This is a genomic window from Actinoplanes sp. NPDC051513, assembly GCF_044454685.1.
In the GTDB taxonomy this organism is placed as follows: Bacteria; Actinomycetota; Actinomycetes; order Mycobacteriales; family Micromonosporaceae; genus Actinoplanes.
Genome location: NZ_JBITDW010000001.1, coordinates 588,217 through 644,515, shown reverse-complemented (window position 1 = coordinate 644,515; position 56,299 = coordinate 588,217). Strand labels below are relative to the sequence as shown.

General features: G+C 70.2%; 54 protein-coding genes and 1 tRNA gene. 35 read left to right on the top strand and 20 right to left on the bottom strand.

Annotated elements, in window-relative coordinates; translation table 11 throughout:
• The first annotated feature begins 62 nt into the window (after positions 1–62).
• Both ACIA5D_RS03025 and ACIA5D_RS03020 read left to right on the top strand, forming a co-directional pair.
• Positions 63–2,021, top strand: coding sequence for a fibronectin type III domain-containing protein (locus ACIA5D_RS03025; protein WP_396028129.1), 1,959 nt, complete (start codon positions 63–65; stop codon positions 2,019–2,021).
• Between the two features lie 68 nt (positions 2,022–2,089).
• Positions 2,090–3,118: a WxL protein peptidoglycan domain-containing protein gene (locus ACIA5D_RS03020; RefSeq protein WP_396028128.1), complete on the top strand. Its 1,029-nt coding sequence runs from the start codon at positions 2,090–2,092 to the stop codon at positions 3,116–3,118.
• Here ACIA5D_RS03020 and ACIA5D_RS03015 read toward each other — a convergent pair.
• On the bottom strand, positions 3,115–4,065 hold the full coding sequence (locus ACIA5D_RS03015) for a helix-turn-helix transcriptional regulator (RefSeq protein ID WP_396028127.1): 951 nt from the start codon (positions 4,063–4,065) through the stop codon (positions 3,115–3,117). The genes ACIA5D_RS03020 and ACIA5D_RS03015 overlap by 4 nt on opposite strands.
• Before the next feature lie 69 nt (positions 4,066–4,134).
• Here ACIA5D_RS03015 and ACIA5D_RS03010 point away from each other — a divergent pair, with 69 nt between their 5' ends.
• Positions 4,135–5,271, top strand: a complete 1,137-nt coding sequence (locus ACIA5D_RS03010; RefSeq protein ID WP_396028583.1) for an epoxide hydrolase family protein — start codon at positions 4,135–4,137, stop codon at positions 5,269–5,271.
• A 33-nt stretch (positions 5,272–5,304) separates the two neighbouring features.
• Here ACIA5D_RS03010 and ACIA5D_RS03005 read toward each other — a convergent pair whose 3' ends face one another.
• The 7 genes from ACIA5D_RS03005 to ACIA5D_RS02975 all read right to left on the bottom strand — a co-directional run bounded on the left by ACIA5D_RS03005 (position 5,305) and on the right by ACIA5D_RS02975 (position 11,941).
• Entirely contained in the window at positions 5,305–7,092 is a 1,788-nt protein-coding gene (locus ACIA5D_RS03005; protein WP_396028126.1) for a serine/threonine protein kinase, read from the bottom strand.
• Between the two features lie 537 nt (positions 7,093–7,629).
• Positions 7,630–8,862 (bottom strand): type II toxin-antitoxin system HipA family toxin, encoded by a 1,233-nt coding sequence (locus ACIA5D_RS03000; protein WP_396028125.1) that lies wholly within the window; start codon positions 8,860–8,862, stop codon positions 7,630–7,632.
• On the bottom strand, positions 8,859–9,158 hold the full coding sequence (locus ACIA5D_RS02995) for a helix-turn-helix domain-containing protein (protein WP_396028124.1): 300 nt from the start codon (positions 9,156–9,158) through the stop codon (positions 8,859–8,861). Before ACIA5D_RS02995 ends, ACIA5D_RS03000 begins: the two co-directional genes overlap by 4 nt.
• A 271-nt stretch (positions 9,159–9,429) precedes the next feature.
• Complete coding sequence (locus ACIA5D_RS02990; RefSeq protein ID WP_396028123.1) at positions 9,430–10,029, bottom strand: hypothetical protein; 600 nt, start codon at positions 10,027–10,029, stop codon at positions 9,430–9,432.
• A 313-nt stretch (positions 10,030–10,342) separates the two neighbouring features.
• A tRNA-Arg gene (locus ACIA5D_RS02985) sits at positions 10,343–10,417 on the bottom strand.
• 49 nt (positions 10,418–10,466) lie between these two features.
• The gene (locus tag ACIA5D_RS02980) at positions 10,467–11,138 is read right to left on the bottom strand and encodes a DUF305 domain-containing protein (RefSeq protein WP_396028122.1); all 672 of its coding nucleotides are present in this window, start codon (positions 11,136–11,138) and stop codon (positions 10,467–10,469) included.
• A complete protein-coding gene (locus ACIA5D_RS02975; protein WP_396028121.1) occupies positions 11,138–11,941 on the bottom strand; it encodes a DUF3105 domain-containing protein in 804 nt (267 codons plus the stop codon). Before ACIA5D_RS02975 ends, ACIA5D_RS02980 begins: the two co-directional genes overlap by 1 nt.
• A gap of 85 nt (positions 11,942–12,026) precedes the next feature.
• Here ACIA5D_RS02975 and argS point away from each other — a divergent pair, with 85 nt between their 5' ends.
• The 5 genes from argS (at position 12,027) to thrC (ending at position 17,889) form a co-directional block, all read left to right on the top strand.
• On the top strand, positions 12,027–13,691 hold the full coding sequence (argS, locus tag ACIA5D_RS02970) for an arginine--tRNA ligase (RefSeq protein WP_396028120.1): 1,665 nt from the start codon (positions 12,027–12,029) through the stop codon (positions 13,689–13,691).
• Positions 13,692–13,694: 3 nt separating this feature from the next.
• Positions 13,695–15,080, top strand: coding sequence for a diaminopimelate decarboxylase (gene lysA, locus ACIA5D_RS02965; RefSeq protein WP_396028119.1), 1,386 nt, complete (start codon positions 13,695–13,697; stop codon positions 15,078–15,080).
• Between the two features lie 14 nt (positions 15,081–15,094).
• Positions 15,095–16,387: a homoserine dehydrogenase gene (locus ACIA5D_RS02960; RefSeq protein ID WP_396028582.1), complete on the top strand. Its 1,293-nt coding sequence runs from the start codon at positions 15,095–15,097 to the stop codon at positions 16,385–16,387.
• Positions 16,388–16,390: 3 nt separating this feature from the next.
• On the top strand, positions 16,391–16,762 hold the full coding sequence (locus tag ACIA5D_RS02955) for a VOC family protein (protein WP_396028118.1): 372 nt from the start codon (positions 16,391–16,393) through the stop codon (positions 16,760–16,762).
• Between the two features lie 77 nt (positions 16,763–16,839).
• Positions 16,840–17,889, top strand: a complete 1,050-nt coding sequence (thrC, locus tag ACIA5D_RS02950; protein WP_396028117.1) for a threonine synthase — start codon at positions 16,840–16,842, stop codon at positions 17,887–17,889.
• Here the strand turns inward: thrC and ACIA5D_RS02945 are convergent.
• Positions 17,875–18,321 carry a MarR family transcriptional regulator gene (locus tag ACIA5D_RS02945; protein WP_396028116.1) on the bottom strand — a complete coding sequence of 149 codons (447 nt, stop codon included), beginning with the start codon at positions 18,319–18,321 and terminating at the stop codon, positions 17,875–17,877. The two genes, thrC and ACIA5D_RS02945, sit on opposite strands and share 15 nt — an antisense overlap.
• A gap of 122 nt (positions 18,322–18,443) precedes the next feature.
• Between ACIA5D_RS02945 and ACIA5D_RS02940 the strand changes: the two genes are divergently transcribed.
• Positions 18,444–21,695: an efflux RND transporter permease subunit gene (locus ACIA5D_RS02940; RefSeq protein ID WP_396028115.1), complete on the top strand. Its 3,252-nt coding sequence runs from the start codon at positions 18,444–18,446 to the stop codon at positions 21,693–21,695.
• A gap of 55 nt (positions 21,696–21,750) precedes the next feature.
• Positions 21,751–22,986 (top strand): MFS transporter, encoded by a 1,236-nt coding sequence (locus tag ACIA5D_RS02935; protein ID WP_396028114.1) that lies wholly within the window; start codon positions 21,751–21,753, stop codon positions 22,984–22,986.
• Here the strand turns inward: ACIA5D_RS02935 and ACIA5D_RS02930 are convergent.
• The gene (locus tag ACIA5D_RS02930) at positions 22,963–23,397 is read right to left on the bottom strand and encodes a hypothetical protein (protein WP_396028113.1); all 435 of its coding nucleotides are present in this window, start codon (positions 23,395–23,397) and stop codon (positions 22,963–22,965) included. The two genes, ACIA5D_RS02935 and ACIA5D_RS02930, sit on opposite strands and share 24 nt — an antisense overlap.
• Positions 23,398–23,460: 63 nt before the next feature.
• Here ACIA5D_RS02930 and thrB point away from each other — a divergent pair, with 63 nt between their 5' ends.
• The 3 genes from thrB (at position 23,461) to ACIA5D_RS02915 (ending at position 28,011) form a co-directional block, all read left to right on the top strand.
• The gene (thrB, locus tag ACIA5D_RS02925) at positions 23,461–24,372 is read left to right on the top strand and encodes a homoserine kinase (protein ID WP_396028112.1); all 912 of its coding nucleotides are present in this window, start codon (positions 23,461–23,463) and stop codon (positions 24,370–24,372) included.
• Positions 24,373–24,703: 331 nt separating this feature from the next.
• On the top strand, positions 24,704–26,722 hold the full coding sequence (gene rho, locus ACIA5D_RS02920) for a transcription termination factor Rho (RefSeq protein ID WP_396028111.1): 2,019 nt from the start codon (positions 24,704–24,706) through the stop codon (positions 26,720–26,722).
• Between the two features lie 131 nt (positions 26,723–26,853).
• Positions 26,854–28,011: a nitric oxide synthase oxygenase gene (locus tag ACIA5D_RS02915; protein WP_396028110.1), complete on the top strand. Its 1,158-nt coding sequence runs from the start codon at positions 26,854–26,856 to the stop codon at positions 28,009–28,011.
• Here ACIA5D_RS02915 and ACIA5D_RS02910 read toward each other — a convergent pair.
• Positions 28,008–28,880, bottom strand: a complete 873-nt coding sequence (locus ACIA5D_RS02910; RefSeq protein ID WP_396028109.1) for a DNA-3-methyladenine glycosylase family protein — start codon at positions 28,878–28,880, stop codon at positions 28,008–28,010. The genes ACIA5D_RS02915 and ACIA5D_RS02910 overlap by 4 nt on opposite strands.
• A gap of 49 nt (positions 28,881–28,929) precedes the next feature.
• Here ACIA5D_RS02910 and ACIA5D_RS02905 point away from each other — a divergent pair, with 49 nt between their 5' ends.
• Positions 28,930–29,322 (top strand): VOC family protein, encoded by a 393-nt coding sequence (locus tag ACIA5D_RS02905; protein WP_396028108.1) that lies wholly within the window; start codon positions 28,930–28,932, stop codon positions 29,320–29,322.
• Here ACIA5D_RS02905 and ACIA5D_RS02900 read toward each other — a convergent pair.
• The 3 genes from ACIA5D_RS02900 to ACIA5D_RS02890 are packed head-to-tail and all read right to left on the bottom strand — an operon-like array spanning position 29,312 to position 31,535.
• Positions 29,312–30,022 (bottom strand): class I SAM-dependent methyltransferase, encoded by a 711-nt coding sequence (locus ACIA5D_RS02900; RefSeq protein ID WP_396028107.1) that lies wholly within the window; start codon positions 30,020–30,022, stop codon positions 29,312–29,314. The two genes, ACIA5D_RS02905 and ACIA5D_RS02900, sit on opposite strands and share 11 nt — an antisense overlap.
• Entirely contained in the window at positions 30,022–30,639 is a 618-nt protein-coding gene (locus tag ACIA5D_RS02895) for an RNA ligase family protein (protein WP_396028106.1), read from the bottom strand. Before ACIA5D_RS02895 ends, ACIA5D_RS02900 begins: the two co-directional genes overlap by 1 nt.
• Positions 30,640–30,641: 2 nt before the next feature.
• Positions 30,642–31,535, bottom strand: coding sequence for an AAA family ATPase (locus tag ACIA5D_RS02890; protein WP_396028105.1), 894 nt, complete (start codon positions 31,533–31,535; stop codon positions 30,642–30,644).
• A 230-nt stretch (positions 31,536–31,765) separates the two neighbouring features.
• On the opposite strand from ACIA5D_RS02890, the gene rpmE reads away from it, so the two are divergent.
• Positions 31,766–31,990, top strand: a complete 225-nt coding sequence (gene rpmE / locus ACIA5D_RS02885; protein WP_267564747.1) for a 50S ribosomal protein L31 — start codon at positions 31,766–31,768, stop codon at positions 31,988–31,990.
• A 70-nt stretch (positions 31,991–32,060) separates the two neighbouring features.
• Positions 32,061–33,152, top strand: coding sequence for a peptide chain release factor 1 (gene prfA, locus ACIA5D_RS02880; protein ID WP_396028104.1), 1,092 nt, complete (start codon positions 32,061–32,063; stop codon positions 33,150–33,152).
• Here the strand turns inward: prfA and ACIA5D_RS02875 are convergent.
• The 3 genes from ACIA5D_RS02875 to ACIA5D_RS02865 are packed head-to-tail and all read right to left on the bottom strand — an operon-like array spanning position 33,136 to position 37,222.
• Positions 33,136–34,452: a PQQ-binding-like beta-propeller repeat protein gene (locus ACIA5D_RS02875; protein ID WP_396028103.1), complete on the bottom strand. Its 1,317-nt coding sequence runs from the start codon at positions 34,450–34,452 to the stop codon at positions 33,136–33,138. The two genes, prfA and ACIA5D_RS02875, sit on opposite strands and share 17 nt — an antisense overlap.
• On the bottom strand, positions 34,452–35,720 hold the full coding sequence (locus ACIA5D_RS02870) for a PQQ-binding-like beta-propeller repeat protein (protein ID WP_396028102.1): 1,269 nt from the start codon (positions 35,718–35,720) through the stop codon (positions 34,452–34,454). Before ACIA5D_RS02870 ends, ACIA5D_RS02875 begins: the two co-directional genes overlap by 1 nt.
• Positions 35,717–37,222, bottom strand: a complete 1,506-nt coding sequence (locus ACIA5D_RS02865) for a diguanylate cyclase domain-containing protein (RefSeq protein WP_396028101.1) — start codon at positions 37,220–37,222, stop codon at positions 35,717–35,719. The genes ACIA5D_RS02870 and ACIA5D_RS02865 overlap by 4 nt, the downstream gene beginning before the upstream one ends.
• 80 nt (positions 37,223–37,302) lie before the next feature.
• Here ACIA5D_RS02865 and prmC point away from each other — a divergent pair, with 80 nt between their 5' ends.
• Genes prmC through ACIA5D_RS02845 form a run of 4 tightly spaced genes read left to right on the top strand, consistent with a single transcriptional unit; the run spans position 37,303 to position 40,396 of the window.
• Complete coding sequence (prmC, locus tag ACIA5D_RS02860) at positions 37,303–38,172, top strand: peptide chain release factor N(5)-glutamine methyltransferase (protein WP_396028100.1); 870 nt, start codon at positions 37,303–37,305, stop codon at positions 38,170–38,172.
• 37 nt (positions 38,173–38,209) lie between these two features.
• Positions 38,210–38,854 carry an L-threonylcarbamoyladenylate synthase gene (locus ACIA5D_RS02855; RefSeq protein WP_396028581.1) on the top strand — a complete coding sequence of 215 codons (645 nt, stop codon included), beginning with the start codon at positions 38,210–38,212 and terminating at the stop codon, positions 38,852–38,854.
• 1 nt (position 38,855) lies between these two features.
• A complete protein-coding gene (locus ACIA5D_RS02850) occupies positions 38,856–39,449 on the top strand; it encodes a phosphotyrosine protein phosphatase (RefSeq protein WP_396028099.1) in 594 nt (197 codons plus the stop codon).
• A complete protein-coding gene (locus tag ACIA5D_RS02845; protein ID WP_396028098.1) occupies positions 39,446–40,396 on the top strand; it encodes an L-threonylcarbamoyladenylate synthase in 951 nt (316 codons plus the stop codon). The genes ACIA5D_RS02850 and ACIA5D_RS02845 overlap by 4 nt, the downstream gene beginning before the upstream one ends.
• Here ACIA5D_RS02845 and ACIA5D_RS02840 read toward each other — a convergent pair.
• Positions 40,393–41,895: an SDR family oxidoreductase gene (locus tag ACIA5D_RS02840; protein ID WP_396028097.1), complete on the bottom strand. Its 1,503-nt coding sequence runs from the start codon at positions 41,893–41,895 to the stop codon at positions 40,393–40,395. The two genes, ACIA5D_RS02845 and ACIA5D_RS02840, sit on opposite strands and share 4 nt — an antisense overlap.
• A gap of 76 nt (positions 41,896–41,971) precedes the next feature.
• On the opposite strand from ACIA5D_RS02840, the gene glyA reads away from it, so the two are divergent.
• The 14 genes from glyA to ACIA5D_RS02770 all read left to right on the top strand — a co-directional run bounded on the left by glyA (position 41,972) and on the right by ACIA5D_RS02770 (position 53,847).
• Positions 41,972–43,261, top strand: coding sequence for a serine hydroxymethyltransferase (gene glyA / locus ACIA5D_RS02835; protein ID WP_396028096.1), 1,290 nt, complete (start codon positions 41,972–41,974; stop codon positions 43,259–43,261).
• Positions 43,258–43,755 carry a hypothetical protein gene (locus ACIA5D_RS02830; RefSeq protein WP_396028095.1) on the top strand — a complete coding sequence of 166 codons (498 nt, stop codon included), beginning with the start codon at positions 43,258–43,260 and terminating at the stop codon, positions 43,753–43,755. The genes glyA and ACIA5D_RS02830 overlap by 4 nt, the downstream gene beginning before the upstream one ends.
• A gap of 210 nt (positions 43,756–43,965) precedes the next feature.
• The gene (locus tag ACIA5D_RS02825; protein WP_396028094.1) at positions 43,966–44,199 is read left to right on the top strand and encodes an AtpZ/AtpI family protein; all 234 of its coding nucleotides are present in this window, start codon (positions 43,966–43,968) and stop codon (positions 44,197–44,199) included.
• Positions 44,200–44,214: 15 nt separating this feature from the next.
• Positions 44,215–45,009 (top strand): F0F1 ATP synthase subunit A, encoded by a 795-nt coding sequence (atpB, locus tag ACIA5D_RS02820; RefSeq protein ID WP_396028093.1) that lies wholly within the window; start codon positions 44,215–44,217, stop codon positions 45,007–45,009.
• A gap of 98 nt (positions 45,010–45,107) precedes the next feature.
• Positions 45,108–45,341: a F0F1 ATP synthase subunit C gene (locus tag ACIA5D_RS02815; protein WP_396028092.1), complete on the top strand. Its 234-nt coding sequence runs from the start codon at positions 45,108–45,110 to the stop codon at positions 45,339–45,341.
• A 26-nt stretch (positions 45,342–45,367) separates the two neighbouring features.
• Positions 45,368–45,937, top strand: coding sequence for a F0F1 ATP synthase subunit B (locus tag ACIA5D_RS02810; protein WP_396028091.1), 570 nt, complete (start codon positions 45,368–45,370; stop codon positions 45,935–45,937).
• Positions 45,937–46,758 (top strand): F0F1 ATP synthase subunit delta, encoded by an 822-nt coding sequence (locus tag ACIA5D_RS02805; protein ID WP_396028090.1) that lies wholly within the window; start codon positions 45,937–45,939, stop codon positions 46,756–46,758. The genes ACIA5D_RS02810 and ACIA5D_RS02805 overlap by 1 nt, the downstream gene beginning before the upstream one ends.
• A gap of 85 nt (positions 46,759–46,843) precedes the next feature.
• Positions 46,844–48,499, top strand: coding sequence for a F0F1 ATP synthase subunit alpha (gene atpA, locus ACIA5D_RS02800; protein WP_396028089.1), 1,656 nt, complete (start codon positions 46,844–46,846; stop codon positions 48,497–48,499).
• A 3-nt stretch (positions 48,500–48,502) separates the two neighbouring features.
• Positions 48,503–49,432 carry a F0F1 ATP synthase subunit gamma gene (locus ACIA5D_RS02795; RefSeq protein WP_396028088.1) on the top strand — a complete coding sequence of 310 codons (930 nt, stop codon included), beginning with the start codon at positions 48,503–48,505 and terminating at the stop codon, positions 49,430–49,432.
• Positions 49,432–50,889 (top strand): F0F1 ATP synthase subunit beta, encoded by a 1,458-nt coding sequence (gene atpD, locus ACIA5D_RS02790; RefSeq protein WP_396028087.1) that lies wholly within the window; start codon positions 49,432–49,434, stop codon positions 50,887–50,889. Before ACIA5D_RS02795 ends, atpD begins: the two co-directional genes overlap by 1 nt.
• Before the next feature lie 102 nt (positions 50,890–50,991).
• The gene (locus ACIA5D_RS02785) at positions 50,992–52,116 is read left to right on the top strand and encodes an LCP family protein (protein WP_396028086.1); all 1,125 of its coding nucleotides are present in this window, start codon (positions 50,992–50,994) and stop codon (positions 52,114–52,116) included.
• 95 nt (positions 52,117–52,211) lie between these two features.
• Positions 52,212–52,493 (top strand): F0F1 ATP synthase subunit epsilon, encoded by a 282-nt coding sequence (locus ACIA5D_RS02780; protein ID WP_396028085.1) that lies wholly within the window; start codon positions 52,212–52,214, stop codon positions 52,491–52,493.
• A 9-nt stretch (positions 52,494–52,502) separates the two neighbouring features.
• Positions 52,503–52,973 carry a DUF2550 domain-containing protein gene (locus ACIA5D_RS02775; RefSeq protein WP_396028084.1) on the top strand — a complete coding sequence of 157 codons (471 nt, stop codon included), beginning with the start codon at positions 52,503–52,505 and terminating at the stop codon, positions 52,971–52,973.
• Positions 52,974–53,025: 52 nt separating this feature from the next.
• On the top strand, positions 53,026–53,847 hold the full coding sequence (locus tag ACIA5D_RS02770) for a PhzF family phenazine biosynthesis protein (protein WP_396028083.1): 822 nt from the start codon (positions 53,026–53,028) through the stop codon (positions 53,845–53,847).
• Here ACIA5D_RS02770 and ACIA5D_RS02765 read toward each other — a convergent pair.
• Positions 53,820–54,227, bottom strand: a complete 408-nt coding sequence (locus tag ACIA5D_RS02765) for a VOC family protein (RefSeq protein ID WP_396028082.1) — start codon at positions 54,225–54,227, stop codon at positions 53,820–53,822. The genes ACIA5D_RS02770 and ACIA5D_RS02765 overlap by 28 nt on opposite strands.
• Positions 54,203–54,775, bottom strand: a complete 573-nt coding sequence (locus ACIA5D_RS02760) for a cob(I)yrinic acid a,c-diamide adenosyltransferase (RefSeq protein WP_396028081.1) — start codon at positions 54,773–54,775, stop codon at positions 54,203–54,205. Before ACIA5D_RS02760 ends, ACIA5D_RS02765 begins: the two co-directional genes overlap by 25 nt.
• Positions 54,776–54,817: 42 nt before the next feature.
• Here ACIA5D_RS02760 and murA point away from each other — a divergent pair, with 42 nt between their 5' ends.
• Positions 54,818–56,104 carry a UDP-N-acetylglucosamine 1-carboxyvinyltransferase gene (gene murA, locus ACIA5D_RS02755; RefSeq protein WP_396028080.1) on the top strand — a complete coding sequence of 429 codons (1,287 nt, stop codon included), beginning with the start codon at positions 54,818–54,820 and terminating at the stop codon, positions 56,102–56,104.
• The last annotated feature ends 195 nt before the right edge of the window (positions 56,105–56,299 follow it).

Sequence of the window (56,299 nt, the reverse complement as noted above, 5' to 3'; positions counted from 1 at the left end):
GATGCCGAGAGCTTGATCTCGCTTCATCCCTCATCTCATCTGGAAAAGAGGAACCGAAACCGATGAGAACGAGCCTTGTACGCCACCGGATGGTCGCGACGGCCACCGCCGCGTTCCTGGGCCTGGGCGTCGCGCTCGGCAGTGGACTGGCCTCCCCGGCCAGCGCCGCCGACACGGCCACCCTGTCCGGCATCATCCTCGGCGTCGGCGCCAACGAGTCCCAGCGCATCGTGACCTGGTACTCCTCGGCGGACAACGCCCAGCAGGTCCAGGTTGCCCCGACCGCCGACCTCGCCAACGGCGAGTTCCCGGCGTCCGCGGTCACCTTCGCCGCGGCCGGCGCGGCGAACATCGCCACCAGCGGCGGCTTCAACCGGCACGCCACCGTCACCGGCCTGAAGGAGCACACGGCGTACTCGTACCGTGTCGGCTCCGAGGGCAACTGGTCGCCGGCGTACGCCTTCAAGACGCAGGACTTCGAGGGCGACTACGACTTCCTGTTCTACGGCGACCCGCAGATCGGCTCCTCGGGCGACGTCGCCCGGGACCAGGCCGGCTGGGTCGACACGGTGAACGTCTCGACCGCCGCCAACCCGAACGCCGAGCTCCTGGTGTCCGGCGGCGACCAGGTCGAGACCGCCAACACCGAGACCCAGTGGAACGCGTTCCTCGCCCCCGAGCAGCTGCGTCAGTACCCGTGGGTCGCGACCATCGGTAACCACGACGTCGGTGGCAAGGCCTACGAGCAGCACCTGTACACGCCGAACACCGACCGGTCGGGCGCGTTCTACTCGAACGGCCAGCCGAACGGCACGCAGTCCGGCGGCGACTACTGGTTCATCTACAAGGACACGCTGTTCATCGACCTGAACAGCAACAGCTACGCCACCTCGCAGGGCGGCGGCGGCGACGCGGCGCACGTCCAGTACGTCACCGACACCGTCAAGGCGCACGGCGGCGAGGCGAAGTGGACGGTGCTGGTCTACCACCACTCGATCTATTCGCCGGCCGACCACGCCAAGGACGGCGACAACAAGATCCGTCGTACCGACTTCCCGACCGCGTTCTCGAACCTCGGCGTGGACCTGGTCCTGCAGGGCCACGACCACAGCTACTCGCGTAGCTACGAGATCAAGAACGGCGCGAAGGCCAACCCGGACGAGAAGCCGGGCCAGGGCGACGTGTTCACCGGCCCGGGCGGCGTCATCTACGTGACGGCGAACTCGGCCTCCGGCTCGAAGTACTACGACATCACCGCTCCGGACAACAGCGGCACCAGCGGCGCGGGCAACGGCGCCGACCCGCAGAACCCGAGCAGCTACTGGTACAACTCGGTGCAGAACCAGGAGCACGTCCGCTCCTACGTCAAGGTCGAGGTGCGCAACGACAAGCTCGTCGTCGCGAACCTCCGCAGCGGCACCTGCGCGGCGCCGAACGCCGCGGTGGAGCTCGGCAAGTCGCCCTGCTCCAACACGGCCGAGGGCCAGCCGGTCGGCTCGATCGTCGACAAGGTGACGGTGCACCCGTACCACGCCGACGGCCAGGACATCCAGGTGGACGTCCCGACCGCCGCGCCGGGTGAGTTCGGCTGGACGATCGACGGCTACAACGGCCTGGTCGACCTCGGCACCGCCGCGGACCACAACGGCGACTTCTACGCGGCGACCGGCAAGATCAACCCGATCGTCGTGTCGGACAGCCGTCGCTCCCTCGCGCCGTGGTCGATCTCGGCCGGCGTGGGCGACTTCAAGGACGCGAGCAAGACGTTCTCGGGCGCCTACCTCAGCTGGAGCCCGTACGTGCTCACGGCCGGCGCCGGCGCGCAGGCCAGCGGCGCGGTTCCGTCCGCGTACGACGACCACGGTGAGGGCCTCTCGGTCTCCCGCGGTCTCGCCTGGGCCGACCAGGGCCACGCCCGCGGCACGGCCAAGCTCGGCGCCGATCTGGACCTCAAGATCCCGGGCGACGTCGACAAGGGCTCGTATCGGGCCACCCTCACGATCACTGCGCTGAGCAGCTGATTTCCTTTGGGGCGGGCGTTCCTCCGGGGGCGCCCGCTCTACCCGTACACGTCAAGGATTTTGGTTCTATGAAGATCACCCTCGTCCTGCTTGCCGCCGTGGCGGTGTTCTCCTCGGCTCCGCCGGCCCTCGCCGACGAGGGCGACGTCACCTGGACGGTCCGCACCGCCTCGAACAGCTACGGCAACGACCGCTCCAGCTACAGCTACTCGGTGAACCCCGGCGGCACACTGCGCGACGCGCTGGTCGTGGCCAACCGCGGCAAGGACCCGCTGGACCTGAACGTCTACACCGCCGACGGCTTCACCACCGGCGCCGGCCAGCTCGACCTGCGCAACCGCGACGACAAGCAGATCGGTGTGGGTGCGTGGGTGCGCGGCGCCCAGGCCCAGGTCGCCGTCCAGCCCGGCAAGACCGCACAGGTCCCGTTCACCGTGACGATTCCCCAGAACGCCACCCCCGGCGACTACGTCGGCGGCATCGTCACCACCCTGACCCAGCCCGGCGACACCGCCGGCATCAACGTCGAGCGCCGCCTGGGCATCCGCATCAAGCTCCGGGTCAGTGGCGAGCTCCGGCCCACCTTGTCGGTGGAGAACGTGCACATCGACTACAAGGGCACGCTCAACCCGTTCGGCCAGGGCCACGCCACGGTGTCGTACACGATCCACAACACCGGGAACGCCACCCTCTCGGCCCAGCAGGCGGTCTCGGCCGAGGGCCTCTTCGGCTGGTTCCACACCACCGCGGCGTCGATCGCCGCGCCGCCCGAGCTGCTCCCGGGCGAGTCGTGGAAGGTCTCTGTCCCGCTGAAGGGCGTGACGCCCGCGTTCGACCTGGCCGTGACGGCGTCCCTCACCCCGCTGCTGACCGACGCCTCCGGCTCCACCACGTCGCTGAAGCCGGTGTCCACCACGGTCCACGCCATGACCGTCCCCTGGACCCTGGTGATCCTCCTGCTCGTCGTGGTCGCCCTGATCGTCGGGGCTGTCCTCCTGTCCCGCCGCACCCGTGCCCGTCGTAGGACACGCGAGGACGACCGGGTGAAGGAGGCCGTCGAGAAGGCGCTTCGCGAGAAGGAGAGCCAGTCGAGCTAACCCGTCGCGGCGGCCAGGCGAGCGGCCAGCGCCGACATGTGCTCGACGAGCTCCGGGGGCTCGTGGACCCGGAAGTCGAACCCCTTGCCCGCCACATAGATGGCCAGTTCGTCCAGGGAGTTGGACCCGGCCCGCAGGGTGCAGCTGTGCTCGTCGATCGGCTCCAGCGCCCCCGTGGTGGGCGATATCCGCTCGGCCGCGGTCTCGGCGCTGACGTGCAGGGTGAAGCGCGCCTGGTAGCGGTAGGCCGACGTGGAGATCGCCCGCGAGGTGTAGCCGCTGAGGTCGGGGTCCGGGGGAGTGCGCGGGGTGAACCGGGGGCCGGTGGGCGTACGTGGCTCCAGGCGGTCGACGCGATAGGTGCGCCAGTCCTGACGGTCGACGTCCCAGCCGATGAGGTACCAGCGCCGGCCCGTGTGCACGAGTCGGTGCGGCTCGGTCGTACGGATGCTGCTCGTGCCGTCGTGAGCGCGGTAGTCGAAGCGCAGGCGTAGCGCGTCGCGGCAGGCGCCGGCGATGGCGGTGAGGGTGCTCGGGTCGACGGTGGGGCCGGCGTCGAGCATCGGGACGGTCACCGAGCGCAGGGCGTTGACGCGGTGGCGTAGCCGGGACGGCAGCACCTGTTCGAGCTTGGCCAAGGCCCGCACCGACGTCTCCTCGATGCCGGTGATCGAGCCGCCCACCGCCGTGCGCAGGCCCATCGCGACCGCGACGGCTTCGTCGTCGTCGAGCAACAGCGGCGGTACGTCGGCGCCGGCGCCCAGCCGGTAGCCGGCCGTGCCCGCGGTGGCCAGCACGGGGTAGCCGAGGGCACGCAGCCGGTCGATGTCGCGGCGCACGGTGCGCGGCGTGATCTCCAGCCGCTCGGCCAGTTCGGCGCCGGACCAGTCGCGCCGGGTTTGCAGAAGCGAGAGCAGTCGCAGCAGCCGCGCCGAGGTTTCCCACATGCCCGGAAGTCTGTCACCCGCCTAGGACCGAACCTGACCTAACCGCGCCCTAGCGTTGTCGGCATGCAGATTTCTCCCTTCACCATCGACATTCCTCAGGCCGACCTGGACGACCTACGCGACCGGCTCGCCCGTACCCGGTGGACCACCGACCTGCCCGGCGTGGGCTGGAGCCGCGGGGTGCCGGCGAGCTACCTCAAGGGGCTGGCCGAGTACTGGCGCGACGGCTACGACTGGCGGGCCCACGAGCGCGAGCTGAACAAATACCCGCAGTTCACCACCGAGATCGACGGGCAGAACGTCCACTTCGTGCACGTGCGCTCGCCCGAGCCGGACGCGCTGCCGCTGATCATGACCCACGGCTGGCCCGGTTCGATCGTGGAGTTCCTCGACGTCATCGGCCCGCTGACCAACCCCCGCGCGTACGGCGGAGACCCGGCGGACGCGTTCCACCTGGTGATCCCGTCGATCCCGGGGAGCGGCTTCTCCGGCCCGACTCGCGAGCCCGGCTGGGACACCAGCCGGGTGACCAGGGCGTTCGCCGAGCTGATGAGCCGGCTCGGCTACGAGCGGTATGGCGCGCAGGGCGGCGACACCGGCGCCGTCGTCTCACCCGGGCTCGGCCGGCTCAACCCCGACAAGGTCGTCGGCGTGCACGTGAACGGCGTCTCCGCGTTCTCCGAGGTCAACCCGGACGAGATGGGTGAGCTGACGCCGGCCGAGCAGGAGCGGCTGAAGCACCTGGCCTACATGAAGTTCGAGCAGTCCGGATACGCGATGATCCAGATCACCCGCCCGCAGACGCTGGCGCACGCCCTGCACGACTCGCCGGTCGGCCAGCTGGCCTGGATCGTCGAGAAATTCAAGGAGTGGACCGACCCGGCCGCCGACCTGCCCGAGGACGCGGTGGACCGGGACCGGCTGCTCACCAACGTGATGCTGTACTGGCTGACCGGAACCGCCGGCTCGTCGGCCAACTGCTACTACGAGACCGCCCACGCGGGCGCCTGGGGCGCGAGCGCTCGTTCCACGGTGCCGACCGGTGTTGCGGTCTTCCCCCTGGACGTGTCGATCCGTCGGACGCTCGACCTCGAGCACACCATCGTGCGCTGGTCCGAGTTCCAGCGCGGCGGCCATTTCGCGGCCATGGAGGCCCCGGACCTGCTGGTCGGCGACATCCGCGAGTTCTTCGCCGAGCTGCGCTGATCCGGCTCGGGGTGGTCGGAGCGCTTTGCGGACTCAGCCGGTGCGGGCGTCGATATCGGCGAAGGACACCTCAGCGGCGTTGCCCGCGCCGGTGTTGGTGACACCGAGCTGGATGCGGCCGGTGGCGAGGTCGGGGTCGGCCACGGCGCCTTCCACGACGCCCTTGCCGTCGATGGTGACGGCGGCGTGCTGGTTGGAGATCACGATGCCGAGCTCATGCGGCGTGCCCGGCTCGAGGCCGGTCGTCGACTTGCCGAGCGAGTTCAGCAGGACGCCGTTCAACTCCTCCAGCTCCACCTGGTCGGCGCAGGCGGTCAGCTGGTAGCCCCGGTCGCCGCTGTAGCGGAACCAGACCATCGCGCAGGCGTCGGCGCTCGCCAGCCCGACCCGTACGGAGATCGACTGGTCCCCGGTGAACGCGTCGTCCGGCCCCAGGCACTGATATGTCGACCTGCCCTTGACCCGGGCCAGCAATTGGCCGTCCGCAAAAGTGCAGCTGCCGGATTCCGCGTGGCTCTCCCGGAACCGGCCCGGACCGCGGAGCGGATCGGAGAAGGACGGCCCGCGCAGGCTCGATGTCGTCGCAGTGGCGATCTTGGTCTGCGGATCGATCGCCGCGGCCGGCGGGTCGCCGGTCGTCCGCGCGTAGGCGACGGTCGCGGCGGCCACCGAAGCCAGCATCAGGGCGCCCACCGCGTACGTCAGGCGTCGCGGCGTTTTGGATGCCGCCTTCCTCCGCCGTTCCGCCCGGGTGGTGACCGGCGCTGGGCTGACCGGCGCTGGGCTGATCGGAACGGGGCTGATCGGAGTAGGGCTGATCGGAGCAGGGCTGATGTGTGCGGGGCGGCCGACCGGGGTGGGGTTGATGGCCGGCCCGGGGCCGATGGCCGGTACCGACCGGGTGGCCGGCGTCGATCGCGGGCCTTCGGCGATCACCTGCTCGAGCAGGTCGCGCGCGTCGAACCGGCCGCTGGTGCGTCGCGGCCGCGGGTCGGACTGCGGGGCGTTCGCCGCGAGCAGTTGCTGAAGGACCTCGTTGGCGGTCGGCCGGTCGCCCGGATCTTTCGCGAACGCGTGACCGACCAGGTCGATCAGCGACTCGGGCACGCCTCGCAGCTCGGGCGCCTTGGTGAGGATCTGGGCGGCGGTCGCCACCGGTGTGTCGCCGTAGAACGGGTTCCGCCCGGTGCCGGCAAAGACGATCACGCCGCCCCAGGCGAAGATGTCCGCCGCGGGCGTGACCGGGCCGACGTCGGGATCGAGCCGTTCCGGAGCCATGTAGTCGACGGTGCCCACCCAGCGGCCCGGCCGGGTGTACTTGGTGGTCGCCTCGAGGGCCCGGGCGATGCCGAAGTCGATCACCTTGGGCAGGCCGAGCGACAGCAGGACGTTGCTCGGCTTCAGGTCGCGATGGATGACGCCGGCGCCGTGGATCGCGGTCAACGCCGCCGCCACGCCGACCGCGATGCTGTGCAGGTCGCCGGGCGACATCGGACCCCGCTCCTCGACCACCTCCTGCAGGCTGGGGCCTTCGACGTATTCCACGACGAGGTACGGCGTGTCGTCGTCGGGATCGGCGTCCAGGACCGCGGCGGTGCAGAAGGACGGAACCTGCCGGGCCCGCTGCACCTCGCTGCGGAACCGGGCGCGGAACTCGGCGTTGTTGGCGTGCTCCGGCCGGATCGCCTTCACGGCGACGGGCCGGCCGCCCGGGTCGCGCCCGAGGAAGACGGTGCCCATCCCGCCCTCGCCGAGCCGGGACAGCAGGCGGTAGTCGCCGAGCCGTCGCGGGTCGCCGGGCCGCAGGGGACTAGTCGTCATGGAGACGCGCTCCCAAGGACAGTCACTCTAGGTGACGACGTACCGATCTGGACGGTCCCCGATCTTACGACCGCCAATCACGCGTACGCCCATGTGACAGCCACCATTTTGCACACTCTTCTTGTTACTCACGGGTTTTGGCATGTTCCCGACTGGCACCACGGAGCGTAAGGTGCGCGGTTTGGGCGCGGTATGAGGCATTTGAGGCCCCCGATTCGTGGCTCAGCCGCTCCCGGCGCGGTGTGGCGCGCGTTACATCGATCGGCTAGTGGGCCGACGGGCCGGCGGCAATCGATGACGGAGGGTCCCCGGCGAAAGCCGAGAGAAAGTCGCGTCTTCGCCTCGTTCTCGGTGCTGATCGGTGTCATGGAAGGCCGAGGCGGTGGTTCCTGCCCGACCGCCGGCTGCGCCTGCGCTACGTCACCGCCGCCGCCACCACTGGAGCCGCCACCGACCGCACAGACGATCAGCCCTCACCCACCGAAAACCCCTGGCCCACCCCAACCACACTCTGATCCAACCCGTTGGTGCCCGGTATCAGTTGAGGCGTACGGCATTGATGGTGTGGCTCAGAGTTCGTTCGAAACGGGCGATCTCCGCCTCGGCGATTCCGTTGCGGCGGGCGACGACGGTCCAGTTGCTGGTGGCATCGCCGATTTCGCCGAGGGCGGTGCGAGCCTGGTGGTCGGTAAGGCCGAAGAGCTCCGAATACATCAGCAGCGCGCTGACCTCGTCGGCTGGACCGCCGGCCCCTCCGATGCTGGTGACCCGCTGAGCGGCGAGGTCCGGATTGGGGTTGATGTCGAAGCCGGGGGCGAGCCGCCAACCGGATCCGTGCCGGAGAAATCCGTGATTGCGGAGATGATCGTCGGTGTTGTGGAAAGCGATGGAGAAGGCGATGCGTCGCCACAGCTGCTTGAGATCGGCGGTGGTCGCCGAGCTGTGTTCCGGTATGACCTCGGCGATCTCGGTGTAGTCGCGGCGTTGTCCGTCCTCAGCCTCCAGAAGCGTCATCGCGCTCAGATAACCGATGCGGCTCGCGCCTTCCCGATCGAATCGATCGAGCAGCAATACCTGGCTTCCTTCAATACCGACCAGTTGCCGTCTCGGTACCGAGATTCCGGCCGCTTCCGCGAGGTCCAGTGCGGTCTTCTCCCATGCGATGACACTCCACTCGTCGGCGTGATGAGGGAACTTGGCGATCAGGAGGCGGTCGCCGTCCCTTACCGACGCTTTTGGCCGTGCTCCGCCGAGCGAACCGGTGCCCGCGTCCAGCAGTGTCTTGATCGCGTCCATGCTGTCCGGTTGGTCGCGGGCAACGGTGTCGGCGGCGTGGAGCAGCGTGGGCAGAGCAATGAGCTTCGGCACCTCCGGCGCCGGATGCTGAAATTCGCCGTCGGCGTCGGTCTTGAAACGCAGAGCACCCTGCCGGGTCTCGTCGCTCACCCCCAGCAGGTAATCCCGATCGTCGAGGGTCGGCATCGGACGGCCCTCGATACCGGCCTCGGCGCGGAGACGCTTGGCGATCAGATTCCGGCCCCAACGGTCGGGGGACGCGTCGCCGAACGCCCCGGACAGCCCATGAGGCAGCGGCCACGAGCCTCCCGTGAGCCCCAGGGCGGGGTCGATCGAGTACGCGCCTCGATACGAAAGGTAGTCGCGGTCGTAGGAGAACGTTGCCGTCAGCCGGCCACGGCGAAAATTGACGAAGGCATCCCCGACAACGCGGGTGTCGCCGTCGATCTCAACGTACGTAAGGATGCGGCTCACTGACGGATCCGCTTCGGCAGGACCTCATCGGCGCGGGCACGACCGAGATCGGTTTCGTACGGATCTGTGGCCGTCACTACCGCGTCGAGGACGCCGAGGGCTCGAGCGGTGCTCAAGAACGCCTGCAGGCCGACCCCGGTGTCCCCCGTCTCGATCCGTCGCAGCGTATTCCGGGAAATGCCGGCACGCTCGGCCACCTGGGCAGCCGTAAGGCCTTGGAGCTTCCGCCAGGCCACGAACTGTTCGCCGATGCTGGCAGCCGCGGCCTTCACGCGCGATGAAACCGGACGGGACATGGGACCCTCACCTAGTGGTCAGTATCTTGACCACAATACGGCTTAACGCCCAGGATAGCGAGCATTACAAAGCCTGCAAGACAAGAACAGCGAACGCTGAGCGACAGGAAGGGCGCGAAGGCGGGAGGCGTGACACTGCCGAACAGGGCTCGCACGGCAAACGCCTCGAGGTGTTGTGCGGGTCTATGGAATGCGGTCGCTTCTCTGCGCTTGGCCGGGGCCGGCATGGCGCTCCTCTGCTTAACGGTCATGACGGTGACCCCTAAACAGCTTAACGCGCACGGTCGTGACCCTTAGCGTGGCTGGTCCAGATAACTCCACACCCGACGGAGACGAGTCCGAAACGGGCCCAGGCCCACGAGGGCCGCGAAGGTGCCGAGAACGATAGGGAGAACGGCGCCGGCGGGCTCACCGATGGCGATGTAACACCACCTTTGAGGATCAGGCGGTCGGCGTAGGCGGACTCGACCAGCCAGGCGAGGAAGCCCTCCACCGCGTAGGGCTGGTGCAATTCGTTGGTTGGCCGTTTGGTTCGGCGAACGAGATTTTGCAGATCGAGATATGCGCGGCCCGCGACGGTGGCACGGGTGGGGCGGTCGTTCACAGAGATCTCCATTGCCTCGCGCAGCGTCCGCTCGGACTGAGGAAACCGCCGGGCCATCGCCAGCAATTCCGACGGCGACGATCCGCGTCGGCTCAACCACCGTCTCAGCGCACCGTAGACAAGCTCGGAGCCCTCGCGGTGGCGTAGCCGGGCCGCGTCGATGATGCTCCGCGGCGCGTCATACAACCCGATGTACGTCTGTTCCTCGAGCGGCACCGTAGTCCGCCCGATCTCAAACGTGTCGGGATCAAACAGGTGCCAGGTCACGGGCACCCGAACAGCCCGGGCGGTAGGTGCCACGCGGAAGGGCCACATCAATCGTCGCAGGAATCTCGTCGGTCAGCCCGTGACGGGCCAACGCGCCTTCGAGTAGGTGAAGGTGACAGGAAGCGCGAGTAGGGCCCCTGCCGCCGACCTATCGCCAAAGAGGGAAGGGGTGGGTGGCGCCACTTGCCGGCGAGCTTCGAGCCGAGCAGAGAACGCCAGGTGGTGTGACGTGGGGGTCTGGGGGCTCGGCCCCCAGGTCGGAATGCATCACGACAAGGCGAGGCGCGCCAGCGCCGAGCAGGGAGAGCCTGAGTGGTGCCCCCGGCAGGATTCGAACCTGCGCTTTCGCCTCCGGAGGGCGACGCTCTATCCCCTGAGCTACGGGGGCTCAGTGGTTCCAGAGCCTAGCAGGCCAGCCAGAACCACTGCCAACCGGGTTATGACGTGGCCTGGAGCTTCTTGAGGAGGTCGTCGATCAAAGCGATCTCGCCCTGCTGGGAGGCCACCATCGTGCCGGCCAGCCAGGTCACGTCCTTGTTCTTCGACAGCTTCACGGCCTCCTGGGCCATGTGGATGCCGCCGAGGTGGTGCTGGCGCATCAAGGTCAGGTATTGGATTTCCAGGTCTTTGCCCGTGGCCTTGCGGAGCGTCGCGAGCTGCTCGGGGGTGGCCATGCCGGGCATCAGGCCGTTGACGACCGAGCCGGCCGAGTCGGGCATCCAGGCCATGGCGGGCTTGGAGCCGGTGGGGCTCAGGTGCCAGTCGCGCAGCCAGGCCTGCATGTAGCCGATCTGGCCGTGCTGGGTGAGGGCGATGTCGGAGGCGAGGTAGACGATCTGCGGGTCGTCCGACTTCTGGTGGACGATCATCGACATCTCGACGGCCTGGGCGTGGTGGGTCGACATGTCGCGCAGGAAGCCCGCTTCCACCGAGTCGTCGCCGGGGGTTCGCAGGTGCGGGACCAGGATGCCGATGCCGAGGCCGAGCATGGTGCCGACCAGCAGCGCCGCGATCACGAGGATCCAGCTGCGGCGGTTACGGCCGGCGGCCGGGACGTCCTCGGAAGCGGCGGCGTCGGCCGCCGCTTCCGAGTCGGTGGAGATGGTCATCAGCTACCCGTCGTGCCCGCGCCGTTGGCGGCCGCGGTGACCGGGCCGGTGGTGGTGTTGCCGCCGGAGCAGGAGATGCCGGGCTCGAGGGCGGCCACGAGGCGCGTGTCCTTGATGAACTGGTCGATGCGGGGGTCGTTCGCGTCGTCGGTCTTGAGCTGGTAGCCCCAGACCTGCACCGACACGTTCTTGTCGAGGCCGGCGTACGGCGACATGAACGTGTAGTCCTGGCCCTGGACCTTCTTGGTCAGCACGGCGACCTGGTCGGCGGCGAGGCCCTGCTTGTACGTCACCCAGACGGCGCCGTGCTCGAGGCTGTGCACGGCGTGCTCGTTGGCGATCGGCGCGTCATACACGTCACCGGAGCAGTTCTGCGGGGTGGCGTTGTGCGCGCCGCCGACGGGCGGGCTGGTCACGTACGTGAGCGTGCCGTCCTTGTGGTCGCGCGCGTCGATCTGCGCGTTCTTCTGGGCGCGGTAGTCGACCACGCCCTTGATGTCGGCGACCTTGTCCTCCCAGCTGCGGGAGCCCTTGACGACGCTGTACACGCCGAAGCCGATGATGCCGAGGGCGATCACCGCGACCAGGCCGATCACCATGATCGGGCCCCAGCTGCGGCCGCCGCTGACCTTGACGGGCGTGATGGGCTTGCGGCCCTTGCCCCCCGAACCCTTGCCGGGAGCGGTCTTCTTGGCGCCGGTGGTCTTCTTGGCGGGCCCGGTGGGCGGCTTGCCCTGGCCGGTCGTCTTGCCGACCTTGACGGTGGACGGGACCCGCTCGGGACCCGGCGTGCTCATGCTCATCGTGCCTCGTCGATTCGTTTGAAGCGGAAGGGCGGGGCTCGGGTGGCCGCCGAGTGCGAAAGTCTACCCCCGATAGCATGGTTGAGTGACTCCCGCCAACCTTGCTGCCACCGTTCTCTCAGCTGCTCGTGCCGTCTTCGAGACCCGCGGGCTCGACGTCACGGCGCTGCCGGGTACGACGTCCATGGAGCGACCCCGTAACCCCGAGCACGGAGACTACGCGTCGACGCTCGCCCTCCAGCTGGGCAAGAAGGCCGGGGTGGCGCCGCGTGACCTGGCCGCGGCCCTCGCCGAGGAGCTGGGCCGGCAGCCGGGGATCAAGTCGGTGGAGGTGGCCGGTCCCGGCTTCCTGAACATCCGGGTGGACGCGGCGTCGGTCGGCGTGCTGGCCCGCGACATCGTGCTCGCCGGTGCGGAATACGGACATACGGACACGTTGAGCGGCGAGCGGATCAACCTGGAGTTCGTCTCGGCGAACCCCACCGGCCCCGTGCACATCGGCGGCGTGCGGTGGGCCGCGGTGGGTGACGCCCTCTCGAGGCTGCTGCGTGCGGCCGGCGCCACCGTCGGCACGGAGTACTACTTCAACGACGCCGGATCGCAGATCGACAGGTTCGCCAAGTCGCTGTATGCGAGCGCGAAGGGCGAGCCCGCCCCCGAGGACGGCTACGGCGGCGCCTACATCGCCGAGATCGCCACCGCGGTGCGCGCGGAGGCCCCCGACGTGCTCGAGCTGGGCGAGCCCGAGGCGCTCGAGGTGTTCCGGCGGGTCGGCGTCGAGCTGATGTTCGCCGAGATCAGGCAGTCGCTGACCGAGTTCGGCGTGCACTTCGACACGTACTTCAACGAGAAGGACCTGCACAACCGGGGCGAGCTGCAGGAGGCGCTCGATCGGCTGCGCGAGCAGGGCCACATTTTCGAAGCCGACGGCGCGACCTGGCTGCGTACGACCGAGTTCGGTGACGACAAAGACCGGGTGCTGCGCAAGTCCGACGGCGACTGGACGTATTTCGCCGCCGACTGCGCCTACTACCTCGACAAGCGCAAGCGCGGCTTCGACCGGGTCGTGATCATGCTGGGCGCCGACCATCACGGCTACATCGGCCGGATGAAGGCGATGTCCGCGTGCTTCGGCGACGACCCCGCCAAGAATCTCGAGATCCTCATCGGCCAGCTGGTCAATCTCGTACGCGACGGGGAGCCGGTGCGGATGAGCAAGCGCGCCGGCACGGTCATCACGCTGGAAGACTTCGTGGACGCGCTGGGCGTCGACGCCACCCGGTACGCGCTGGCGCGCTACTCCTCCGACTCGCCGATCAACCTCGACATCGCGGTCTGGACCAGGGCCAGCAACGACAACCCGGTCTACTACGTGCAGTACGTCGCGGCCCGCACCGCGAGCGTGGCCCGCAACGCCGCCGAGGTCGGCCTGACCCGGGGCGACGCGGGTGGCTTCCACCCCGAGCTGCTCAAGCACGAGAAAGAGAACGAGCTGCTCAAGGCCCTGGGCGAGTATCCCGAGACGGTCGCCCGGGCGGCGGCGCTGCGCGAGCCGCACCACGTCGCGCGGTACCTGGAGGAGGTCGCGGGGGCGTACCACCGCTTCTACGACAAGTGCCGGGTGCTGCCGCTGAGCGACGAGGAGATCACGGATCTGCACCGGGCGCGGCTCTGGCTCAACGACGCCACCCGTACGGTGATCGCTAACGGTTTGGCCCTGCTCGGGGTCTCGGCCCCCGAAAGGATGTAGGGCATGCGAGCTCATGAGGCCGGGGCGCTGCACGGCGATCTGGGACAGCGGGGGCCCGCCTGGCTGCGTACGCCCGAAGACGTCAACGCCCTCGTGCCGCAACTCTGGCCGCGCACCGTGAGTCGCGCCGAGGCCGGGGCCTTGCAGATCGGCGGCGTGAGCGTCGCCGACCTCGCGGCCGAGCACGGCACGCCCGCCTACCTGCTCGACGAGGATGACCTGCGCGCTCGGTGCCGCGAGTTCGGGTCGGCCTTCGGTGACGCCGATGTCTACTACGCGGGCAAGTCGTTCCTGTGCAAGGCGGTCGTCAAGATCATCAACGAGGAGGGTCTCTTCCTCGACGTGTGCTCGGGCGGCGAGCTGGCGGTCGCCTTGAAAGCCGGCTTCCCGGCGGAACGCATCGGCTTCCATGGCAACAACAAGTCGGTGTCCGAATTGTCCCGCGCACTGGAAGCCGGCGTCGGCCGCATCGTCGTCGACTCATTCGACGAAATAACCCGTCTAACCTATTTGTCCGAAAAAACGGGCAAAAGGCCAAAGGTTCTCGTACGCGTCACTGTCGGTGTCGAGGCTCACACGCACGAGTTCATCGCGACCGCCCACGAGGACCAGAAGTTCGGGTTCTCCCTGGCCGGCGGCGCGGCGTTCGCGGCGGCCGTCCGGATCCTCGACGAGGGCGTCCTCGACCTGCGCGGTCTCCACTCGCACATCGGCTCGCAGATCTTCGACACCAGCGGCTTCGAGGTGGCGGCCCGTCGCGTGCTCGAGCTGCAGGCCCAGATCCGCGACGCGCGCGGGGTAGAGCTCGAGGAGCTCGACCTCGGCGGCGGCTTCGGCATCGCGTACACCACCCAGGACGACCCCTCCACGGCCGGCGACCTGGCCAAGCGCATCAACAAGATCGTTGAGGGCGAGTGCGACCTGGCGAACCTGCGCAAGCCGCGGCTCTCCGTCGAGCCCGGCCGCGCGATCGTCGGGCCGGCCGTGTTCACGCTCTACGAGGTCGGCACGGTCAAGGACGTCGACGGCATCCGCACGTATGTGAGCGTCGACGGCGGCATGAGCGACAACATCCGTACCGCGCTCTACGACGCCTCCTACTCCGCCACGGTGGCGAGCCGCGCCAGCGTCGCCGAGCCGATGCTGGCCCGCGTCGTGGGAAAGCATTGTGAAAGCGGGGACATCGTCGTGAAGGATGAATTCCTGCCCGCGGACGTGCGGCCCGGAGATCTTCTTGCCGTGCCGGGCACCGGCGCGTATTGCCGGAGCATGGCCAGCAACTACAACCACGTGCCTCGGCCGCCGGTCGTGGCGGTGCGCGACGGCGCCTCGCGCGTGATCGTGCGCCGCGAGACCGAGGACGACCTGCTCGCATTGGATGTTGGATGAGCTCAAGCAAACCGATCCGCCTGGCCCTGCTGGGGTGCGGCACCGTCGGCTCGGAAGTGGTCCGCCTGCTGCACCATCAGGCCGGGGATCTGACGGCCCGGATCGGCGCCCCGTTGGAGATCGTCGGCATCGCCGTGCGCCGCCCCGGCCGCGAGCGCGGCGATCTCCCGGTCGACCCGAGCCTGTTCACCACCGACGCGCTCGGGCTGGTCAAGCGCGACGACGTCGATGTGGTCATCGAGGTGGTCGGCGGCATCGAGCCGGCCCGTACGTGGCTGGTCGAGGCGCTGCGCGGCGGCAAGAGCGTCGTCACCGCCAACAAGGCGCTGCTCGCCGAGGACGGCGCCTCGCTGCACGACGCGGCCGCCGAGGGCGGCGCCGACCTCTACTACGAGGCCTCGGTGGCCGGCGCGATCCCGCTGCTGCGCCCGCTGCGCGAGTCGCTGCACGGCGACCGCGTCACCCGGGTCACCGGCATCGTCAACGGCACCACCAACTTCATCCTCTCGTCGATGGACTCCTCCGGCGCGGGCTTCAGCGAGGCCCTCGACGAAGCCACCGAGCTCGGGTACGCCGAGGCCGACCCCACCGCCGATGTGGAGGGCTTCGACGCCGCGGCCAAGGCGGCCATCCTCGCCTCGCTGGCGTTCCACACCCGGGTCACCGCGGCCGACGTGTTCCGCGAGGGCATGACCGGGGTGACCGCGGGCGACATGGCCAGCGCGAAAGAGATGGGCTGCACGATCAAGCTGCTCTGCATCGCCGAGCGCGGCCCCGACGAGACCGGCGCCGAGTCGGTCAGCGTGCGGGTGCACCCCGCGATGATCCCGCGCAGCCACCCCCTTGCGAGCGTCGGCGACGCGTTCAACGCGGTCTTCGTCGAGGCCGAGGCGGCCGGGCAGCTCATGTTCTACGGCCGCGGGGCCGGCGGCACGCCGACGGCCAGCGCCGTGCTCGGCGACATCGTGGCGGCCGCGCGCAACCGTCTCTCCGGCACCCGGGCGCCAAGCGAGAGCAACTACGCCCACCTGCCGGTCCGGCCGATCGGCGCGGCCGTGACGAGGTACCACATCAACCTCGACGTGGACGACAAGCCGGGCGTGCTGGCCGCGGTGGCCGGCGTCTTCGCCCGGCATGAGGTGTCGATCGCGACGGTCCGCCAGTCCGGCCGCGAGGAGGACGCGAAGCTGGTCATCGTCACCCACGGGGCCCCGGACGCGGCGCTGACCGCTACGGTCGACTCACTGTCGCAACTGGACATCGTCCGATCCATCGCCAGCGTGCTGCGCGTCGAGGGAGGGGTCTGAGCCGTGCTCGACCACGTGGGGTTCCAATGTGCCGATCTCGCCGCCAGCGCGGCGTTCTACGACGCCGTGCTCGCGCCGCTGGGCGGCAGCCGGCTGATGGACGTCAAGGTCGCGATCGGGTACGGCTCGAGCGGCCACGCCAACTTCTGGATCAGTGAGCTGAGCGAGGGCGACGGCTTCCGCGAGTCGCACATCGCGTTCGTGGCCCGAACTCGCGCCGAGGTCGACGCGTTCTTCCAAGCGGCCGTGGACGGCGGCGCCGAGGTGCTGCACGAGCCGCGGATCCACGAGGAGTACCACGAGAACTACTACGGCGCTTTCGTCCGCGACCCGGACGGCAACAACGTCGAGGCAGTGAGCCATCGTCCCGAGTAGTGGGCTTTCGGTCCCAAGATTCGGCGCCCTCGGGCACCCTGGGGACCGGCCCACCACCGAAAACTGAGGAGCCGACCATGTATCGGGGCTTGATCGAGCGTTATCGGGACCGCCTTCCGGTCACTGACGCCACCCCGGTGGTCACGCTGCACGAGGGCAACACGCCGCTCGTGCCGGCGCCGGTGCTGTCCCATCGGGTCGGCGCCGACGTCTACCTCAAGGTCGAGGGCGCCAACCCGACCGGCTCGTTCAAGGACCGCGGCATGACCATGGCCGTGTCCAAGGCGGTCGAGGACGGCTCCAAGGCGATCATCTGCGCTTCCACCGGCAACACCAGCGCGTCGGCCGCGGCGTACGCGGCCCGCGCCGGCCTGACCTGCGCGGTGCTCGTGCCGCAGGGCAAGATCGCGCTGGGCAAGCTCGCGCAGGCCCTCGTGCACGGCGCCAAGCTGTTGCAGGTCAACGGCAACTTCGACGACTGCCTCGCGCTGGCTGCCAAGCTGTCGCAAGATTTCCCGGTCTCGCTGGTCAACTCGGTCAACATCTTCCGCCTGCACGGGCAGAAGACGGCCTCCTTCGAGATCGTCGAGGCGCTCGGCGACGCGCCCGACATCCACTGCCTCCCCGTGGGCAACGCCGGCAACATCTCGGCGTACTGGATGGGTTACCTCGAAGACAAAGAGGCGGGCAACGCGAGCCGGCTGCCCAAGATGTACGGCTTCCAGGCCTCCGGCGCCGCCCCGATCGTGAACGGAAAGGTCGTTCCCGAGCCGTCGACGATCGCCACCGCCATCCGGATCGGCAACCCGGCGAGCTGGACCAAGGCGCTCGACGCGCGGGACGCGTCCGGCGGCCTGATCGAGGCGGTCACCGACCGCGAGATCCTCTCGGCGTACCGCCTGCTCGCCCGCGAGGTCGGCGTCTTCGTCGAGCTGGCCAGCGCGGCCAGCGTGGCCGGCCTGCTCCAGCAGGCGCAGGCGGGCAGGGTGCCGACCGGCTCGACCATCGTCTGCACGGTGACCGGTCACGGCCTCAAAGACCCGGAATGGGCGATCTCGACCGCGCCGTCCCCGACGACCATTCAGAACGACGTGCTGATCGCGGCCCGCGAGCTAGGCCTGGCCTGACTCCTCGGCCGCCTTCACCAGAAGCTCCGACGCCCGCGCCACCACCTCGAGCTCCTCGGCTGAGAGCCGGCTGAGGAGCTGGCGCATCTTCGCCTCACCGGCGTTGAAGATGCTCTCGATGAGCTGCGTGCCCTTTCTCGTCAGCCCGATCCGGCGCACCCGCCGATCGCGCAGGTCCTCGCTGCGGGCGACCAGGTCCTGCTGGACGAGTCGATCGATCATGCCGCTGAGCGCCGCGAGGCCGATGCCGAGCAGGCCCGCCAGCTCGCCTCCCGATACATTGCCGTGCCGGGAGAGCAGCATAAGGATCTTGAATTGCGACAGCGTGAGGTGCGACGAGAAGAGCGGGTCGGACCGGTCGTACCCGAACATCTGCTGGAGCCGCTCCTGGGCGCCCATAATGTCCGCGATGAGCTGTTCGTTCCCGGCCAACGCCAACCTTTCGTCGTAACGCCATCCGCTGAGGGACCGTACCAGCGCGCCCCGGCGGAAAACCATTTGTTCGCGTCAGGCAAACTATTCATGCAGGCCGAACTTTTACGGGGGGAGCGCCCATGTCATTCCTGACCCGGCTCAGTCTTGCCAACCGAGGGCTCGTGGCCCTGATCGCGATCGTGATCACCGGCTTCGGGCTGTTCGCCATCCCATCGCTGAAGCAGCAGCTGTTCCCGTCGATCGAGTTCCCCGCCGCGTTCGTCGGCGCCTCGGTCCCCGGGGCCGGCCCCGAGATCATTCAAGACCAGGTCACCGAGCCGATCGAGAACGCGGTCAAGGGCGTCGACGGCATCGAGAGCGTCACCTCGACGACGTCCGAGGGCTCGGCGACGGTCACCGTGATGTTCGAGTACGGCACCGACCTCGACCAGGCGGTCAACCAGCTGACCACGGCGGTCAACCGGATCCAGCCGACCCTGCCCGACAACGTCGAGCCGCAGATCATCGCGGGCAGCACCGACGACATCCCGGCGATCGTGCTCGCGGCGTCCGGCGGCGGCGCCGACGAGAGCGACCTGCTCGCCAAGCTCAACCAGACCGTGGTGCCCGAGCTCAACGCGATCGAGGGCGTCCGCGACACCACGGTGACCGGCGCCCGCGCCAGGCAGGTCGTGATCACGCCCGACTTTGCGAAGCTCACCGCGGCCGGGGTCAACCCGCAGTCGATCAGCACGGTGCTGCAGGCCAACGGCATCTCCATCCCGGCCGGCTCGGTCACCGAGGGCGACAAGTCGCTCAACGTCCAGGTCGGCAACCCGATCACGTCGGTCGACGACCTCAAGGGGCTCTACCTATCGGGCGCCCGCGGGCCGGTCAAGCTCGGCGACGTGGCCGCGGTCGAGAGCAAGCTGCCGGCCGCGACCTCGTTCACGCGCACCGACGGCGTCGACAGCCTCGGCGTCCAGGTGACGGCGAAGCCGACCGGCAACCCGGTGCAGATCTCCAAGGAGGTCCGCGACAAGCTCGACAAGCTGCAGCAGGACACCGGCGCCAAGCTGACCGTGGTCGTCGACCAGGCGCCCTACGTCGAGCGGTCGATCAAGAGCCTGACCACCGAGGGCCTGCTCGGCCTCGTGATGGCCGTGATCGTCATCCTGATCTTCCTGATGTCGGTGCGCTCGACGCTGGTCACGGCCGTGTCGATCCCGCTGTCGGTGCTCATCGCGCTGATCGCGCTCTGGACCGGCGACTACACCCTCAACCTGCTCACGCTCGGTGCCCTCACGATCGCCATCGGCCGCGTGGTCGACGACTCGATCGTGGTTCTCGAGAACATCAAGAGACATCTCGAGTACGGCGAGGAGAAGGGGCACGCGATCATCACGGCCGTGCGGGAAGTCGCCGGCGCGGTCACCGCGTCGACGCTCACGACCGTCGCCGTGTTCCTCCCGATCGCCCTGGTCGGCGGTCTCGTCGGGCAGATCTTCGCGTCCTTCGCGATCACCGTCACGGTGGCCCTGCTGGCGTCGCTGTTCGTGTCGCTGACCGTCGTCCCCGTGCTGGCGTACTGGTTCCTCAAGCCGCCGCTTCCCGGCGCTGACACCGAGACGATCCGCCGCGCCGCCGAGGAGAAGGAGCTGCGCAACCCGCTGCAGCGCGCCTACCTCCCGGTGATCCGCTTCGCCACGAAGCGGCGCTGGACCACGCTGGTGATCGGCGTGCTCGTGCTGATCATCACGCTGGGCCTGGGCAGCCAGCTCAAGACCAACTTCCTCGACCAGTCGGGGCAGGACTCGCTGAGCCTCACCCAGGAGCTGCCGGTCGGCACCAGCCTCGCCGCCACCGACGACGCGGCCAAGCAGGTCGAGGCAGTGCTCGCCGCCAACCAGGACGTGAAGACGTACCAGGTCACGGTCGGCAACGGCGAGTTCAACCCGTTCGCCGGCACGTCGGGGGCCAGCCAGGCGAGCTTCCAGGTGGGGCTCGAACAGGACGCGGACGCCGAGAAGGTCAGCGACGACCTGCGCGCCAAGCTCGACGCGATGAGCGGCATCGGCGACATCACGATCGGCGGCGACAGCTCCGGCCTCGGCGGCAGCGAGCTCTCGGTCGCCGTGCAGGCCGCCGATCAGGACGCGCTCCAGCAGGCCACCGGGCAGGTGCAGCAGGCCATGTCGTCGACCTCGGGGGTCACCGACGTGACCACCACGCTCGCCGCCAGCGTTCCGCGCCTCGACGTGTCGGTGAAGCGCGATGTCGCCGCCTCGTACGGCCTCACCGAGGCCCAGATCGGGCAGACCGTGGCCGGCGCGTTCCGGGACGCCCCGGCCGGCCAGATCACGGTCGACGGCGCCAGCGAGAACGTCGTGGTGTCGTACGGCGACGCCCCGGCCGACCCGAACGCGCTCAAGGCCCTGCCGATCACCACGTCCAAGGGCGTGGTCCGGCTCGACCAGGTCGCCGACGTCAACCAGGTGGCCGGCCCCGAGCAGGTCACCCGGGTCGACGGCAACCGCAGCGCCACGGTCAAGGGCACGGCCACCGGCTCCGACGTCGGCGCGGCCACGGCCGACCTGAAGAAGAAGCTGGACGCGCTCACCCTGCCGGCCGGCGCGTCGTACTCGCTCGGTGGCGTCAGCGCCGACCAGGCCGACGCGTTCAAGCAGCTCGGCCTGGCCGTGCTGGCCGCGATCGCGATCGTCTTCATCATCATGGTGGCGACGTTCCGCAGCCTGGTCCAGCCGATCATCCTGCTGGTGTCGATCCCGTTCGCGGCGACCGGCGCGATCATCCTGCTGCTGATCACCGGCACCGCGCTCGGCGTGCCCTCGCTGATCGGCGTGCTGATGCTCGTCGGCATCGTGGTCACCAACGCGATCGTGCTGATGGATCTGATCAACCATTACCGGGCGCAGGGCATGGGCGTGCAGGAGGCGGTGATCGAGGGTGGCCGGCACCGGCTGCGGCCGATCCTGATGACCGCGACCGCGACCATCTTCGCGCTGCTGCCGATGGCGCTCGGCCTCACCGGCGAGGGCGGCTTCATCTCGCAGCCACTGGCCATTGTGGTCATCGGCGGTCTGGTCAGCTCGACGCTGCTCACCCTGGTGCTGGTGCCGACGCTCTACACCATGGTCGAGAACCGCAAGGAGAAGCGGCGGGCCAAGCGGGCCGCGAAGCGGGCGCGCAAGGGCCTGCCGGACGACACCCCCAAGCACGCGGCCGACGAGCCGGGCGCCGACGGGGTGCCGAACGACCTGGTCCCCGAATCCAGCGGCGGCGCTCACGAGGCGCCCAGCGGGGCGCTGCGCGGCTACACCGACCAGTTCGAGGTGCTGAAGGTGCCGCGGCGGCCGGGCGAAGCGAAGTGACCGTGGCGAGGCCGGCCCACCCGGGCCGGCCTCGCCCACCGGTTAAGTTCCTTGGGTGCCAGCAACATTCTCGGTCGTAGCCCGCAATCGCGATTTCCGCCGCCTCCTCGGGGCGGAGCTCGTGGTCTTCGGGGCCGACTGGTTCGTCATGGTGCCGTTGCTGGTGCTGCTGCCCGACCTCACCGGCAGCGGCGTCTGGGGCGGCCTGGTGCTGGCCGCCGACACCGGCATCAACGCGCTGCTGCTGCCGTTCACCGGCACGATCGCCGACCGGTTCGACCGGCGCAAGATCCTGGTGATCGCCAACGTCTGCGCGTTCCTGGCGGCGCTGCTGCTGTTCGCCGTCCGGTCGGCGGCGACCGCGCCCCTGGCCCTGGTCGCGATCGGCGCGATGTCGGTGGCCAAGGCCTTCTACACGCCGGCCGCCTCGGCCGCCCTGCCCAACGTCGTCGACACCGACGACCTGCCCGCCGCCAACGCGATCTCCGGCTCGGCGTGGGGCACGATGACGATCGTCGGCGCGTCGCTCGGCGGCGTGGTGGGCGCGGTCGCCGGGGCGTACTGGAGCTTCGCGGTCACCGCCGCCCTGCTGCTCGTCGCCGCCGTGCTGAACGCCTCGGTGCGGCGGCCGCTGCAGGCGGCCCGCGCCGCCGGCGACGCCCCACCCACCTGGCACGCGCTGCTCGAGGCGCTGCGCTACATCGGCGCCCGGCCGCGCATCCGGGCGCTGGTGACGGTCAAGTCGGCGGCCGGTCTCGGCAACGGCGTGCTGATCGTCTTCCCGCTGATCGCCACGTTGCACGGCGTCGGGACGCTCGGCGCCGGCCTGCTCTTCGCAGTGCGCGGTTTCGGCGCGCTGGTCGGCCCGTTCGCGCTGAGCCCGGTGCTGCACCGGCGTGGCTGGCTGCTGCCCTGCCTGGCGCTGTCGATGGCGCTCTACGGCGCGGGGTATCTCGCGGTGTCGGTGACACCCTGGTTTCCCCTGGTGCTGGTGTTCGTCTTCGTGGCGCATTTCGCCGGCGGGGCCAACTGGACGCTCTCCAACTACGCGCTGCAGGGCGAGGTGCCCGACCAACTGCGCGGCCGGGTCTTCGCCACCGACCTGATGCTGGCGACGCTGGCCATCACGGTGAGCCAGCTGATCGCCACCTCCGTCGTCGACCGGGTGGACGAGCGCTGGATCCTGGCCGGCTGCGGGGCGCTCACCCTCACCTACGCGATCGGCTGGCGCATCGCCACCCGCAAGCTGACGCTGACCGAGGACGCGTCACCCGTCGCTGGGCGGGACTGAGCCGGGTGGAAGCGAACCGGGCGGGGCCCAGCTCGGCGGGGGCGAACCAGACTGCCCGAAGGGCGGCGGTCCGGGCTGCCGCGCCGCCAGCACCGCGCCGATCAGCAGCCCGATACCGGTCGCGAACAGCAGGGCCAGCACCAGCCCCACGCCCGCGCTGATCAGGCCGTAGGTGCGCGTCCAGCCGACCTCGTAGTCGAGCCGGGAGATGATCTGCGGCAGCAGGACCGACCAGGCGATCGAGCCGAAGCTTTCGGCGAGCATCACGACGAGCCCGGCGCGCGCCAGCTGCAGGCTCCGCCGCGGCAGCCGGGCGCCCTGGGTGGCGAGCAGGATGAGCCCGACGACGAGGACGGCCAGGACCGGCAGCTGGACCACGAAGACCCCGAAGAACAACCCAAGGGAGATCACGCCGCCGAACGTACAAGCCGGGTGCGACATTTTGGTGAATGATCAAACGCTTAGCATGTGCCGATGGGCCTCACCTTCGCGACCGATCCGATCGCCGTGCGCACGCCGGCCACCAGCGCCAACCTCGGTCCCGGCTTCGACGCTCTCGGCCTCGCGCTGACCCTGTACGACGACCTCGAGGCCCGGGTCACCGGCGGCGGCTTCACGGTGACCGTCGAGGGCGAGGGCGCCGGCGAGCTGCCCGGCGACGAGGAGCACCTGGTGGTGCGGGCGATGATGGCGACCTTCGACGAGCTCGGCGCGCGGCCGGCCGGCCTGACCGTGCGGTGCGTGAACCGCATTCCGCAGGCGCGTGGCCTCGGCTCCTCGTCGGCGGCCATCGTCGGCGGCGTGCAGTTGGCGCGCGGGCTCGTGACGGACGGCATGAAGCTGATCGACGACGAGGAGGCGCTGCGGATCGCGGCGCGTCTCGAGGGACACCCCGACAACGTCGCGCCGTGCCTGCTCGGCGGGTTCACGATCGCCTGGACCGAGGGCGCGGGGGCGCGGGCCGTGCGGTTGGGTGCTCACGAAGGCGTACGCCCCAAGGTTTTCGTGCCCACGGAGCGTGGGTTCACCGCCTCAGCTCGCGCCGCGCTGCCCCCGCTTGTGCCGCATGCGGACGCGTCGTTCAATGCCGGAAGGTCGGCGCTGCTGACCCACGCGATCACCGCGGATCCCAGATTGCTCTTCCCGGCCACCGAGGATCGGTTGCATCAGGGGTTCCGCGCCGAGGCGATGCCCGGCACCGCGTCGCTGGTGGCGTCGCTGCGATCGGTCGGCGTGGCGGCCGTGGTCAGTGGCGCGGGTCCGACAGTTCTCGCGTTGTCCGAGGTCCCGGCCGACTTCCATCCGGGAACAGAATGGCGCGCGGAGACGTTGGGCGTGGATGCACACGGTGCTCTTGTCAAAGGGAGTATGGTGGAACTCGCCTAGCGGGGCCCTGTTGCCGCAGGTCGTACGAGTTGACTACGCTCAAGACCAAGCACAGCCGCGAAGCAAGCGATCACTGCGGTTCGGCGCGCACCCCCAGAGATTTTCAGGCCGGGCAGGCCGTCTCATTTCTCAGCAAGGCACACGCCGAGCAGCAGATCTCCCAGTCGCTGCACTCGCCGAGACCTACCCGTCAACGTAGGACGGGCAGGGACACCGTCGAGCTGCCGTGCTGCACAAACTCTCGCATCGCCTCGGCGAAGCGGGTTCCGAGCCACCCGGCCATATGGCTGCAAACCGGGCGTCTCGGGTTTTTTCCGACGGAAGGAATCCATTGAGCGACACCACCGACGTGACGTCGGGTGTTTCTGACGTCGCTGACGGCGCCGGCACCACCGCGACCGCCACGAAGCGCCGCCGAGGCGGCACCGGGCTGTCCGCGATGCTGCTGCCCGAGCTGCAGAGCCTCGCCGCTTCCCTGGGTATCTCGGGCACGGCCCGGATGCGCAAGGGGGAGCTGATCACCGCGATCTCCGAGCGGCAGAGTGGCGGCGCGCCCGCCGCCGAGTCCGCGCCGCGTCCGCGTGCCAGCGAGGTGAAGGCCGCCGAGTCGAAGCCGGCTCCGGTCGAGGCCCCCGCCGCTCCGGTCGAGGCCCCGCAGATCGCGCAGACCACCGTGCAGCCGGAGGCCGCTCCGGCCACCGAGGGTGGCAGCCGGCCACGCCGCGAGCGTGCGCCGCGCGAGCGTGACCGCGAGCGTGACGTCGCCCCGGTCGCCGAGCAGACGCCGGCTCCGGCCCAGGTCGCCCAGCCCGAAACGGCCGAGCGCACCGACCGCCCCGAGCGTGGCGAGCGCAACCGTGACCGCGGGGACCGCCAGCGCAACGACCGTGGCCCCCGCGACGACCGTGGCCCCCGCGACGACCGTCAGCGTGACGACCGCGGCCCGCGCAACAGCGGTGATCAAGGTCACGACGACGACGACAACGACTCGGGCGACGGCGGCCGCCGCAGCCGCCGCAGCCGCTTCCGCGACCGCCGGCGTGGCCGCGACCGCGACGACGGCCAGCGTGACGGCGGCCAGCGCGATGGCGGCCAGCGTGACGGCGGCCAGCGTGACGGCGGCCAGCGTGACGGCGGCCAGCGTGACGGCGGCCAGCGTGACGGCGGCCAGCGTGACGGCGGCCAGCGCGAGCCGCATGTCAGCGAGGACGACGTGCTGGTCCCGGTGGCCGGCATCCTCGACGTGCTCGACAACTACGCCTTCGTGCGCACGACCGGCTACCTCTCCGGGCCGAACGACGTCTACGTCTCGATGTCCCAGGTGAAGAAGTACGGCCTGCGCCGCGGCGACGCGGTGACCGGCGCCGTGCGGGCCACCCCGCGCGACAGCGGCAGCGACAGCCGTCGCGACAAGTACAACCCGCTGGTGCGGCTCGACACCATCAACGGGATGGAGCCCGACGAGGCCCGTCGCCGTCCCGAGTTCTACAAGCTCACGCCGCTCTACCCGCAGGAGCGTCTGCGGCTGGAGACCGAGCCGCACATCCTCACCACCCGGGTCATCGACCTGGTCATGCCGCTCGGCAAGGGCCAGCGCGCGCTGATCGTCTCGCCGCCGAAGGCCGGTAAGACGATGGTGTTGCAGGCGATCGCCAACGCGATCACCCACAACAACCCCGAGTGCCACCTGATGGTCGTGCTGGTCGACGAGCGGCCCGAAGAGGTCACCGACATGCAGCGCTCGGTCAAGGGCGAGGTCATCGCGGCCACGTTCGACCGGCCGCCGCAGGACCACACCACGGTCGCCGAGCTCGCCATCGAGCGGGCCAAGCGGCTGGTCGAGCTGGGCCACGACGTGGTCGTGCTGCTCGACTCGGTGACCCGTCTCGGCCGGTCGTACAACCTGGCCGCGCCGGCCTCCGGCCGCATCATGTCGGGTGGTATCGACTCGACCGCGCTCTACCCGCCCAAGCGGTTCCTGGGCGCGGCGCGCAACATCGAGAACGGTGGCTCGCTCACCATTCTCGCGACCGCGCTGGTCGAGACCGGCTCGATGATGGACACGGTGATCTTCGAGGAGTTCAAGGGCACGGGTAACGCCGAGCTCAAGCTCGACCGCAAGATCGCCGACAAGCGGGTCTTCCCGGCCATCGACATCGACCCGTCCGGCACGCGTAAGGAAGAGATCCTGCTCGGCAAGGAAGAGCTGGCGATCATCCACAAGCTCCGCAAGGTGCTGCACTCGCTGGACTCGTCGGCCGCGCTCGACCTGCTGCTCGACCGGCTCAAGCAAACCCGCACGAACGTCGAGTTCCTGATGCAGATCGCGAAGTCGACGCCGGGCGAGTAATCCTGCCATTTCCGGACGCAGCCCCGTTTAACGACGGGGCTGCGTCCTTTTTGTCGCACACGGTGTCTGATCGGCCCGCCCCTGGGTCGTGCAAATTCCGAGGACACGTCGGATCACCGTGGGAGGCGTCCATGATCGTGCCCGGTTATCGGGACAATCCGGCCGAGCGATGGGATCCGGTCGCGCCGGTCGACCCCGCCGAGGCCGAGGACTTCCTCCGTCGCTGCTACGTCGAGAACCCGCGGCTCGGCCCGGTCGAGCCCCGCCTGGCCATCGTCCGCGCGCAGATCGCCGCGACCGGCAGCTACGTGCACACCACCGAGGAGCTCGGCCACGGCGCGAAAATGGCCTGGCGCAACGCCTCGCGCTGCATCGGCCGCCTCTACTGGAAGAGCCTGCTGGTCCTCGACCGCCGCCGGGCGCGCACCGCCGACGAGATCTTCTCGCTGCTCGTCCATCACCTCCAGGCCGCCGGCAACGGCCAGCTCCGCCCGGTGATCAGCATCTTCTCGGCCGCGCAGCCCGGCCAGCCCTTTCCGCGCGTCTGGAACGAGCAGCTCATCCGGTACGCCGGCTATCGCGACGAGGAAGGCCGCACGGTCGGCGACGCCCGGCAGGTGGATTTCACGTCGGCGATGCTGGGCTTCGGGTGGCAGGGCAAGGGCGAGCACTTCGACGTGCTTCCGCTGGCGATCGAGACGCCCTTCGAGGGGGTGCGGCTGTACGAGCTTCCCGAGCGTGCCATCCGCGAGGTGCCGATCACCCATCCCGAGTACGGCTGGTTCGCCGAGCTGGGGCTGCGCTGGCATGCCGTCCCCGCCATCTCCAACATGCGCCTGACGATCGGCGGCGTGCACTACCCCTTGGCGCCGTTCAACGGCTGGTACATGGGCACCGAGATCGGCGCCCGCAACTTCGCCGACACCGATCGGTACGACATGCTGCCGACGGTCGCCGCCCGGCTGGGCCTCGACACCACCCGCGAATCGACCTTGTGGCGCGACCGGGCATTGCTGGAGCTCAACCGCGCGGTGTTGTGGAGCTTCGAACGTGCCGGCGTGAAGATGAGCGACCACCACACCGAGTCGGCCCGCTTCATCGCCCACATCCGCAACGAGGAGAAGGCCGGCCGCCCGGTACCCGCCGACTGGACGTGGATCGTCCCGCCGATGTCCGGCTCGCTGACCCCCGTCTTCCACCGCTACTACGAGGAGCTCGACCTGCGGCCCGCCTTCTACCTCGACGACGAGGCGACGTCGCTGGCCCGAGGCTGCCCGTACCGTCCCTAAATTTCTTGATGCGGCCCGGCGATCTCGTGGGTGCGTTCCTCGCGGAGCGCGCGCAGATGGACCGCGGCCCACGTGCGGAACGGACGCCAGGCCGGCGACACGGTGGCGAGAGTGACGCCCGAGCCGTACTGCTCGGTGATCTCGGCGTCCAGGCGCGCCTCGTGCGAGGGGACGGCGTCCGGGTGGTTGGCGCCGCGGAGGACCACCAACTCGGCGGCGAACGGGCCCAGACCCTTGATCTGACGGACCTGCGCGATGGCGGCCGGCGCGTCCAGGTCGCGGAGGCCTCCGCCGTCGAGCACACCGTCCAGGGCAGCCTCGGCCACCGCGCGCAGGTATTCGGTCTTGCGGCCGGGCAGGTCGAGCTCGAGATCCCGCAGCCGCGCCGGGGCCGGGAAGGCGCCGTCCTCGCCGTGCCGGGCGATCAGGTCGGCACGCAGGCGCGCGGCCTGGACGATCCGGAGGCGCTGGGAGAGGACGGCCCAGGCGGCGGCCTCGTACGGCGAATGGAAGCCACACGGCCGCAACCCGGGCAACTTCCGCTGGGCCGCGCCGATGACGGGATCCCGGTCGCCGACCGCCGGCCACTCGCGGGCGTCCACGTCGAGAGCCAGGAACCGCGCGGTCTGGATCGCGGCGGCCGGCAGATCGCCGTCGCCGGTCAGCGTGAGGCGAGCCGTCGCGCCGTCCTGCCGGACCACCGCGGTGACGGTGGTCCAGTCCCGCTCGGCCACGAAGACGGTCCGCAACACCGGGTCGTCGCCGGGCCGTTCGCCCAGCGCCGCGGGCGCGAATCCCTCCCAGAAGGCGCGGCTCGTTCCCAGCGACCAGGGGCCGGCCACGTCGCGTTCGATGGTGTACTCGCTCACCGTCCCAGCTAACCCCACACGCGGCCGGAATGCGTGACAGCATGCCCGGATGACAGCCTTCATCTCGCACACGACGATCGACTGCGCCGACGCCTACACGCTCTCGAAGTGGTGGGAGGGCGTCCTCGACTACCGCGAGGACCCCGCCGACCCCAACCTGCCCGGGCACGTGGAATGCCTGATTATTTCGCCGGACAAGGCGCACCGGATTCTGTTCATCGAGGTGCCCGACGCCAAGCAGGGGAAGAACCGCGTTCACTTCGACCTGCGGCCGGCCGAGGGAACCCGGGACGAGGAGCTGGCGCGGCTCGTCGACCACGGCGCCAAGCCGATCGACGACCTGCGCCGGCCCGACGGCACCGGCTGGGTCGTGCTCGCCGACCCCGAGGGCAACGAGTTCTGCATCCTGCGGAGCGAGGCCGAGGTGGCCGCTACGGCCTGACCGCGGTCACCAGGGCGGTGGGCAGCCACGGGCCACCCCACCACATGCGCCAGCCCAGCGGGCGGGTGATCGCCGAAATGCCAAGGGCATCGAGATGAGCCGCGTACGCCTTCGTCGCGCTGATGTCGGCGATCACCAGGCGCCCGCCCGGCCGCAGCACGCGCAGCGCCTCGTCGATGGCCGTGAGGCGCCCCGCGGCGGGGTGGATGTTGTGGATCGCCATGCTGCTGACCACCAGGTCGAAGGACTCGTCGGGGTAGGGGAGCGACGTCATGTCGGCGGTGTCCAGATCGACGTGCACCCCCTCGGCGGCCGCGTTCGCCTCGGTGACCGCGGGGGAGTTGCCCGATTGGTCGACCGAGCGCCACAGGTCGACGCCGGTGGCGTGGCCGGACGGGAGGCGGCGGGCCATGGCGATCAGCACCGCGCCGCGGCCGCAGCCCAGGTCGAGGGCCCGCTCGTCGCCGCGCAGGGACAGGCCGTCGAGAACCTTCCGCCAGACCGCGAACTTTCCGCGCGTGGTGGTGTGCAGGTAGAGCGACGCGCTGGCCGCGAAGTACAGGCCGATCAGGCCGGGCCAGACCGCGGCCCAGCCGGCCAGCGCCGCCGTGACGACGGTGGCGGCGACCAGGAAGACGACCGCCGACGCCAGGCCGAAGAGGACCGGCGGGGCGTCGATGCCGTACTTGGCGCGCGGCATCAGGCGAACTCGTTCACGGCGAAATCGTCACGGTGCCGCCAGGCGTCATCGGTGCGCACGTGCTTCGCGCGTACCCATTTGAGGACCTGGTGGGAGAACTCGGCCGCGGGAATCCGCCCGGCCGCACGCACCACGAAGCCCTCCGAATCGTCCGGCGTGCGCTGCGCCGCCCAGGCGGCGCGCGCCTCGGAGAGACTGCCGCCCCGGTAGAGCACCGGCACCACCGGCAGCTCGAGCCGCCGCGCCCAGTCGACCGTGTCGTCCCAGCCCAGCAGCGTGTCCGTCTCGTCCCAGATGCCGAAGACGATAAAGACACCCGGAAGGTCGGAGTACGCGATGCTGCGCCGCGCCCACATCGACTCGCCGCACACCCGCCAGTCGTCGGGGATCCGATACGCCGTCATCGCCCACAGCGCCTTGGCGGGCCGATCCCACGGCTGGGTGCCCGAGTCGACCGACCGGCCGAACATCGTGTCGCGGGTGAAGGTCAGGTTGCCGCCGTCGAGCTTCTCGGTCACCACCAGCTCACCGTCCAACCAGGACAGATCATGCTGAACCTTGTCGTCGCCGGTCGCGCCGGAGGAGTCCGGGAGGTGGAAGGTGCGCGGGTACTTCAAGGTCAGAAGTCTCCCTCCGCGACCTGGAAAACGGTGAGGCCGAGCGCCCGCCACATACGTACCACCTGTTGGCGGTCGTCGAAAACCCCGACGATCCGCCAGGTGTCCCGGATTTCCCGATCGAAGATCTCGCGCTTGACCACGGCGTCCTTGCGGCCGTCGCCCTCGGGGCGCATGAAGAGCGCCTCGTACGGGACGCCGACGAACAAATCGAGCCACGCCTCGGTCTCGGAACGGGCGACCTCGTCCCGCCCGGAGCAGAAGACGATCGCGTTGCCGGCGTCGTGCATGGCGCGCACCGCCGTGATCACCGCGAGGTTCGGCAGATCCTCGCCGACCCGATGCCAGTCGTACGGGCTGCGCTCGCCCATCAACGCGACGGTCCCGTCGATGTCCACGAGCAGTGCGGCCGGCAGTTCGGGGTCAGGCTCGTAGACGGTCTGCGAAATGTCGGAGACATACGGCACGGGTAGCGGCACGTTCCGGCCGGCCAGGTAGCGCGCGTGCATACGCCGAATGGCCTCCTCGCCCACCTGGTCGGTCTCGGCGCGTTCAGCGTCGCGCCGGATGCACTCCTCGAGCGGCACGTCGGTGAAGTCGTGCACCTCGAACGACGCGCCGAGCCGCGCGGCCATCTCGGCCCACTCCCGCACCGTCTTGTTGCGCAGGTTGGTGTCGTCGACGATCACGTCGGCGTGCGCGCGCAGCAGCGCCTCGACCGTGGCCCGCTGCGCGTGCGTGACCTGCGACTCGGCCCACTGGGTGTAGAGCCGCTCGCCGTGCAGCATGCGCCGCAGGTCGTCGCGGTTGACCCGGACCACGCGGGGCTGCAGCTTCCGCGCGAACGTCGTCTTGCCGGACGCCGGCAGCCCACGGGTGATCAGCAGTCTCGTCATCTCTGTCCGTTTTGTTGGGTAATATCCGAAGCGGGAATGCGCTGCCGACGCCTCACGTTATCCACTGCACACCAGGAAAGCCGCGCCGATTTCGCTGCGAGGAAGGCGGCATGGCAGACTGGTCCATCGGCCAGTAAAGGTTCCGGTTCACGCCCGAGCCCACCGCCCTGGCGGGGCGGCGCGGTGCTGACGGCGACCCGGCGACCACGTAATCGAGAGGGACCGAGATCATGAAGAGCGGCATCCACCCGGAGTACACGACCACCGAGGTCATCTGCTCCTGCGGCAGCACCTTCACCACCCGGAGCACCGCCAAGGGCGACGAGATCCGCGTCGAGACCTGCAGCGCCTGCCACCCGTTCTACACCGGCAAGCAGCGCGTTCTGGACACGGCCGGCCGGGTTGCGAAGTTCCAGGCCAAGTACGCGAAGGTGAACGCGGCCAAGAAGAAGTAACTGCTTCGACGGCGCCCGCCATCCCTGCCAGACAGGGGGGCGGGCGCTGTTCGCGTCGGGAGAGAATACTGTGAGTAACGACAGGTTGACCACGCTTCTCGAGGAGTACGCGGAACTGGAGAAGCGTATGGAGGACCCCTCCATCCACGCCGACCAGGCTCTCGTGCGCCGGGTCGGCCGTCGCTTCGCCGAGCTGGCCCCGATCTACGCGGCCAACGCCGAGCTGGAGGCCGCCCGCGCCGACCTGGCCGCCGCGAAGGAGCTCGCGGCCGAGGACCCGGCGTTCGGCGCCGAGCTGGAGGCGGTCGCCGCCGCGCTGCCGCCGCTCGAGGAGAAGCTCGGCGAGATGCTGATCCCGCGCGACCCGAACGACGCCAAGGACGTGATCGTCGAGATCAAGGCGGGTGAGGGCGGCCAGGAGTCGGCCCTGTTCGCCGGCGACCTGCTGCGCATGTACACCCGGTACGCCGAGCGCCACGGCTGGATCGTCGAGGTGATCGACTCGCAGGAGTCGGACCTGGGCGGCGTCAAGGACATCTCGATCGCGGTGAAGACGAAGGGCGTGCCCGCGGGCGGCCACGGCGTCTGGTCGCGGCTGAAGTGGGAGGGCGGCGTCCACCGGGTGCAGCGCGTGCCGGTGACCGAGTCGCAGGGCCGCATCCACACCTCGGCGGCGGGCGTGCTGGTGCTCGCCGAGGCCGAGGAGGTCGACGTGCAGATCGACCCGAACGACCTGCGGATCGACGTGTTCCGCTCGTCGGGCCCGGGCGGCCAGTCGGTCAACACCACCGACTCGGCCGTGCGGATCACGCACGTTCCCACCGGCACCGTGGTGAGCTGCCAGAACGAGAAGAGCCAGCTGCAGAACAAGGAGTCGGCGCTGCGCATCCTGCGGTCCCGGCTGCTGGCGATGGCGCAGGAGCAGGCGGACGCCGCGGCGTCCGACTCCCGCAAGGCGCAGGTACGCACGGTGGACCGCTCGGAGCGGATCCGCACGTACAACTTCCCGCAGAATCGGATCACCGACCACCGGATCGGTTACACGGCGTACAACCTCGATCTGGTGCTCGGCGGCGAGCTCGACGCCGTGCTGGACGCGCTGGCCGAGGCCGACCGGCAGGCCCGCCTCTCGGGGGAGACAGAAATCAGCCGGCGGCCATGATGTGCAGGCCGTCGTAGCGGGGGCAGGCCACATAGCCGGGTGAGGTGAAGCAGAAGGTCTGCTCCCCGCTCGGCCCGAACCGGCCCAGCGGCGTCTGCCTGCCGTCGGCGAGGTCGACCCGGGTCACGACGAGCTCGCCGAGCGGCCGGGCGCTCGGCCGTGTGACGAGCAGGCTGCCGGTCGTCTCGGATCCGGACGCCACCAAGCCGGTGAAGGGCCCGCCGACGAACTTGCCGGTGCGGCTGTCGAGCAGCTGCAGCCGCGTGTTCCCACGGTCGCCGGCCAGCATGCGGTCGTCGCCGACCGGCCAGCCGTCGAACATGCCGGGCACGGCCCAGACCACGCGGCCGGTCGACGGGTCGTGGCCGGAGACACCCTCCGAGCCGGTCGAGCAGAACAGGTCGCCACAGGGGCCGGCGTAGCCGGTCTGCCAGAGCGGCCGGAGCGTGGCGGCGCTGTAGACGGTCGTGACGCTGTCGTTCTCGACCGCGGTCCGGATCACCGCGAAGTTCTGGCCGGCCGGGACCACGCTCACCGAGCCGCGCGGCCGGCGGATGCCGTCCGAGGGCAGCCGGCCGGTCTGGCGCACCTTGCCGTCGGCGAAGCCGTAGACGCGGGCCGTGCCGTCGAGGCCGAGCGTGGCGATCGCCTCGGGGTGCTGCCAGCCGGGCAGCGGGGTCCAGTCGGCCAGCGGCGGCACCGAGAGGCTCCAGAGCGGGGCGCCGTCGTGGAGCTTGACCAGGCGCAAGCCGATGATCTGGTTCTGGTCGTCGTGCTCGGCGACGATCGCGGCGCCGGAGGCGCTCAAGGGCTGGGCGTCGCCGTCCGTGCTCCAGAGCTGGTCGCCGGTGTCCGCGTCCAGGGCCACGGTGCTGCGCGGCGTCACGTAGAAGTACTGACCGCCGTCCTCGTCCGCACGGGTGATCGTGGCCTGGTCGGTCGGCACGAGCACCGTGTCGCCGGCCGGCCGGGCCGGGAAGTCGGAGGGCGCGTCGCCGACGGCCGCCGTCCAGCGCTCCCCGCCGGTCGCCAGATCGTACGCGACGAGGCGGGGCTGTCCGTCCTCGAGCCGGGAGAGGTACGCGCTGCGCGCGTCGAGCGCCACCGCGGCGTTCTCGACGAACGGAGTCGTCCACAGCGGACGCAGGCTGGCCGGGGTGCCGTGCGCCGATCCGGCGACCGCCGGCACGCCCACGATCGTGAGGACCGCGAGCAGCGCCCGCAACAGGCGCCGGTGGTCGAGCGGGATGGCGGGCGCCGCGTCGTCGTGGGTGACCTCACCGAGGTCGATCACCGTCATCAGCCGACTGCCGTGATCGCGTACGCGTCGTTCTGATAGCAGCCGAGGTAGTGCGCGACGGCTTGGCAGCGGTTGAACGCGATCCGGTCGATCGAGCCGAGCACGTCGCGCCGGCCGGTGGCCAGGTCCCAGCGGGCGATCGAGGTGCGGCCGGGTGGCGTCGCGGTCGGTTTGAGCACGAGCAGCGCCTGGTCGGGCTCGGTGTTCCAGACCGTCTCGCCGGGGCTGTTCTCGCCGATCCGCGCGCCCGTTTCGGCGTCGATCAGGTATTGCTCGCCGACCTCGCCCGGCTCGTCGACGACGATCCGGTCGGGGGCGGCGGCCCAGCCGTTGCCGGTGCCGGTGACGTGCCAGCGCTCGCGGCCGGTGTCGGCGTCGTACGCGACCAGCCCCTGTCCGTTGCTGAGGCAGATCCCGCTCCCGCAGGGGAACGCGTACCCGTCGGTGCCGTCGGCCCGCCACAGCGGGGCGAGGGTGTCGAGGCGGTACACGCTGAGCTCCGCGCGCCCCTGTTCGTTGCGGTTCACGACCAGATGATCGCCGCTCGCCGCAACGTCGTTGTACTGGCCCTGCTCGGGCTGGGCCCGGGCCCAGGGGATGTGGGCGCGGGCGGCCACCGCTCCGTCGGCGAAGCCCAGCACCTCGGCGAGCCCGTCGTCGGTGATCGTGACCAGCCTGGTCGGCTCGTCGCCGACCAGGGCGAACGCGACGCTGGTGACCCCGGTGATGTCCCGTTCCCAGACCGTGTCCTGGTCGGCCAGCCGTACCAGCCGCAGCTTGGCGAACGTGCCCGTGCCGGTGTAGTCGGCCATCAGCACGGCGCCGTCGGCGACCACCATCGGCTCGCCCGGCACCCGCCACAGGGTGGCGCCGGTGTCCCCGGCGACCGCGACCGTGGCCCGGCTGAACTGGGAGTACGTGCCGGCCTGCGGATCGGCCGGCAGCAGGAGCAGGTCGCCGGCCAGCTGGGCGTAGCCGAGCGTGTCGTCGAGGATGGTGCGCCACCGGACCGTGCCGGTGGCCAGGTCGTACGCGGTGAGCTCGCCGCCGTGGTGCAGATAGAGGGTGTCCTGGCCGAGCGTGGTGCTGTCGCTGTCGGAGGTCGGCACGCTCCACAGCGGACGGACGGCGTTCGCGAGGGGTCGCGCCGACGCGGCGCAGAGCAGGCAGAGCAGCAGCGACGCGGCCAGCCCGAGCCGGCGCCAGGACAGGTGGTCGGCCTCGGCGTCGGGCGACGAGGAGATCTCGCCGAGATCGATGGTGCTCATCTGGTGGGCGCGCGGTTGGCGGCGGCGGCCGCCAGGGCGGCGCTGAGCGTACGCCCGTTGGCGCCGACCTCGGACCAGCCCGCCGCCAGGCCGATCGGCGTGCCCGGCACCAGAACCTGCCAATTCTCGGAGTTCGTGGCCGCGGTGATGCGGCGGGACACCTCGGCCGCCTGGGCCTGGCCGGCGCCGGGCAGCACCACCACGAACTCGTCGCCGGCGAACCGGGCCACGAAGTCGCCGCGGCGCATGACCCGGTTGAGCACGCCGGCTATCCGCTGGAGCACGAGGTCGCCGCAGTGCCGGCCGTGCCGCACGTTGACCGCGGTGAACCCGATCAGGTCGCAGACGCCGATCGCGGCGCGCTCACCGCGCTCGAGCATCGAGTGCACGTAGCGTTCGAGCTGGCGGCGATTGGGCAGCCCGGTCAGCGGGTCGGTGAGCGTCTCGTCGCCGTACCGGTCGGCGTCGCGCTGGGTCTCCTGGGCGTCCAACCGGGCCGCCACCCCGTCGAGGTAGCCGTCGCGCAGCCGGTCGATGCGCTGGGCGGCGAGGCGGAACGCGTACCGGTCGGCGGTGTGCGCGGCGGCGTGGTCGCCGGCCGCGGCATAGGCGATGCTGCGCAGCCGGGCCGGTTCGGCCGCGCCGAGGATCTCGGGGGAGACCGGCACGGAGTCGAGCATGGCCAGTGCCTGCTGGGGCTTGCCGGCGCCGATGGCCAGGCACACGTTGCCGAGGTGGTGCAGGTCGCGGGTGCGGACGCTGTCGCCGCCGCCGGTCAGCCACTCGGCCGCGTTCGCCTCGGTTTCCTCGCCCAGCGACGCGCGGCGAGCCAGCGCGTATCCGTACGCGGCGCGGCTGCCGGGCCGCATCTGGTCGGCGCCGATCGCGACGTAGCGGGTCAGCTCGGCGTCGATGTCGCGCAGCACCCGCAGGCAGCCGTCGGTGTCGCCCTGATGGTCGAGGGAGACCGCGTTGCGCAGCCGGATGCCGGGGGCCGCGAAGATCTCGGGGGCGAGCCCGACCGCGGCGCCGACCTGCCGGGCCTGTTCGATCGAGGTCAGCGCGTGCCCGTGGAAGCCGAGGTACGAGTACGCCATCGCGAGGTCGTGCCAGCCCCACGCGGTCTCGTAGTCGTTCTCCTGCACCGCGGCCAGCGCGCGGGAGGCCTGCACGAGGTGGGTGACGCCGCGGTCGATGTTGCTCTGCAGGTGTGAGCCGAGCGCGGCGAAGGCGTGCATCTGGCCGCGCAGATAGGGATCCGGGATCTCGCGTACAGCGTTCGCGGTCGCCGTCATCGCGGTGGTCAACTCGGCGATGCGACCGAGGTTGATCAGCGCGCCGAAGCGCTGGACCAGCGCGTACGCCCGGGTGGTCGGGTCGGTCGCGGTCGCGAGCACTGCTTCGAGGATGGGCAGCGCCTCCGCGGAGCGGCCGTTCTGCTGGAGCCGCCCGGCCCGCTTCAGCTCCTCGACGTTTTCAGGGAGCTGGTCCAACCAACTCACCGGGCGCCTCCCACGCGTGCCACGCATCGATCCGCCGACCCGGCCGGCCGGCGTCGCACGTGACGTTTGATGATTATGCCGTGGACCCGGACGACGAACACCCCTCCCGACCTTTGGTACGGACGCCCATCTCTCCGGCGCTGGCCACGGCGGTCGCCGAACTCGCCGCGGCGGGCGTGGCGTCGCCCCGGGTGGACGCCGAGCTGCTCGCCGCGCACGTGCTGGAGATCCCGCGAGGACGGCTGCTGCTGGTCGACACGATGCGCGACGACGAGCTGCGCCGATTCCGGGTCCTGGTGGCCGAGCGGGCCCGCCGGATCCCGTTGCAGCACCTGCTCGGCACGGCCGCGTTCCGCCATCTGGAGCTGTCGGTCGGCGATGGCGTCTTCGTCCCCCGCCCCGAGACCGAGCTGCTGGCGGGCTGGGGAATCGCGCGCGCCCGCGACGGTGACATCGTGGTGGATCTCTGCAGCGGCACGGGCGCCATCGCTCTGTCGCTCGCCGACGAGATCAAGAACATTGACGTGTACGCGGTGGAGCGGTCCCCGGTCGCGTTGTCCTTCTTGCGCCGCAACGCCGCCGCGTTCCCCCGGGTCGTCGTCGTCGAGGGGGATGTCACCGATCCGCGGTTGCTGGAAGAGGTCCGGGCCGACCTGGTGCTCTGCAACCCGCCGTACGTCCCGGCCGGCACGCCCGTCCCGCCCGAGGTCGCCGACCACGACCCGGCCGAGGCGGTCTTCGGCGGCGAAGACGGCCTCGACGTGATCCGCCCGGTGATCGCGCTGGCCGCCCGGTTGCTCCGGGCCGGGGGATATATCGGAATTGAGCATGACGACGTGCACGGCGAGGCCGTGCCCGCGCTGCTCCGCGAGGACGGCCGGTTCGCCGAGGTGACGGCGCATCGCGACCTGACCGGCCGCCCGCGCTTCGCGACGGCACGCCGCACCTGATCGGTGTGCCGCGCCACATGGCAGACTGCACGGTGTGATGCTCTACGACTGCCGTACCACCGCGGACCGGGATCGCGGCATCGCCGCCGCCGTCGAGGCGGTCAAGAGCGGCGAGCTCGCCGTGATGCCCACCGACACGGTGTACGGCGTCGGCGCGGACGCGTTCACCCCGCACGCCATCACCGCGCTGCACCACGCCCGCAGCGTCACCAACCAGGTGCCCCCGCCGGTGCTGATCGGCTCGCGGCACACGCTCGACGGGCTGACCTACTCGCTGTCGAAGTCGACCCGCGAGCTGGCCGACGCGTTCTGGCCGGGCGCGCTGACCCTCTACGTCGAGCACACGCCGAGCCTGCAATGGGACCTCGGCGAGACCGGCGGCAAGGTGGCCGTACGCATGCCGCTGCACCCGGTGGCGCTCGAGGTGCTGCGCGAGGTCGGCCCGATGGCGGTGACCACGGCCAACAAGGTGGGCCGGCCGGCGCCCACCACCGCCGAGGAAGCCCGCGACCAGCTGGAGTACTCGGTGCGCGTCTACCTCGAGGCGGGCCCCGCCCACGACCCGGCGCCCAGCACGATCGTCGACGTGAGCGGCGAGGTGCCGCGGGTGCTGCGGGCCGGGGCGATTCCCTTGGAGAAGCTGCGCGACGTCGTACCCGAAATCCTGGGCCCGGAGGCCTGAGGTGGCGCCGTTCACGATTCTGCACGTCTGCATGGGCAACATCTGCCGGTCGCCGATGGCCGAGCGGCTGCTCGCCCGGGCCGTACGCGATCGGGTCGGCGACGCCGGCGACGAGCTGATCCGCAGCGTCAGCGCCGGCACCGGCGGCTGGCACGAGGGCGAGGAGATGAACCCGCCCGCCGCCCGCCAGGTGCGTTCCCGGGGCGGTTCGACCACCGGCTTCGAGGCCCGCAAACTGCGCGGCGACTTCATCGACGAGGCCGACCTGATCTTCACGGCGACCGCCGACCAGTACGACTACGTCGTGGCCCTGCGCCCCGACGCCGCCGACCGCACCTTCGTGATGGGCGAGTTCGGCCGGCTGCTCGGCGCCGTCGACACCTCCACCCTGCCGCCGGCCGACGGCGACGCCGCATCGGTGCACGCCCGCGGCGTGGCCATCATCGAGGCGGTCCACCGGCTGCGCGGCCCCGACGGCCCGATGCCCGGCGACGACCTCGACGACCCGTGGGGCCGCGGCGACCAGACGTTCCAGCGCATCGGCGACGAGATCGAGGACACCACGGTCCCGTTCGCCAAGCTCCTCCTCTCGTGACCGGCCGCATCGTCAAACCCGACGCTGCGGGCATCGCCGAGGCGGTCGAGCTGCTGCGGGCCGAGTCGGTGGTCGCGTTCCCCACCGAGACCGTCTACGGCCTGGGCGCCGACGCGTTCTCGGCCCGGGCGATCGGCGAGGTCTACCGCCTCAAGAACCGCCCGTCCTGGAACCCGTTGATCGTGCACGTGGCCGACGTGTCCGCGGCCCGTCAACTCGCCGCTTCGTGGCCGGGCGCTGCCGACCGGCTGGCCGCCGCGTTCTGGCCCGGCCCGCTGACCATGGTGGTGCGCCGCGCGGCCCACCTGACCCGCGTCGGCGCCGACAACGACACGATCGCGGTGCGCATCCCCGCGCACGACGTGGCGCTGCGCCTGCTTGCGGCGGTCGGCCTGCCGCTCGCCGCACCCAGCGCCAACCGTTCCGAGAGCATCTCGCCGACCACCGCCGAGCACGTGCTGCGCAGCCTGCCCGACGTGCCGCTGGTGCTGGACGGCGGCCCGAGCTCGTGGGGCATCGAGTCCACGGTCCTCGACCTGACCACCCCCGTGCCGACGCTGCTGCGCCCCGGCGCCCTGGGCCTGCGCGCCCTGCGCGACGTGACCGGCACGATCGCCGTACGCGACGCCGAGACCGCCGACGGCGCCGCACGCCCCTCGCCCGGCATGAGCCGCCGCCACTACGCCCCGCGGGCCACCCTGCAGCTGGTTCCCGACGTGCGCTCGATCGAGATTCCCGAGAAGACCGGCATCCTCACGTACGAGGGCGCGGAACTCCCCGACGCCGAGGTGCTTTCCGCCGACCCGCGCGAGTACGCCGCCGACCTGTACGCGGCCCTGCACCGCCTCGACGACTCCGGGGTCGAGACGATCCTGGTCCAGGCGCCACCGCCGACCGAGGACTGGCTGGCCATCCGCGACCGCCTGAGCAGAGCCGCAGCCGGCTAGACACCTCGGGTGGGGGTCTGGTGGGAGCGGGCTGGGCTGCTATGGCTCGGGTCGTGCGAGGCCCGGGCGGCGATGTTGCGGGCCATCCCGCTGAACACGATCCCGTGGAACGGCACGACCGAAGCCCAATACGCATGCCCCGCCAGCCCCCGCGGCAGGAACACCGCCCGCTGCCGATACACGCTGCGCCCCTCGCCGGCCGGCGCCGCGCTCATCTCCAGCCAGGCCCGCCCCGGCACCCGCATCTCCGCCCGCAGCCGCAGCAGCGACCCCGGCACGATCTCCTCGACCCGCCACCAGTCCAGCGCCTCGCCCACCCGCAGCCGATGCCGGTCGCGCCGCCCCCGGCGTAGCCCGACCCCGCCCGCGAGCTTGTCCAGCCAGCCGCGCACCGACCAGGCCAGCGGGAACGAGTACCAGCCGTTCTCCCCGCCGACCCCCTCGATCACCCGCCACAGCGCCTCGACCGGCGCGTTCACGGGGCGGCTGCGCTCGTCGACGTACACGGTGCCGCCCGACCAGTCCGGGTCGCTGGGCAGTGGCTCGGCGGCCGCGTCCCGGCCGGCCGCGCCCGACCAGCGGGTCTCCACGTCGGCGTTGCGGATCTTGCCGAGCCCGAGCCGGACCGCCTGGTCGAAGCCGATCGGCGAGACGTCCGGCACGAGCCGGTGGATGTCCCGCTCGCGGGCCACGGCCTCGTGCACCAGGCTGGCCACCAGCGGCCGGGCGATCGCGTTCGGCACCGGCGTGACCAGTCCGACCCAGAACGCTGAGAGCCACGGGCTGAGGACCCGGGTCGGGACGATCAGCCGCCGGCGTAGGCCGGCCACCCGGGCGTACCGCTGCATCATCTCGGCGTAGGTGAGGACGTCCGCGCCGCCGATGTCGAAGCCCCGGCTCTCGGCGAGCGGCATGGTGGAGGCGGCGATCAGGTACGACAGCACGTCCCGTACGGCGATCGGCTGGATCCGGTTGCTCACCCACCGCGGCGTGACCATGGCCGGCAGCCGTTCGGTGAGGTAGCGCAGCATCTCGAACGACGCCGAGCCGGAGCCGATGATCACCGGCGCGCGCAGGACCACTGTCGGCACCCCGCTGTCGAGCAGGATGCGAGCCACCTCGGCGCGCGAGCGCAGATGAGCCGAGGTCCGTTCGGCCGGGGGCGGCTCGGGTCCGCCCAGATAGATGATCCGTTTGACGCCGGCGGAGCGGCAGGCGGCGGCGAAATTCGCGGCGGCCCGGCGGTCGACCTCCTCGAAGTCGCGCCGGCCCAGCGAGTGGACCAGGAAATACGCGACCTCGATCCCGTTCACTGCCGCCCGCAGCGACGGCGGGTCGGTCAGATCGCCCTCGGCCACCTCGACCCGGCCGTGCCACGGCGCGTCCCGCAGCCGGGCCGCGCTGCGCGACAGGCAGCGCACCTGATGGCCGGCGGCGAGCAGGCTGGGCGCCAGCCGGCCGCCGATGTACCCGGTTGCCCCGGTCACGAGAAACCGCATAACCGCAGAGTGTTCCCTTTCGCGAGGCTTTCAAGCCATATGCTGGATTTTGGCGGCGCCTATCCGGGGAGGGCACGTGGACAGCTTCTGGGGGCCGGACTTCGCGCATCTCCAGCGCGACGATCCGGAGATAGCCCATGTCCTCCTCGACGAGCTCGCCCGGCAGCGCGGCGGGCTCCAGCTCATCGCGAGCGAGAACTTCACCTCCCGGGCCGTGCTCGCCGCGCTCGGCTCCACGCTGCACGACAAGTACGCCGAGGGCTACCCGGGCGCGCGCTACTACGGCGGGTGCGCCGAGGCCGACCGCGCCGAGACGCTCGCGATCGAGCGGGCACGGGCGCTGTTCGGGGCCGAGCACGCCAACGTGCAGCCGCACTCGGGGGCGTCGGCCAACCTGGCGGCGTACGCGGCGCTGGCCGAGCCGGGCGACACCGTGCTGGCGATGGAGCTGTCGCACGGCGGGCACCTCACCCACGGGAGCCGGGTCAACTTCTCCGGGAAGTGGTTCCATCCGATCGGCTACCGGGTCACCCCGAACACCGAGGAGATCGACTACGACGAGGTGCGCGACCTCGCCCTCGCCCACCGGCCCAAGCTGATCATCTGCGGTGCGACCGCCTACCCGCGCCAGATCGACTTCGCGCTGTTCCGCGAGATCGCCGACGAGGTGGGCGCGTATCTGCTGGTCGACGCCGCGCACTTCATCGGGCTGGTGGCCGGGCGGGCCATCCCGTCGCCGGTGCCGTACGCCGACGTGGTCACGTGCACCACCCACAAGGTGCTGCGCGGGCCCCGGGGCGGCATGATCCTGTGTCGTGCGGAGCTGGCCCAGCGCATCGACAAGGCCGTCTTTCCGTTCAGCCAGGGCGGTCCCATGATGCACGCGATCGCGGCGAAGGCGGTGGCGTTGCGCGAGGCGTCGGGTCCGGCCTTCCAGGCGTACGCCCGGCAGGTCGTCGACAACGCCCGGACGCTGGCCGTGGCCCTGGCCACCGAGGGGATGCGGCCCGTCACCGGCGGGACCGACACCCACCTGGTGCTGGCCGACCTGCGCGAGCTCGGGGTCAGCGGGCGTGACGCCGAGGCCCGCTGCGACCTCGCCCGCATCACGCTGAACAAGAACGCGATACCGTTCGACCCGCAGCGGCCGTCGGTGGCCTCCGGCATCCGGGTGGGCTCGCCGGGCGTGACCACACAGGGCATGCGTGAGGGCGAGATGCGGCGGATCGGCGCGCTGATCGGGGCCGCGGTGCGCTGCGACCCGGAAACGCCGGCGGGGGCGTCCCGCCTGGCCGACGTGGCGGACGAGGTGTTGGCGCTGGTGGGAGAGTTTCCCGCCTACGCACAGCAGGAAGTGATGGCATGAGCTCTAGTGACGGTCGCGAACCGGCGGTGACGCTTCCCGGCGTACCCCGGCAAGGCTTTGATTTTGATGAGGACGACCGCCCGAAGCCGGACCTCCCGCCGCTGCCTGCCGATCCGCGGTGGAGGGTGGCGCACCTTCCGTTCCTGAGTGCGGTCTCGTTCGCCCTGTTGCTGTGCGCCGCCTCGGCCGGATTCCTCGCCGGCGGCGCTCCCTCGGCGCTCGGCGCGGCTCTCGGCGTGCTGATCGTGACCATCAGCTACACGATGTCCACGCTGGTCGTCGCCTGGGCCGACACCGTGCGCCCGGCCCTGCTCATGCCGTTGGCGCTGTTCACCTACGTGTTGAAGTACAGCGTGCTCGGCGTGGTTCTGGCCTACGGTGTCTCGACCAGCTGGACCGGCAAGGACGCGCTGGGCTGGGGCATCGTCGCGGGGGTCGTGGTGTGGACCGGCGTGCAGGCCTGGTGGTTCACCGCGGTGCGTCGCCCAAAGTGATCTTCTGCACCCCGTTTTGCCACCTCAGACGTCCCTTTCGTGGTTTGTTGACCACGAAACGGTGACGTGAACGCAGGTGGCGCGTCAGGTTATGGCAAAGGGGGAGTACCGTGTCGTTCCAGTTGCGAGACCCCTGACGCCTGGACAACTGCGGTTGTGCGGGGGGTCCCGCTTAGCCTCGTGTTTCCTGCTGATATCGTTCGGGCCGTCATGACCGGTCAGGAACCTCCCAAGAATCCCCATGGGGACGACGGTCAACAGCCGCCCGACACGGGCATGGGCATGACGGCCGTCTCCTATCTCATCGCGGGCATGTTGGTGTGGGGCGGGATCGGTTGGCTGGTCGACCACTGGGTGGGGACCAGGGGCATCTTCGCCGGTATCGGCGCGGTCGTTGGCATGGCCGCCGGTGTCTACCTCATCGTGCGCCGTCTGGGCGCCTGACAGGAAAGGGCTACGGTGACCGGTCAGTCGATCGTCCTCGCAGCGGATGTTCCGTTCCCGCCGAGCGTCGAGGACTTCTACCTGCCCAGCATCCTGCCGTGGGGCGCGCACGACAATTACTGGTTTACGAAGATCACCGTGCTGGTCTGGCTGACCGCCGCTGCGCTGATCATTTTCTTCCTGGTGTCGTACCGCAAGCCCCAGCTCGTCCCGACCAAGAGGCAGTGGCTCGCGGAGAGCGTCTACGGCTTCGTGCGGAACAACATCGCGATCGAGATGATCGGGCCGCGTGGCGTCAGCTTCGCGCCGTACCTCACCGTGTTGTTCAGCTTCATCATTCTGAACAACCTCTGGGGCATCATCCCCTTCATTCAGATCTCGCCGAACTCGCACATCGCCTTCCCGGCCTTCCTGGCGATCATCAGCTACGTCATGTTCATCGCGGTGGGCATCCGGCACCACGGCTTCGTGAAGTACTTCAAGACGGCGCTCATCCCGCCGGCGCCGTGGTTCATCCTGCCGCTGCTGATCCCGATCGAGTTCTTCTCGAACTTCCTCGTCCGGCCGTTCTCGCTCGCCGTACGACTCTTCGCCAACATGTTCGCCGGCCACATGCTGCTGCTGGTGTTCACGCTGGGCGGCTTCGCGATGCTGAACGCCAACGCCTGGTTCCTCCCGTTCTCGCTGGTGTCCTGGACGATGACCATCGCCCTGACCTTCCTCGAGTTCCTGGTGATCTGCCTCCAGGCCTACGTCTTCACGGTGCTGACCGCGAGCTACGTCCAGGGCGCGCTCGCCGACGAGCACTGAGCACCACCCCCAGCTGTTGGAAAACTCTGTGCCAGTAACACCCCGTTGTCGTCCCGCGTGAAACCGATTCACGCGAGATACCTGGAGGAACTGAAAAAATGGACATCGCTGCTTTCACCGGTAGCACCGCCGCCATCGGCTACGGCCTCGCCGCCATCGGCCCCGGCATCGGCGTGGGTCTCGTCTTCTCGGCCTACATCCAGTCGACCGCCCGTCAGCCGGAGTCCTCGCGACTGACCCTGCCGTACGTCTGGATCGGCTTCGCCGTCATCGAGGCGCTCGCGCTCCTCGGCATCGCCTTCGGCTTCATCTGGCAGGGCTCCGGGCTCTGATCCTCCGCCCCTACAGGAGGTAAGTAATGATCAATTCTCTTGTGGTTCTCGCCGCGGAGGAAACCGCCGAGACGACGAAGCACAACCCGATCATCCCGATCTGGCAGGAGATCGTTCTCGGCGCCATCGCCTTCGCCATCCTCTGCTTCGTGCTGATGAAGTACGTCTTCCCGCAGATGGAGAAGACGTTCGCGGCGCGGGTGGACGCGATCGAGGGCGGCATCAAGCGCGCCGAGGCCGCGCAGGCCGAGGCCAACCAGCTGCTCGAGCAGTACCGCGCGCAGCTGGCCGAGGCTCGCACCGAGGCCGCTCGCATCCGCGACGAGGCCCGCGCCGATGCCGAGGGCATCCGGCAGGACGTGCTGGCGAAGGCCCGCGAGGAGTCCGACCGGATCATCGCGGCCGGGCGCGAGCAGCTCTCCGCGCAGCGCGAGAGCATCGTGCGTGACCTGCGTGCCGAGGTCGGCACGCTGGCGGTCGACCTGGCCGGCCGGATTGTCGGAGAGTCCCTCGCCGACGAGGCGCGCAGCCGCGGCACGGTCGAGCGGTTCATCGCCGAGCTCGACGCGGCCGGATCGACGGGCGGGCGACGCTGATGGCGTCGAGCGTCAGTCAGCAGGCCTACAACTCGGCGGTCGAGAAACTCGCCGCCGGGACCGGCTCGGCCACGGCCGCGCAGCTGGCCACGATCGCCGACGAGATCCTGTCGGTGGCCGTCCTGCTGCGGGCCCAGCCCGGCTTGCGCCGGGCGCTGACCGACCCGTCGCGGGCCGGGACCGAGCGGGCCGAGCTGCTTCGCTCGCTGCTGGCCGGCAAGCTGTCCGAGGCGACCGTCGACACGTTGACCACGCTGGTGTCCGGCCGGTTCTCCAAGCCGTCCGAGCTGCTGGACGTGACGGAGCGTCTCGGCGCCGAGGTGCTGCTGCGGTCGTCGGAAAAGGCGGGCACCCTCGCCGACGTCGAGGACGAGCTGTTCCGCTTCGGACAGATCGTCGGCGGCAACGCCGAGCTCGCGGTCACGCTGAGTGACCCGGGTGCGACGACCTCGCGCCGGGTTAAGCTGGTGGAGGACTTGCTCAAGGGCAAGGCCCAGCCGGTGACGGTCCGCCTCGTCGAGGTGGCGCTCGAGGGCTTCCTGGGCCGTACCTTCGATTCCTCGCTGACCCGGCTGGTCGAGCTGACCGCCGCGAAGCGCGACCGCGAGGTCGCCTACGTGACGGTGGCGAAGCCGCTCAGCGATGCCGACGAGCAGGCGCTGGCTGACAAGCTGTCCGGTCTCTACGACCGGCCGGTCTCGCTCAAGATCGACGTCGATCCCTCGATCATCGGTGGGGTCGCCGTCCGAATCGGCTCCGACCTTTACGACGGCACCATCGTGCGGCGGCTCAACGCGGCGCGTCAGGCGATCGCTAGATAGTTCTTTCCCCTCGGTCCGCGGCGACGCTGATCGAGCAGGCCCCTCGGCGGCGGCGACGTCCCGAGCTAGACAGAGAAGGCAGAGGATGGCCGAGCTGACCATCTCCTCGGACGAGATCCGGGGGGCGCTAGAGCGCTACGTCTCGTCCCACACTCCCGTTCTCGAGCGCGAGGAAGTCGGCATCGTCTCCGATGCGGGCGACGGCATCGCGCACGTCGAGGGCCTGCCCTCGACGATGGCGAACGAACTGCTCGAATTCGAGGACGGCACGCTGGGTGTCGCCCTGAACCTCGACGTCCGCGAGATCGGTGTCGTGGTCCTGGGCGAGTTCGAAGGCATCGACGAAGGCCAGCAGGTCAAGCGCACCGGCCGCGTCCTCTCGGTTCCGGTCGGCGACGCCTTCCTCGGTCGCGTGGTCGACCCGCTGGGCCGGCCGATCGACGACCGCGGCGAGATCGAGAACGAGGGCTTCCGCGAGCTGGAGCTGCAGGCGCCCAACGTGATGAATCGCCAGCCGGTGAAGCAGCCGCTGCAGACCGGCATCAAGGCGATCGACGCCATGACGCCGATCGGCCGCGGCCAGCGCCAGCTGCTCATCGGCGACCGCAAGACCGGCAAGACCACGGTCGCGATCGACACGATCATCAACCAGCGCGCCAACTGGGAGTCCGGCGACCCGGAGAAGCAGGTCCGCTGCATCTACGTCGCGATCGGCCAGAAGGCGAGCACCATCGCCTCGATCCGGGGCACCCTCGAGGAGCAGGGCGCGCTGGAGTACACGACGATCGTCGCGGCGCCCGCCTCCGACCCGGCCGGCTTCAAGTACATCGCGCCCTACACCGGCTCGTCCATCGGACAGCATTGGATGTACGCCGGCAAGCACGTCCTGATCGTCTTCGACGACCTGACCAAGCAGGCCGAGGCGTACCGCGCGGTCTCGCTGCTGCTGCGCCGCCCGCCGGGCCGCGAGGCCTATCCGGGCGACGTCTTCTACCTGCACTCCCGGCTGCTCGAGCGCTGCGCCAAGCTCTCCGATGCCCTGGGCGGCGGCTCGATGACCGGTCTGCCGATCGTCGAGACCAAGGCCAACGACATCTCGGCCTACATCCCGACCAACGTCATCTCGATCACCGACGGCCAGATCTTCCTGGAGACCGACCTGTTCGCCTCGGGTGTCCGCCCGGCGATCAACGTCGGCACCTCGGTGTCCCGGGTGGGCGGTTCGGCGCAGGTCAAGGCCATGCGCTCGGTGTCCGGCCGACTCCGTCTCGACCTGGCCCAGTTCCGTGAGCTGGAGGCCTTCTCGGCCTTCGCCTCCGACCTGGACCGCGCGTCGCGGGCGCAGCTGGACAAGGGCGTCCGCCTGGTCGAGCTCCTCAAGCAGCCGCAGTACTCCCCGTACTCGGTGGTCGACGAGGTCATCGTGATCTGGGCCGGCACCACCGGCCAGCTCGACGACATCGCGGTCGGCGACGTGCGCCGCTTCGAGGGCGAGATGCTTCAGTGGCTGCACCGGCACCGGTCCGACGCGCTCACCGCGATCGAGACGACCGGCCAGCTGACCGATGACAACGTCGAGAGCCTCAAGTCCGGCCTGGACGAGTTCAAGGAGCTCTTCAAGCAGGGCGAGACCGGCAAGCTCAACGAGCCCGACGCCGAGGCGATGGCCGAGGGCCGCGAGACCCGCGAGACGGTGACCCGCGAGGTTCACCGTACGGCGGCTGACCGGGCTGAAGGCTGAGTCATGGCCGGTCAGGTACAGGCCCTCCGGCGGCGCATCCGCACCGTCCGGTCGACCAAGAAGATCGCCAAGGCGCAGGAACTGGTCGCCACCAGCCGCATTGCCAAGGCTCAGGAGCGGGTGGCCGCCTCCAAGCCGTACGCGGAGGCGATCACCCAGGTCCTGACCGCTCTGGCGTCCAACGCGACGATCGACAACCCGCTGCTGGTCCCGCGTGAGCGGGTCCGGCGGGCCGGCGTCCTGCTGATCACCAGTGACCGCGGCCTGGCCGGCGCGTACAACGCCAACGCCATTCGCACCGCCGAGCAGCTGATCCAGCGGCTGAAGGCGGACGGCAAGGAAACGGTGCTGTACGTGGTCGGCCGCAAGGGCGTCAGCTACTACCGGTTCCGTAACCGGCCGATCGAGGCCAGCTGGACCGGGTTCTCCGAGCGTCCGTCCTTCTCGGACGCGAAGACGATCGGCGACGCGCTGCTGGAGGCCTTCGTCGCCGGCGCGGACGACACCGACGCGCACTACGGCCCGGACGGCATCCAGGGCGTCGACGAGCTGCACATCGTCAGCACCCAGTTCAAGTCGCTCATGACGCAGAGCGCGGAGGCGCACTTCCTGGCCCCGATGCAGGTCGAGGAGCGCGAGGTCGAGCCGGGTCTGCGGCCCGCCTACGAGTTCGAGCCGGACGCCGACGAGTTGCTGGACGCGCTGCTGCCGAAGTACCTCAACACGCGGATCTACGCGGCGTTGCTGGACTCGGCCGCGAGCGAGTCGGCGTCCCGGCGGCGGGCGATGAAGAGCGCGTCGGACAACGCGGACGACCTGCTCAAGCGGTACACGCGCGAGATGAACTCCGCGCGGCAGGCTGCGATCACCCAGGAAATCAGTGAGATCGTCGGCGGCGCCAACGCGCTGGCCGCGGCGGGAAGTGATGTGTGATGACTGTATCTGCCACCTCCGGTGGGGCCGAGGCTACCAAGGCGGAGACCGGCGTCGGCCGCGTCGTCCGGGTCATCGGCCCGGTCGTCGACGCCGAGTTCCCCCGTGACGCCATGCCCAACATCTACAACGCGCTGCACGTCGACGTGACCCTCTCCGAGGGCACGAAGACGCTGACCCTCGAGGTCGCCCAGCACCTGGGCAACAACGTGGTCCGCGCGATCTCGATGCAGCCGACCGACGGCCTGATCCGCGGGGCCGAGGTCACCGACACCGGCGCCGGCATCTCGGTGCCGGTCGGCGACGTGACCAAGGGCCACGTGTTCAACGCCCTCGGCGACGTGCTCAACGCCGACCCGGCGACCCTGGACATCCAGGAGCGCTGGGCGATCCACCGCCAGCCGCCGCCGTTCGCCGATCTCGAGCCCAAGACCGAGATGCTGGAGACCGGCATCAAGGTGCTCGACCTGCTCGCGCCGTACGTGCGTGGTGGCAAGATCGGCCTGTTCGGCGGCGCGGGCGTGGGCAAGACGGTGCTCATCCAGGAGATGATCATCCGGGTTGCCCGTAACTTCGGCGGCACCTCGGTGTTCGCCGGCGTCGGCGAGCGCACCCGTGAGGGCAACGACCTCATCCTGGAGATGGAGGAGGGCGGTGTTCTCGACAAGACCGCCCTCGTCTTCGGCCAGATGGACGAGCCGCCGGGCACCCGCCTGCGGGTGGCGCTCTCCGCGCTGACCATGGCGGAGTACTTCCGGGACGTCCAGAACCAGGAGGTGCTGCTCTTCATCGACAACATCTTCCGGTTCACCCAGGCCGGCTCCGAGGTCTCCACCCTGCTCGGCCGCATGCCGTCGGCCGTGGGCTACCAGCCCACGCTGGCCGACGAGATGGGCCAGCTCCAGGAGCGGATCACGTCGGTCCGAGGCAAGGCGATCACCTCGATGCAGGCGATCTACGTGCCCGCCGACGACTACACCGACCCGGCGCCGGCCACCACGTTCGCCCACCTGGACGCGACGACCAACCTCGAGCGGTCGATCTCGGACAAGGGCATCTACCCCGCCGTCGACCCGCTGGCCTCCAGCTCGCGGATCCTCGCGCCGGAGTTCGTGGGCGCCGAGCACTACGCGGTCGCCCGTGAGGTGCAGCGGATCCTGCAGAAGTACAAGGACCTGCAGGACATCATCGCGATCCTCGGCATGGACGAGCTCTCCGAGGAGGACAAGGTCACGGTGCAGCGGGCTCGCCGCATCGAGCGGTTCCTCTCGCAGAACACGTACGCGGCCGAGCAGTTCACCGGCGTTCCCGGCTCGACGGTCCCGCTGAAGGAGACCATCGAGGCGTTCAAGAAGATCTGCGAGGGCGAGTACGACCACTTCCCCGAGCAGGCCTTCTTCATGTGTGGCGGCCTCGAGGACCTCGAGAAGAACGCGCACGAGCTCATGAAGGGCTGACCAGCACGCGACAAGAAGCCGCGCTCACCGCATCGGTGGGCGCGGCTTCCGCGTTTCCCTCCAGGTTGGGCTTTCCCCGGCTGGGTAGTCTTTTGACCGACGATGGGAGTGGATGTGGCCAAGGAAGGCAAACGCCGTGCGCCGCTGTGGGCCCGGCTCTGTGCGATCTTCGGCTGTGTCCTCATGGTTCTCAGCGGCGGCGCGCTCATCACCGGCCAGGTGGTCATGGCCCGCTACGCCGGTGCGGTCGAGACCAAGAACCTCTTCGGCGACCAGGCGGCCGAGAAGGTCTCCGACATCAAGGGGCCGCTGAACATCCTGCTCGCCGGCATCGACCCGCGCACCGACGAGCAGACACCGCTCTCCGACTCGATCATCGTGGTGCACATCCCGACGAGCATGGACCAGGCGTACCTGTTCTCCGTGCCGCGCGACCTCGTGGTGGACATCCCGCCTTTCGCCAAGACCGGCTTCCGCGGCGGCCGCTCCAAGATCAACGCCGCGATGGGGTACGGCAGCGCGATCGGCAACGGCAAGCACGACCCGGCACAGGGTTTCGACCTGCTCGCCAAGACCGTGCAGCGGCTCACCGGCATCGCCGAGTTCGACGCCGGCGCGATCATCAACTTCGGCGGCTTCAAGCAGATCGTCGACGCCATGGGCGGCGTCACTCTGAAGGTCGACCAGAACGTGAAGTCGGAGCACCTCCAGCCGAACGGCAAGCCCCGCCCGCGGTACGCCCGGTGCGCCGACAACACCTGCGCCCACCCCTACTACGGGCCGCAGGCCGAGTACAAGGTCGGCACGTATCACCTCAAGGGCTGGCAGGCGCTCGACTACGTCCGCCAGCGGTACGGCCTGCCCAAGGGCGACTACGACCGCCAGCGCCACCAGCAGCAGTTCATCAAGGCCATGGCCGAGCAGGCGCTGAGCAAGGACGTCGTCACCAACCCGGTCAAGCTCGACCGGGTGCTCAAGGCGGCGGGCAAAGCGCTGATCTTCGACGGCAACGGCCACAACGTGGTCGACTGGGGCTTCGCCCTCAAGAACATCCGGGCCAACAGCATGACTTCGATCAAGCTGCCCGGAAAGTCGCTGTTCGAGGGTGGCAGGTACGTGGGCGAGGGCCTCGACCCGAGCGCCGCCGACTTCTTCTCCGCCGTGAGCCAGGACCGGCTGCCCGCTTTCCTGCTCCAGCACCCCGAGTACATCAACAAGAACTCGTAGCGCGAGGGTGTGGCGGTCACCACCCGCCGCCACGATGCGCAAGTACGGCGTTTAGACTTTCACCCAATCGGTTCCGAGCCTGAACAGGAGACTCCGTGGCCAACCAACTGCCCGTCAAGGTTGTCGCCGTCGAGCAGCGAGTGTGGTCCGGCGAGGCCGAGATGCTCGTCGCGCGCACCACCGAGGGTGAGATCGGTGTGCTGCCCGGTCACTCCCCGTTGCTCGGCTTGCTCAAGGAACCGTCCCAGGTGCGCGTGAAGCTCGCCGGCGGCGAGCAGCTGACGTATGACGTGTCCGGTGGCTTCCTCTCCATCGACGCAGACGGCGTGACCGTTCTCGCCGAGAGCGCCACGCCCGCCACCCCCGAGTCGCACTGACGCCCGGCGATGCGGATTCTCGAATTCCTCGGGGTCTGCGTCGTCGCGCTGCTCGCGCTCCTCTTCGTGATCTTCTTCCGCCGCCGGCTGCTCATGGTCGGCGGCGGAACCATTCGGCTGCAGGTGCGGGTGAGCACCATCGTCCCCGGCCGCGGCTGGTCCACCGGCATCGGCCAGTTCGTGGGCAACGAGCTGCGGTTCCACCGCATGTTCAGCCTCGCGTTCCGGCCTAAACGGGTGCTCGACCGCAAGGTCCTCGTCGTCGAGCAGCGGCGCGCGCCCGACGGTCCCGAGCGGCTGACCATGGCGTCGCACTGGGCGATCCTGCGATGTACCAACGGGGACGCCGGCCAGATCGAGATAGCGATGGCCGAGTCGACCGTGACCGGCTTCCTCTCCTGGCTCGAGGCCGGCCCGCCCGGCCAGCCCGGCAGCGTCTCCCCGCGCCCCACGATCCGCCCCCGCCCCGCCGACCACTGATTTGGCGAGAATTCGCTCGTCCCGGCGCCGTCCCGGCCTCTAGCGTCGGGGAATGCGCATCCAGATCGTCGACGCCTTCACCGCCGAGCCCTTCGCGGGCAACCCCGCCGGTGTGGTGGTGCTCTCCGAGTTCCCCGCCGCCGAGTGGATGCAGCGGGTCGCCGCCGAGGTCAACCTCTCCGAGACGGCCTTCCTGCATCCCCTGACGCCGGGCGCCGACGCCGATTTCGCGCTCCGCTGGTTCACCCCGGCCGTCGAGGTCGCGCTCTGCGGGCACGCCACCCTCGCCACCGCGCACATCCTGGGCCGCGACAAGACCAGCTTCGCCACCCTCAGCGGCGTTCTCACCGCGACGTCGGCCGGCGACGGGTGGTACACGCTCGACTTCCCGACCGCCCCGCTCACCCCGGTCGACGCCCCGCCGTGGCTGGCCGGCGTCCTCGGCGCCGAGATCGTCTCGGTGCACCACACCGGCCCCAACACCGACGACCTGCTGGTCGAGCTGCGCGACGAGGCCACCGTGCGCGGCCTGCGCCCCGACCTGGCGTCGCTGGCCCGCCGCGAGAACCGCGGCGTCGTGGTCACCGCCCGGGCAGCCGACCGGGAAGGCGGCTACGACTTCGTCTCCCGCTTCTTCGGCGCCGCGGCCGGGGTGGGGGAGGACCCGGTAACCGGGAGCGCCCACACGGCCCTCACACCGTTCTGGTCGGCCCGTCTCGGCGGCCGCACCGAGCTGACCGGGTACCAGGCGTCCGCGCGCGGCGGCTACGTCCGCGTCATGCTGGCCGGCGATCGTACGCATCTGACCGGCCAGGCCGTCACGGTCATCGACGGCGAGCTGAGGGTTCAGCCCGTCTGCAGCTCGACCTCGTAACCCCAGTTGTCCTCGAGGTAGGCCGCGTAGGAGTCCGGGCCGCCGGCGTTCGGGTGCCGGTCGGGGAACAGCAGCGACCACCCGTTCTGCTGCGCCCGCAGGGTCAGCCGGTCGACCTCGTCGCGCCCGCCGACCGTGAACGCCAGGTGGTTGAGTCCCGGGGCAAGGCGGTCGTGCACGCCGCCGGAGAGCGCCGGCGACTGCTCCAGGACGATGTACAGGTCGCCGAGCCGCCAGGAGTGGCCGGCCGGCCACTCCTGGAACGGTTCCCAGCCGAGCGCGCCCAGCAGCCAGCCCCAGGGCCCGCACGCCCCGGCCAGATCGGGGACCCAGAGCTCGACGTGATGCAGCCCGCCTACCGTCCCCCGCCCGGCACCCACTTGACGTCACCGCCCGGGTTCGCGATGCGGCACAGGATGAACAACAGGTCGGAGAGCCGGTTCAGGTATTTCGCGGGCAGGTCGCTCGTACGGTCGGGGTCGTCCTGCTGAAGAGCCCAGGCCGCACGCTCGGCTCGCCGCGCCACCGTGCGTGCCACATGCAGCAAGGCCGCGCCCGGCGTCCCGCCCGGCAGGATGAAGCTGTCGAGGGGCGTCAGCCGCTCGTTGAACTCGTCACACCAACCCTCGAGCCGCGTCACGTAATCGCCGGTGATCCGCAGCGGCGGATAGGGCGGGTTCTCCGCGATCGGGTTGCACAGGTCGGCCCCGAGATCAAAAAGATCGTTCTGTACGGCGGTGAGCACGGCACGCACGTCGTCGGGCAGGCTGCCCAGCGCCAACGCGACGCCCAGCGCGGCGTTGCACTCGTCGGTGTCCGCGTACGCCGCCAGGCGCGGATCGGTCTTCGCCACGACCTCGTTGTTGCCCAGACGGGTCTCGCCGGCGTCGCCGGTGCGGGTGTAAATGCGGGTGAGGTGAACGGCCATGGACCCACCCTACGGAGGCGGCGTTGGGCCGCGGCCCATACCATGGCCCGCGTGGATGTGATCAGGGTGCAGGGCGGGGCGCAACTCGCCGGTGACGTCACCGTCGGTGGCGCCAAGAATTCCGCGCTCAAGCTCATGGCGGTGTCGTTGCTCGCCGAGGGCCGCAGCGTCGTCGAGAACGTTCCCCGGATCACCGACATCGCGATCATGGCCGAGGTGCTGCGCCGGCTGGGCTGCCAGGTGACCCTCGAGGGCGGCGAGGCCACCATCGACGTGCCCGCCGAGCCCGGCAGCGAGGCCGACTACGACCTGGTCCGCCGCCTGCGCGCGTCGATCTGCGTGCTCGGCCCGCTGCTGGCCCGCCGCGGCTACGTGCGGGTCGCCCTCCCCGGCGGCGACATGATCGGCTCGCGCGGCCTCGACATGCACTTCTCCGGCCTGACCCGGATGGGCGCCGAGATCTCCGGCGAGCATGGCTTCGTGATCGCCTCGGCGCCGCACGGCCTGCGCGGCGCCAAGATCTGGCTGGACTTCCCGAGCGTCGGCGCCACCGAGAACATCCTCATGGCCGCCGTCATGGCCAAGGGCGTCACCGAGATCGACAACGTGGCGCGCGAGCCCGAGATCGTCGACATCTGCGAGATGCTCGTCGCGATGGGCGCCCACATCGACGGCGCGGGCACGTCGACGCTGACCATCGAGGGCGTCTCGTCGCTGTCGCCGGTGGTCCACCGCACGGTCGGCGACCGCATCGTCGGCGGCACCTGGGCGTTCGCCACCGCGATGACCCGCGGCGACGTGACGGTCCACGGCGTCCGGCCGGAGTTCCTGGACATCGCGCTGGACAAATTGGTCACCGCGGGCGCGCAGGTCACTCCGGGCGACAACCAGTTCCGCGTACGCATGGAGCACCGCCCCCGCGCGGTCGACATCGTGACCCTGCCCTATCCGGGTTTCGCCACCGACCTGCTGCCGATGGCGATCGGGATGGCGGCGGTGGCCGAGGGCTCGTCCCTGATCACCGAGAACATCTTCGACGGCCGCTTCATGTTCGTGAACGAGATGGTCCGCCTCGGCGCCGACATCCGCACGGACGGCCACCACGCGGTGGTGAACGGCCGGGAGCGGCTCTCGGGCGCGCCGGTCCGGGCGACGGACATCCGGGCGGGTGCGGGCCTGGTGATCGCGGGCCTGTGCGCGGACGGCGTGAGCGAGGTGGGCGAGGTGCACCACATCGACCGCGGCTACCCCGACTTCGTCACCGATCTGGCCAAGCTGGGCGTCGAGGTCGAGCGGGCCGACGTGCCCGAGCCGACCTTCGACTTCTGAGCCAATTCGAGTGGGCGCTTGCCCACTTGAAGTGGGCGTCTGCCCACTCTGGCCGCCTGGAGTGGGGGGGGGGGGGGGCCCCCGGGGGGGGGCCCCCCCCCCCCCCCCCGCGCCCCGGGGGGGGGGGGGCGCGCCCGGGGGGGGGGGCCCCCCCCGCCCGCCCCCGCACCGCCCCCCCCCCCCCGGCGGGGGCGG

What these genes read in the sequence shown, in the direction of transcription:
- ACIA5D_RS03025 (WP_396028129.1), top strand. Translation starts at nt 63, where the DNA reads ATGAGAACGAGCCTTGTACGCCACCGGATGGTCGCGACGGCCACCGCC.
- ACIA5D_RS03020 (WP_396028128.1), top strand. Translation starts at nt 2,090, where the DNA reads ATGAAGATCACCCTCGTCCTGCTTGCCGCCGTGGCGGTGTTCTCCTCG.
- ACIA5D_RS03015 (WP_396028127.1), bottom strand. Translation starts at nt 4,065, where the DNA reads ATGTGGGAAACCTCGGCGCGGCTGCTGCGACTGCTCTCGCTTCTGCAA.
- ACIA5D_RS03005 (WP_396028126.1), bottom strand. Translation starts at nt 7,092, where the DNA reads ATGACGACTAGTCCCCTGCGGCCCGGCGACCCGCGACGGCTCGGCGAC.
- ACIA5D_RS02995 (WP_396028124.1), bottom strand. Translation starts at nt 9,158, where the DNA reads ATGTCCCGTCCGGTTTCATCGCGCGTGAAGGCCGCGGCTGCCAGCATC.
- ACIA5D_RS02980 (WP_396028122.1), bottom strand. Translation starts at nt 11,138, where the DNA reads ATGACCATCTCCACCGACTCGGAAGCGGCGGCCGACGCCGCCGCTTCC.
- ACIA5D_RS02975 (WP_396028121.1), bottom strand. Translation starts at nt 11,941, where the DNA reads ATGAGCATGAGCACGCCGGGTCCCGAGCGGGTCCCGTCCACCGTCAAG.
- lysA (WP_396028119.1), top strand. Translation starts at nt 13,695, where the DNA reads ATGCGAGCTCATGAGGCCGGGGCGCTGCACGGCGATCTGGGACAGCGG.
- thrC (WP_396028117.1), top strand. Translation starts at nt 16,840, where the DNA reads ATGTATCGGGGCTTGATCGAGCGTTATCGGGACCGCCTTCCGGTCACT.
- ACIA5D_RS02940 (WP_396028115.1), top strand. Translation starts at nt 18,444, where the DNA reads ATGTCATTCCTGACCCGGCTCAGTCTTGCCAACCGAGGGCTCGTGGCC.
- thrB (WP_396028112.1), top strand. Translation starts at nt 23,461, where the DNA reads ATGGGCCTCACCTTCGCGACCGATCCGATCGCCGTGCGCACGCCGGCC.
- ACIA5D_RS02915 (WP_396028110.1), top strand. Translation starts at nt 26,854, where the DNA reads ATGATCGTGCCCGGTTATCGGGACAATCCGGCCGAGCGATGGGATCCG.
- ACIA5D_RS02905 (WP_396028108.1), top strand. Translation starts at nt 28,930, where the DNA reads ATGACAGCCTTCATCTCGCACACGACGATCGACTGCGCCGACGCCTAC.
- ACIA5D_RS02900 (WP_396028107.1), bottom strand. Translation starts at nt 30,022, where the DNA reads ATGCCGCGCGCCAAGTACGGCATCGACGCCCCGCCGGTCCTCTTCGGC.
- ACIA5D_RS02890 (WP_396028105.1), bottom strand. Translation starts at nt 31,535, where the DNA reads ATGACGAGACTGCTGATCACCCGTGGGCTGCCGGCGTCCGGCAAGACG.
- rpmE (WP_267564747.1), top strand. Translation starts at nt 31,766, where the DNA reads ATGAAGAGCGGCATCCACCCGGAGTACACGACCACCGAGGTCATCTGC.
- ACIA5D_RS02875 (WP_396028103.1), bottom strand. Translation starts at nt 34,452, where the DNA reads ATGACGGTGATCGACCTCGGTGAGGTCACCCACGACGACGCGGCGCCC.
- ACIA5D_RS02870 (WP_396028102.1), bottom strand. Translation starts at nt 35,720, where the DNA reads ATGAGCACCATCGATCTCGGCGAGATCTCCTCGTCGCCCGACGCCGAG.
- ACIA5D_RS02855 (WP_396028581.1), top strand. Translation starts at nt 38,210, where the DNA reads ATGCTCTACGACTGCCGTACCACCGCGGACCGGGATCGCGGCATCGCC.
- ACIA5D_RS02840 (WP_396028097.1), bottom strand. Translation starts at nt 41,895, where the DNA reads ATGCGGTTTCTCGTGACCGGGGCAACCGGGTACATCGGCGGCCGGCTG.
- ACIA5D_RS02830 (WP_396028095.1), top strand. Translation starts at nt 43,258, where the DNA reads ATGAGCTCTAGTGACGGTCGCGAACCGGCGGTGACGCTTCCCGGCGTA.
- ACIA5D_RS02825 (WP_396028094.1), top strand. Translation starts at nt 43,966, where the DNA reads ATGACCGGTCAGGAACCTCCCAAGAATCCCCATGGGGACGACGGTCAA.
- ACIA5D_RS02815 (WP_396028092.1), top strand. Translation starts at nt 45,108, where the DNA reads ATGGACATCGCTGCTTTCACCGGTAGCACCGCCGCCATCGGCTACGGC.
- ACIA5D_RS02810 (WP_396028091.1), top strand. Translation starts at nt 45,368, where the DNA reads ATGATCAATTCTCTTGTGGTTCTCGCCGCGGAGGAAACCGCCGAGACG.
- ACIA5D_RS02805 (WP_396028090.1), top strand. Translation starts at nt 45,937, where the DNA reads ATGGCGTCGAGCGTCAGTCAGCAGGCCTACAACTCGGCGGTCGAGAAA.
- atpA (WP_396028089.1), top strand. Translation starts at nt 46,844, where the DNA reads ATGGCCGAGCTGACCATCTCCTCGGACGAGATCCGGGGGGCGCTAGAG.
- ACIA5D_RS02795 (WP_396028088.1), top strand. Translation starts at nt 48,503, where the DNA reads ATGGCCGGTCAGGTACAGGCCCTCCGGCGGCGCATCCGCACCGTCCGG.
- atpD (WP_396028087.1), top strand. Translation starts at nt 49,432, where the DNA reads ATGACTGTATCTGCCACCTCCGGTGGGGCCGAGGCTACCAAGGCGGAG.
- ACIA5D_RS02785 (WP_396028086.1), top strand. Translation starts at nt 50,992, where the DNA reads ATGGGAGTGGATGTGGCCAAGGAAGGCAAACGCCGTGCGCCGCTGTGG.
- ACIA5D_RS02775 (WP_396028084.1), top strand. Translation starts at nt 52,503, where the DNA reads ATGCGGATTCTCGAATTCCTCGGGGTCTGCGTCGTCGCGCTGCTCGCG.
- ACIA5D_RS02770 (WP_396028083.1), top strand. Translation starts at nt 53,026, where the DNA reads ATGCGCATCCAGATCGTCGACGCCTTCACCGCCGAGCCCTTCGCGGGC.
- ACIA5D_RS02760 (WP_396028081.1), bottom strand. Translation starts at nt 54,775, where the DNA reads ATGGCCGTTCACCTCACCCGCATTTACACCCGCACCGGCGACGCCGGC.
- murA (WP_396028080.1), top strand. Translation starts at nt 54,818, where the DNA reads ATGGCCCGCGTGGATGTGATCAGGGTGCAGGGCGGGGCGCAACTCGCC.